This is a genomic window from Alkalicoccus luteus (assembly GCF_052061695.1).
Taxonomy (GTDB): Bacteria; Bacillota; Bacilli; order Bacillales; family Salisediminibacteriaceae; genus Alkalicoccus; species Alkalicoccus luteus.
The window spans coordinates 1-57,300 of sequence record NZ_JBPZEY010000010.1; the positions used below are offsets into that span (position 1 = coordinate 1).

At 53.3% G+C, this 57,300-nt stretch carries 54 protein-coding genes and 5 tRNA genes (1 of these 59 only partly in view); 43 read left to right on the forward strand and 16 right to left on the reverse strand.

From position 1 onward, the window contains the following. Positions 1–160: 160 nt before the first annotated feature. The 11 genes from ACSZLD_RS13105 to dnaA form a co-directional block, all read right to left on the reverse strand. Positions 161–445 carry a hypothetical protein gene (locus tag ACSZLD_RS13105; RefSeq protein WP_444685437.1) on the reverse strand — a complete coding sequence of 95 codons (285 nt, stop codon included), beginning with the start codon at positions 443–445 and terminating at the stop codon, positions 161–163. Between the two features lie 48 nt (positions 446–493). Beyond that, the gene (locus ACSZLD_RS13110; RefSeq protein ID WP_444685438.1) at positions 494–1,777 is read right to left on the reverse strand and encodes a cytochrome P450; all 1,284 of its coding nucleotides are present in this window, start codon (positions 1,775–1,777) and stop codon (positions 494–496) included. Further along, complete coding sequence (locus tag ACSZLD_RS13115) at positions 1,737–2,087, reverse strand: YflT domain-containing protein (protein ID WP_444685439.1); 351 nt, start codon at positions 2,085–2,087, stop codon at positions 1,737–1,739. Before ACSZLD_RS13115 ends, ACSZLD_RS13110 begins: the two co-directional genes overlap by 41 nt. A gap of 532 nt (positions 2,088–2,619) precedes the next feature. Then, positions 2,620–3,738, reverse strand: a complete 1,119-nt coding sequence (locus tag ACSZLD_RS13120) for an HD-GYP domain-containing protein (RefSeq protein ID WP_377908868.1) — start codon at positions 3,736–3,738, stop codon at positions 2,620–2,622. Positions 3,739–3,991: 253 nt separating this feature from the next. Then, a complete protein-coding gene (gyrA, locus tag ACSZLD_RS13125; RefSeq protein WP_377908869.1) occupies positions 3,992–6,535 on the reverse strand; it encodes a DNA gyrase subunit A in 2,544 nt (847 codons plus the stop codon). A gap of 144 nt (positions 6,536–6,679) precedes the next feature. Then, positions 6,680–8,596, reverse strand: a complete 1,917-nt coding sequence (gyrB, locus tag ACSZLD_RS13130; protein WP_377908870.1) for a DNA topoisomerase (ATP-hydrolyzing) subunit B — start codon at positions 8,594–8,596, stop codon at positions 6,680–6,682. Positions 8,597–8,626: 30 nt separating this feature from the next. Continuing rightward, the gene (remB, locus tag ACSZLD_RS13135) at positions 8,627–8,905 is read right to left on the reverse strand and encodes an extracellular matrix regulator RemB (protein WP_377908871.1); all 279 of its coding nucleotides are present in this window, start codon (positions 8,903–8,905) and stop codon (positions 8,627–8,629) included. Positions 8,906–8,916: 11 nt separating this feature from the next. After that, positions 8,917–10,038 (reverse strand): DNA replication/repair protein RecF, encoded by a 1,122-nt coding sequence (gene recF, locus ACSZLD_RS13140; protein ID WP_444685440.1) that lies wholly within the window; start codon positions 10,036–10,038, stop codon positions 8,917–8,919. Between the two features lie 11 nt (positions 10,039–10,049). Continuing rightward, the gene (yaaA, locus tag ACSZLD_RS13145; protein ID WP_377908873.1) at positions 10,050–10,268 is read right to left on the reverse strand and encodes a S4 domain-containing protein YaaA; all 219 of its coding nucleotides are present in this window, start codon (positions 10,266–10,268) and stop codon (positions 10,050–10,052) included. 273 nt (positions 10,269–10,541) lie between these two features. Continuing rightward, positions 10,542–11,684 carry a DNA polymerase III subunit beta gene (gene dnaN, locus ACSZLD_RS13150; RefSeq protein WP_377908874.1) on the reverse strand — a complete coding sequence of 381 codons (1,143 nt, stop codon included), beginning with the start codon at positions 11,682–11,684 and terminating at the stop codon, positions 10,542–10,544. A gap of 169 nt (positions 11,685–11,853) precedes the next feature. Then, on the reverse strand, positions 11,854–13,209 hold the full coding sequence (gene dnaA, locus ACSZLD_RS13155) for a chromosomal replication initiator protein DnaA (protein WP_377908875.1): 1,356 nt from the start codon (positions 13,207–13,209) through the stop codon (positions 11,854–11,856). A gap of 767 nt (positions 13,210–13,976) precedes the next feature. Here dnaA and rpmH point away from each other — a divergent pair. From rpmH to ACSZLD_RS13215, 12 genes are all read left to right on the forward strand, one after another. After that, positions 13,977–14,114: a 50S ribosomal protein L34 gene (gene rpmH, locus ACSZLD_RS13160; protein WP_168008743.1), complete on the forward strand. Its 138-nt coding sequence runs from the start codon at positions 13,977–13,979 to the stop codon at positions 14,112–14,114. Between the two features lie 220 nt (positions 14,115–14,334). Further along, positions 14,335–14,697: a ribonuclease P protein component gene (gene rnpA, locus ACSZLD_RS13165; protein ID WP_377908876.1), complete on the forward strand. Its 363-nt coding sequence runs from the start codon at positions 14,335–14,337 to the stop codon at positions 14,695–14,697. 7 nt (positions 14,698–14,704) lie between these two features. Next, positions 14,705–14,962 (forward strand): membrane protein insertion efficiency factor YidD, encoded by a 258-nt coding sequence (gene yidD, locus ACSZLD_RS13170; protein ID WP_377908877.1) that lies wholly within the window; start codon positions 14,705–14,707, stop codon positions 14,960–14,962. A 15-nt stretch (positions 14,963–14,977) separates the two neighbouring features. Beyond that, positions 14,978–15,787, forward strand: coding sequence for a YidC family membrane integrase SpoIIIJ (spoIIIJ, locus tag ACSZLD_RS13175; protein ID WP_444685441.1), 810 nt, complete (start codon positions 14,978–14,980; stop codon positions 15,785–15,787). Further along, on the forward strand, positions 15,787–16,407 hold the full coding sequence (gene jag / locus ACSZLD_RS13180; RefSeq protein WP_377908879.1) for an RNA-binding cell elongation regulator Jag/EloR: 621 nt from the start codon (positions 15,787–15,789) through the stop codon (positions 16,405–16,407). The genes spoIIIJ and jag overlap by 1 nt, the downstream gene beginning before the upstream one ends. Positions 16,408–16,590: 183 nt before the next feature. After that, complete coding sequence (gene mnmE / locus ACSZLD_RS13185; protein WP_444685442.1) at positions 16,591–17,967, forward strand: tRNA uridine-5-carboxymethylaminomethyl(34) synthesis GTPase MnmE; 1,377 nt, start codon at positions 16,591–16,593, stop codon at positions 17,965–17,967. Between the two features lie 16 nt (positions 17,968–17,983). After that, the gene (gene mnmG, locus ACSZLD_RS13190) at positions 17,984–19,876 is read left to right on the forward strand and encodes a tRNA uridine-5-carboxymethylaminomethyl(34) synthesis enzyme MnmG (protein WP_444685443.1); all 1,893 of its coding nucleotides are present in this window, start codon (positions 17,984–17,986) and stop codon (positions 19,874–19,876) included. A 16-nt stretch (positions 19,877–19,892) separates the two neighbouring features. Further along, positions 19,893–20,609, forward strand: a complete 717-nt coding sequence (rsmG, locus tag ACSZLD_RS13195) for a 16S rRNA (guanine(527)-N(7))-methyltransferase RsmG (RefSeq protein ID WP_444685444.1) — start codon at positions 19,893–19,895, stop codon at positions 20,607–20,609. 119 nt (positions 20,610–20,728) lie between these two features. Further along, the gene (gene noc, locus ACSZLD_RS13200; protein ID WP_444685445.1) at positions 20,729–21,586 is read left to right on the forward strand and encodes a nucleoid occlusion protein; all 858 of its coding nucleotides are present in this window, start codon (positions 20,729–20,731) and stop codon (positions 21,584–21,586) included. Between the two features lie 219 nt (positions 21,587–21,805). Further along, the gene (locus ACSZLD_RS13205) at positions 21,806–22,567 is read left to right on the forward strand and encodes a ParA family protein (protein WP_377908884.1); all 762 of its coding nucleotides are present in this window, start codon (positions 21,806–21,808) and stop codon (positions 22,565–22,567) included. Continuing rightward, positions 22,560–23,411 (forward strand): ParB/RepB/Spo0J family partition protein, encoded by an 852-nt coding sequence (locus tag ACSZLD_RS13210; protein WP_377908885.1) that lies wholly within the window; start codon positions 22,560–22,562, stop codon positions 23,409–23,411. The genes ACSZLD_RS13205 and ACSZLD_RS13210 overlap by 8 nt, the downstream gene beginning before the upstream one ends. Positions 23,412–23,484: 73 nt before the next feature. Beyond that, complete coding sequence (locus tag ACSZLD_RS13215; RefSeq protein WP_377908886.1) at positions 23,485–24,189, forward strand: DUF554 domain-containing protein; 705 nt, start codon at positions 23,485–23,487, stop codon at positions 24,187–24,189. Here the strand turns inward: ACSZLD_RS13215 and ACSZLD_RS13220 are convergent. Continuing rightward, positions 24,133–24,363 carry a hypothetical protein gene (locus tag ACSZLD_RS13220; protein ID WP_377908887.1) on the reverse strand — a complete coding sequence of 77 codons (231 nt, stop codon included), beginning with the start codon at positions 24,361–24,363 and terminating at the stop codon, positions 24,133–24,135. The two genes, ACSZLD_RS13215 and ACSZLD_RS13220, sit on opposite strands and share 57 nt — an antisense overlap. Before the next feature lie 129 nt (positions 24,364–24,492). On the opposite strand from ACSZLD_RS13220, the gene ACSZLD_RS13225 reads away from it, so the two are divergent. The 24 genes from ACSZLD_RS13225 to ACSZLD_RS13340 all read left to right on the forward strand — a co-directional run bounded on the left by ACSZLD_RS13225 (position 24,493) and on the right by ACSZLD_RS13340 (position 44,375). Continuing rightward, a complete protein-coding gene (locus ACSZLD_RS13225) occupies positions 24,493–24,693 on the forward strand; it encodes a DUF951 domain-containing protein (protein ID WP_377908888.1) in 201 nt (66 codons plus the stop codon). A gap of 191 nt (positions 24,694–24,884) precedes the next feature. Further along, positions 24,885–25,985 (forward strand): redox-regulated ATPase YchF, encoded by a 1,101-nt coding sequence (ychF, locus tag ACSZLD_RS13230; RefSeq protein ID WP_377908889.1) that lies wholly within the window; start codon positions 24,885–24,887, stop codon positions 25,983–25,985. Positions 25,986–26,264: 279 nt separating this feature from the next. Beyond that, positions 26,265–26,552, forward strand: coding sequence for a 30S ribosomal protein S6 (gene rpsF, locus ACSZLD_RS13235; RefSeq protein WP_377908890.1), 288 nt, complete (start codon positions 26,265–26,267; stop codon positions 26,550–26,552). A 42-nt stretch (positions 26,553–26,594) separates the two neighbouring features. Beyond that, complete coding sequence (gene ssb / locus ACSZLD_RS13240) at positions 26,595–27,119, forward strand: single-stranded DNA-binding protein (RefSeq protein WP_168008764.1); 525 nt, start codon at positions 26,595–26,597, stop codon at positions 27,117–27,119. Positions 27,120–27,162: 43 nt separating this feature from the next. Then, on the forward strand, positions 27,163–27,390 hold the full coding sequence (rpsR, locus tag ACSZLD_RS13245) for a 30S ribosomal protein S18 (RefSeq protein ID WP_377908891.1): 228 nt from the start codon (positions 27,163–27,165) through the stop codon (positions 27,388–27,390). A 159-nt stretch (positions 27,391–27,549) separates the two neighbouring features. Then, entirely contained in the window at positions 27,550–28,491 is a 942-nt protein-coding gene (locus ACSZLD_RS13250; RefSeq protein WP_444685446.1) for a YybS family protein, read from the forward strand. 12 nt (positions 28,492–28,503) lie between these two features. Further along, positions 28,504–30,474, forward strand: coding sequence for a DHH family phosphoesterase (locus ACSZLD_RS13255; protein ID WP_444685447.1), 1,971 nt, complete (start codon positions 28,504–28,506; stop codon positions 30,472–30,474). Beyond that, on the forward strand, positions 30,471–30,914 hold the full coding sequence (gene rplI / locus ACSZLD_RS13260) for a 50S ribosomal protein L9 (RefSeq protein WP_377908894.1): 444 nt from the start codon (positions 30,471–30,473) through the stop codon (positions 30,912–30,914). The genes ACSZLD_RS13255 and rplI overlap by 4 nt, the downstream gene beginning before the upstream one ends. A gap of 27 nt (positions 30,915–30,941) precedes the next feature. Beyond that, the gene (gene dnaB, locus ACSZLD_RS13265) at positions 30,942–32,306 is read left to right on the forward strand and encodes a replicative DNA helicase (protein WP_168008773.1); all 1,365 of its coding nucleotides are present in this window, start codon (positions 30,942–30,944) and stop codon (positions 32,304–32,306) included. A 215-nt stretch (positions 32,307–32,521) separates the two neighbouring features. Continuing rightward, positions 32,522–32,989, forward strand: coding sequence for a hypothetical protein (locus ACSZLD_RS13270; RefSeq protein ID WP_444685448.1), 468 nt, complete (start codon positions 32,522–32,524; stop codon positions 32,987–32,989). A gap of 210 nt (positions 32,990–33,199) precedes the next feature. Next, positions 33,200–34,486, forward strand: coding sequence for an adenylosuccinate synthase (locus tag ACSZLD_RS13275; protein ID WP_377908896.1), 1,287 nt, complete (start codon positions 33,200–33,202; stop codon positions 34,484–34,486). 229 nt (positions 34,487–34,715) lie between these two features. Next, entirely contained in the window at positions 34,716–36,008 is a 1,293-nt protein-coding gene (locus tag ACSZLD_RS13280) for an Nramp family divalent metal transporter (RefSeq protein ID WP_444685449.1), read from the forward strand. 201 nt (positions 36,009–36,209) lie between these two features. Beyond that, positions 36,210–36,284 (forward strand) — tRNA-Glu (locus ACSZLD_RS13285). 314 nt (positions 36,285–36,598) lie between these two features. Continuing rightward, a tRNA-Met gene (locus ACSZLD_RS13290) sits at positions 36,599–36,675 on the forward strand. 30 nt (positions 36,676–36,705) lie between these two features. After that, positions 36,706–36,781, forward strand: a tRNA-Asp gene (locus tag ACSZLD_RS13295). Positions 36,782–36,799: 18 nt separating this feature from the next. Then, positions 36,800–36,875 (forward strand) — tRNA-Phe (locus ACSZLD_RS13300). 8 nt (positions 36,876–36,883) lie between these two features. Beyond that, positions 36,884–36,959: transfer RNA gene (locus ACSZLD_RS13305), tRNA-Thr, on the forward strand. A gap of 185 nt (positions 36,960–37,144) precedes the next feature. Beyond that, positions 37,145–37,852 (forward strand): response regulator YycF, encoded by a 708-nt coding sequence (yycF, locus tag ACSZLD_RS13310; protein WP_444685450.1) that lies wholly within the window; start codon positions 37,145–37,147, stop codon positions 37,850–37,852. Positions 37,853–37,861: 9 nt separating this feature from the next. Next, positions 37,862–39,688: a cell wall metabolism sensor histidine kinase WalK gene (gene walK / locus ACSZLD_RS13315; protein ID WP_444685524.1), complete on the forward strand. Its 1,827-nt coding sequence runs from the start codon at positions 37,862–37,864 to the stop codon at positions 39,686–39,688. Continuing rightward, positions 39,688–41,064: a YycH family regulatory protein gene (locus ACSZLD_RS13320; RefSeq protein ID WP_444685451.1), complete on the forward strand. Its 1,377-nt coding sequence runs from the start codon at positions 39,688–39,690 to the stop codon at positions 41,062–41,064. Before walK ends, ACSZLD_RS13320 begins: the two co-directional genes overlap by 1 nt. Then, positions 41,045–41,839, forward strand: a complete 795-nt coding sequence (locus ACSZLD_RS13325) for a two-component system regulatory protein YycI (protein ID WP_444685452.1) — start codon at positions 41,045–41,047, stop codon at positions 41,837–41,839. The genes ACSZLD_RS13320 and ACSZLD_RS13325 overlap by 20 nt, the downstream gene beginning before the upstream one ends. A 23-nt stretch (positions 41,840–41,862) precedes the next feature. Further along, complete coding sequence (locus ACSZLD_RS13330; protein WP_444685453.1) at positions 41,863–42,660, forward strand: MBL fold metallo-hydrolase; 798 nt, start codon at positions 41,863–41,865, stop codon at positions 42,658–42,660. A 236-nt stretch (positions 42,661–42,896) separates the two neighbouring features. Beyond that, entirely contained in the window at positions 42,897–44,120 is a 1,224-nt protein-coding gene (locus ACSZLD_RS13335) for a S1C family serine protease (protein WP_377908902.1), read from the forward strand. Between the two features lie 105 nt (positions 44,121–44,225). After that, a complete protein-coding gene (locus ACSZLD_RS13340) occupies positions 44,226–44,375 on the forward strand; it encodes a CxxH/CxxC protein (RefSeq protein WP_444685454.1) in 150 nt (49 codons plus the stop codon). Between the two features lie 223 nt (positions 44,376–44,598). On the opposite strand, the gene ACSZLD_RS13345 is transcribed toward ACSZLD_RS13340, so the two are convergent. Then, complete coding sequence (locus ACSZLD_RS13345) at positions 44,599–46,125, reverse strand: cryptochrome/deoxyribodipyrimidine photo-lyase family protein (protein WP_444685455.1); 1,527 nt, start codon at positions 46,123–46,125, stop codon at positions 44,599–44,601. A gap of 141 nt (positions 46,126–46,266) precedes the next feature. Between ACSZLD_RS13345 and ACSZLD_RS13350 the strand changes: the two genes are divergently transcribed. The 6 genes from ACSZLD_RS13350 (at position 46,267) to ACSZLD_RS13375 (ending at position 52,342) form a co-directional block, all read left to right on the forward strand. Further along, positions 46,267–47,067 (forward strand): alpha/beta fold hydrolase, encoded by an 801-nt coding sequence (locus tag ACSZLD_RS13350; RefSeq protein ID WP_444685456.1) that lies wholly within the window; start codon positions 46,267–46,269, stop codon positions 47,065–47,067. A 133-nt stretch (positions 47,068–47,200) separates the two neighbouring features. Then, positions 47,201–48,322 carry a sensor histidine kinase gene (locus tag ACSZLD_RS13355; protein WP_444685457.1) on the forward strand — a complete coding sequence of 374 codons (1,122 nt, stop codon included), beginning with the start codon at positions 47,201–47,203 and terminating at the stop codon, positions 48,320–48,322. Further along, positions 48,319–48,951: a response regulator transcription factor gene (locus ACSZLD_RS13360; RefSeq protein WP_377908907.1), complete on the forward strand. Its 633-nt coding sequence runs from the start codon at positions 48,319–48,321 to the stop codon at positions 48,949–48,951. The genes ACSZLD_RS13355 and ACSZLD_RS13360 overlap by 4 nt, the downstream gene beginning before the upstream one ends. Before the next feature lie 125 nt (positions 48,952–49,076). After that, on the forward strand, positions 49,077–50,009 hold the full coding sequence (locus ACSZLD_RS13365; RefSeq protein ID WP_444685458.1) for an ABC transporter ATP-binding protein: 933 nt from the start codon (positions 49,077–49,079) through the stop codon (positions 50,007–50,009). Positions 50,010–50,022: 13 nt separating this feature from the next. After that, entirely contained in the window at positions 50,023–51,264 is a 1,242-nt protein-coding gene (locus ACSZLD_RS13370) for an ABC transporter permease (RefSeq protein ID WP_444685459.1), read from the forward strand. 1 nt (position 51,265) lies between these two features. Next, complete coding sequence (locus ACSZLD_RS13375) at positions 51,266–52,342, forward strand: ABC transporter permease (protein ID WP_444685460.1); 1,077 nt, start codon at positions 51,266–51,268, stop codon at positions 52,340–52,342. Positions 52,343–52,399: 57 nt separating this feature from the next. Here ACSZLD_RS13375 and alr read toward each other — a convergent pair whose 3' ends face one another. The 3 genes from alr to ACSZLD_RS13390 all read right to left on the reverse strand — a co-directional run bounded on the left by alr (position 52,400) and on the right by ACSZLD_RS13390 (position 56,077). Further along, positions 52,400–53,536: an alanine racemase gene (gene alr, locus ACSZLD_RS13380; RefSeq protein ID WP_444685461.1), complete on the reverse strand. Its 1,137-nt coding sequence runs from the start codon at positions 53,534–53,536 to the stop codon at positions 52,400–52,402. Between the two features lie 89 nt (positions 53,537–53,625). Continuing rightward, positions 53,626–54,759, reverse strand: coding sequence for an alanine dehydrogenase (gene ald / locus ACSZLD_RS13385; protein ID WP_444685462.1), 1,134 nt, complete (start codon positions 54,757–54,759; stop codon positions 53,626–53,628). A gap of 103 nt (positions 54,760–54,862) precedes the next feature. Next, positions 54,863–56,077: a PucR family transcriptional regulator gene (locus ACSZLD_RS13390; protein WP_444685463.1), complete on the reverse strand. Its 1,215-nt coding sequence runs from the start codon at positions 56,075–56,077 to the stop codon at positions 54,863–54,865. 197 nt (positions 56,078–56,274) lie between these two features. Between ACSZLD_RS13390 and ACSZLD_RS13395 the strand changes: the two genes are divergently transcribed. Beyond that, positions 56,275–57,300, forward strand: the 5' portion of a protein-coding gene (locus tag ACSZLD_RS13395; RefSeq protein ID WP_444685525.1) for an alanine/glycine:cation symporter family protein. 381 nt of this gene lie beyond the right edge of the window; only the first 1,026 of its 1,407 coding nucleotides appear in the window; it begins with the start codon at positions 56,275–56,277; its stop codon lies off the right edge, out of view.

Genomic DNA, 57,300 nt, shown 5'->3' on the forward strand with positions numbered 1-57,300 from the left:
CCTCCCGGTTTCCCGGTCGGTCAGAACGGAATCTGGCTAAAGATTCCTGTATTTCAAAAATTGACAGAGAATGATTCATTCTCTTTCCTTCTTCTTGTCTTTTGTTTAGTTTTCAAAGGACAGCAAATGCCGCTCTGTCTTAAGAGCGACTTATTACATTTTATAACAGCACTTCAAATAAGTCAATACTTTTTTTGAACTGTTTGCGCCGCTGTGATGCTGTGTTCCTCAGCAGCGAGATTAAATATATCACGGAAGTTTTACTTCCTGCAAGTCTTTTTTCGTATTCAGAATTCTTATTTAACTCGACCTGCTTTTCTTTCAGCAAAATCCGTTTAAAAAGAGGGTGTTCAAGGCATTTTTCAATGAACATCTGCGCATGAAAAGCGTCAGAATCTGCTTCGTTTCTTCTATATAAGAATGAGACGCCGTTTCCATTTGTCACGGCAAAGCCCCATACCGATGATCTGGTACGAGGCTCAGAAGGCAGCTGTTAAACCGGCTGCACGTTCTTTAGAACAATCCCGCTCTCCGGGATCGTGGGAATTGTCGTCAGGCTGAACGAAAGGTTTTGCTCGGGAAGGTCGTAGCTGAGATGTTCCTGAAGCTGCAGAACGCTTTCCTTTAAAAGCTCGACCGTCATCCACTCACCTGCACAGCGGTGACCGAAATCAAACTCGCCTCCGCCTTGAGGAATAAACTGAAAAGGGGTGCCCTGCCATCCTTCGAAGCGGGATGGCTGAAACCGTCCGGGATTTTCCCATTCATCCGGATGATGGTTCGTACCATATAAATCTAACAGTGCAAGCGTCCCTTCTTTAAACGTGTGCTCTCCCATCGTAAAATCCTGCTTTACCCGGGCAGCTGTGAATGGAAAGAACGGATAGTACCGGCGAACTTCCTGCACAAAGCGTTCACGAGCTTCCTCTGACTGGAGCTTGGCAGCTTCTTCCGGGTATTCATGCAGAGCTAAAGCCGCAAACGCCACATATACGGAAATGGCCGTAATCGGGCGAATCAAATTCAGCAGTTCGACAGCAGCTGTTTCTGCATCCAGCAGCTCTCCATGATGATCACGGTGCAGACTGAATGCTTCCAGCGGTGTGCCCGCTGCGTCGCTCCGTTCTCCGTTCCGCACCTCCTCTACATATGAGGCCATCCACTTCTCTGCATCAGATCTAGCCTTCCAGCCTTTTAAATGTCGGATTCCGATATGCGCTGGAGTTTCAAACATCTCGCTGATCTGATCAGCACGGTCTTCCGGATTTTCCTCAAGCGGCACACCTGTCCATTCACAGGCTGCTTTAAACAATACGGTTTTTACTTTTTCATACAGCTGGATCTCGTCCTGCTGTTCCCAGGCGCGAGCATCCTTCTGCCAGTGTTTTGCAAACAGCCGGCGGATCGTCTGAAGGTCATCCGGCTTCATCACCCGCATGAACATCGCTTTCCGATGATGATGGGCTTCCCCATCCAGGCTTTGTACGCCGCCTTCTCCAAAAAGCGTTTTCTGCACAGGCTTTGGCGCTGCTCCCTCACGCTTAAATTTATCCGTATCGTAAAAAAGCTCGGCCATCTCGCTTCCTGTCAGGCAGATGGCTGTTTCTCCGAGTAGCTTCGTCTCAAAGATATTGGCATCCATTGTATAACGGCGGTTCAGGATAAACTGATAGCCTTCCTTGAGCAGCTTCAACGAATGATCCATGCCTTCTTCTGATGGAATACTGCGCTTGTTGTTAATAAATATCAAATCCCTCAGGTGCATGTTGGACGACAACTATTACTTTTCCTTCGTCCAGCTTTTCTTCCAGTTCTTCTGCGTGATATTCTTCAAATCCGAGTTCCTCCAGCTTTGCACGCAGTTCATCCCCTTTTTTACGGAACAGGTTGCGCGCAGCAGTGCCAAGCGTCTCTTCATCCAATCCGATGGTGTTTGCTTCCGCCTCGTCCGCAATTCGATCCGTTCGATCCTCATCGTGGGTAATGATGTAAATGTCGTCCTCGTTGATGTTTTTGCTTTTCAGTGACTGAATGGCTTCGACGACCTCCTGGTCATTGTGAAACTCTTTAAAAATCGGCTGCATCATGCTCATCCTCTCTATAACGTATAAGTTCTGCTGTTTTGGCAGCGTTAGTAGAGGTGTACCACGTGCAGGAACTGGAAAAACATTTTTAGCATAATTAGGTAAAAGTACGCTGTTCGCTGCCTGTCAAAACCTTCAACAACGTTTACACGCTGAGGACATCGACGCATACAAAAGAGAACCGGCAGCGGTGATGCCGCGCCGGTTCTGAGCGTATTGATAAAGTCACGTTAGGTGAATAGTTTTGCATCTGCCTGTATCTGCGGGCACTTGTTTTCCGGAGAAAATGGGCTCAGCTAACCGCTTCGTTTTGGTTCTCCAAAAATCGAGTCATTCGATTTTCGCCTGCTGCTGCCGATTGGAGCTTACCTATGCCCGCGTTTCGTGTGCGAATCGCGATGCCGGCGCTTCACAACGTTCTCCGGGAGCGCGAAGCGCAGTCGATTCTCTTGCAGCTCGAACGCTGAACGGCCGATCACACGAGCGGAACTTCATCGCCGTTTAATGTGGATTAGTAAGCTGAGCAGGCAGCTGGTTAAGAGGAGGCTGCTGCTTCTGAGGAGGCCGATGCTTCTACAATATACAGATTGGCATGACTTGCAAGGTCCAGCTCTTGGCCAGACTCAAGCCGCACGACAGGGCGCAGCGGATTTTCCGGGCGAACGTAGAGAACTTCTGCCGAGCTTTCATTGTTAAGCTGAACCGACTGCCCGACAGTGAGTACCGCCAGCTGTCCAGTAAAGCAGGCGGTCATCGCCGGGTCGAGTCCGGGAAATTCCCCGGCAGCCAGCTGCTCCAAAACGTGATAGGGAGACATTTTGGCCCGGTAAAGCCGTTCTGCCGTCATTGCATGAAACGTATCCGCAATGGCGTTGATGCGCGCGAAGGCATGAATTTTGGTTTTGGAAACGCCAAGCGGATAGCCGCTTCCATCCAGACGCTCATGATGCTGCAGGACACCGAGCATCGCTTTTTTATTGAAGCCGGGCACCTTCTCCAGCATACGGTAGCTGAGCACCGGATGCTTTTTCAGTTCATCGAATTCATCTTTGTTAAGGCTCCCTTTCTTCTGAAAAGGATCATAGGAAAGGCGGGACATGCCGCAGTCTGCGAGCATGCCGGCCAGACCGACTTGAATCACGTCCGCTTTCTCATAGCCGAGCCAGCGGCCGAGCATCGCACTGTAAACCCCGACAGCCACAGCATGATAATAAATGTAATTCGTTTTATCACTGAAGTGATACAGCTCCAGCAGTTCACGGTTTGTCGGCTCCTTTTCATAAAGCGGCAAAAAGAGCTGCCGCATTGTATACGGCTCGATCGGAAGGCGGCCCTGCCATTTTTGAAATTCCTTTTTAAACAGCTGCACCGTCCGCAAGTAGCGGTTCGTAAAGGAATCATTGTCATCCAGCAGACTCACCTTTGCCGGACCTCTCTTCTTTTGCTTTTCCTGCAGCTGACGCTCCGGCTGAAAGGCTGTGCCGTCAACAAGCTTCGCTTCCGTATGCACACTTTCTACAAGAAACGTCTTTAAGATGTGGAGATGCTCCTCCTGCAAAACCGTTTTTTTTGGCACCAGCGGCTTCGCAGTCAGCTTCATGACGTCTTGCTGCAAAATGCATCCTGGTACCAGATCCTCTACATACACGTGCATGAAACCCGCTCCTTTTTATCTCTGCTGTCTCTTATCATGACTCTAAAGCAGGACTATAGTCAAGCTATAGAGGATATAACAAGGTCTAACGACTCATTATAAAAGCCTTTACTGCTTCTATCGGACAGCTGGCTATACTTGTGAACACCTCCCGCCATGCAATAACCAAAAGGATGAAGCGCCTTAGCATCGATGTACCCAAAACGGCAAAGAAGGCGGCTCCGGTAATCATCCCGGGAGCCGCCCTCTCACGTTATTCGTCGTTCTCGCTTTCGCTTTCTTCTTCGGAAGCTTCTGCTTCCGGTGCTTCTTCGAGCTCATCTGATGTGTGCTCGCCTTCTTCAATTTCCTGCGTTTCTTCATCCTCGCTGATGTTAACTCGTGCGACGGTCGATACATATTCCCCGTCGGCTACCCGGATCAGACGCACACCCTGCGTATTACGTCCGGTCTGTGAAATTTCCGCTACATGCATACGGATCACAACCCCGTTCGTCGTGATAACCATGAGATCATGATCTTCTGCCACAACCTTCAGAGAGACAACGCTGCCGTTCTTATCGGTGATGTTGCACGTTTTAATCCCTTTACCGCCCCGGGACTGTTCGCGGTACTCCTCAATTGGTGTCCGTTTTCCGAAGCCTGATTCGGTCACAATGAGTACATCCTGGTCCGGATATAAAATATCCATTCCGACCACTTCATCGTCTTTGCCGAGCTGAATGCCTTTTACCCCGGCTGCCGTACGGCCCATGGACCGTACGTCCTTTTCGTGGAAACGGATCGACATCCCCTGGCGCGTCCCGGTAATCAGCTCCTGGTCACCGTTTGTCAGCCTGACGCCATGCAGCTCATCTCCTTCACGCAGCTTGATGGCAAACAAGCCGCCGCGGCGGATGTTTTTAAACGCCTTCAGCTCCGTTCGTTTCGCCACGCCGTATTTCGTCATGAAGAACAGCGAACGCTCCTCTTCTTCAAAGGACGAGATCGGGATAACGGTACTGATATATTCATCCGGATCAATCTGGAGCAGGTTGATGATCGGAATTCCTTTAGAGGTCCGCTTCTGCTCCGGCACCTCATAGCCTTTAATCCGATACACCTTTCCTTTGTTCGTAAAGAACAGGAGGTGATCGTGCGAATTCGTGATAAACAGGTGGCGTACGAAATCTTCGTCATACGTTCCCATTCCTTGGACGCCCCGTCCGCCGCGCTTCTGGCTGCGGTAGGTCGAGACAGGAAGCCGCTTGATGTAGCCTTGATGGGAAAGTGTGATCACGACGTTTTGACGCGGAATCAGATCCTCATCCTCAAACGTATCTTCACCGATCGTAATGATCGTACGGCGGTCGTCACCGAAACGGTCCCGAATTTCGGACAGCTCCTCGCGGATAATTTCCAGCACCTTTTCTTCGTCGGCGAGAATCGCGCGCAGCTCCTCAATTTTCGCCATGAGGTCTTTATACTCGCCTTCGATTTTATCGCGCTCGAGGCCGGTGAGACGCTGCAAACGCATGTCAAGAATCGCCTGTGCCTGTTCATGAGACAGCTCAAACCGCTCCATCAGCCCGTTTCTGGCGATGTCTGTCGTTTGAGACGCACGAATCAACTCAATGACTTCATCAAGGTGGTCCAGCGCAATCCGCAGTCCCTCCAGGATATGTGCACGGGCCTCGGCTTTTTTCAGCTCGTAAGCTGTTCGGCGTTTAATGACAACCTTCTGATGCTCCAGGTAGTGAGACAGCACTTCTTTCAGCGGGAGCACCTGCGGACGTCCGTCAACGAGTGCGAGCATGTTGATCCCGAAGCTTGTCTGCAGTGCCGTCTGCTTATAGAGGTTGTTCAGCAGCACGTTGGCATTGGCATCGCGGCGCAGTTCAATCACGATACGCATACCTGTCCGGTCCGACTCATCACGCAGATCAGTAATACCGTCAATTTTCTTATCGCGGACGAGCTCTGCGATCTTCTCAATCAGCCGGGCTTTATTCACCTGGTACGGCAGTTCGGTTACGATAATCCGCTGCTTGCCGTTTTTCTCTTGAATATCCGCTTTGGCGCGAATTAAAATCGAGCCTTTGCCTGTCTCATAGGCGCGACGGATGCCGGAAATACCGACGATTTCTGCTCCAGTCGGGAAATCCGGCCCGGGAATATGCTCCATCAGATCAACTGACGTCAGCTCCGGGTTCTCACTGAGAGCGAGCACACCGTCAATGACTTCATTTAAGCTGTGCGGCGGAATGTTCGTCGCCATTCCGACGGCAATACCTGACGTGCCGTTGACGAGCAGGTTTGGAAAACGGGCCGGCAGCACTTTCGGTTCGTGCTCGGAGCCGTCATAGTTTTCCTGGTAATCAATTGTATCCTTATTGATATCACGCACAAGTTCCATGGAAATCTTTGACATTCTTGCTTCTGTATAACGCATCGCTGCTGCCGCGTCTCCATCGACGGAACCAAAGTTTCCGTGTCCGTCTACGAGCATGTTGCGGTAGCTGAAATCCTGCGCCATCCGTACCATTGTTTCGTATACGGCAGAGTCCCCGTGCGGGTGATACTTACCGATTACTTCCCCGACGATTCGGGCTGATTTTTTATACGCTTTATCGGCTGTAATGCCGAGTTCATTCATTGCATAAAGAATACGCCGGTGCACCGGCTTCAGTCCGTCACGCACGTCCGGCAGCGCACGGCTGACGATAACGCTCATCGCATAGTCCATAAATGATGTGCGCATTTCCTGACTGATATTAATGTCGTGTACCCGATCATTTCTGTTTTCCTGGTCCGCCATTCATGACCCTCCATCCTCCGGGCCGTGAAAGCCCGTATTCAGCAGCTGTGCCGCCTGTTCGACTATGTAGGCAGGACAGCATGCTGCCCCGCCGTATTGGTAAAACGCTGCCCGTGCTTCTGATGAGCACGGTGCCAGCCGTTGTTAAATATCGAGATTTTTCACGTAGTGGGCGTTGGCCTGAATAAAGTCGCGGCGCGGCTCTACCCGGTCTCCCATCAGCGTTTCAAATACTTCATCTGCAAGCATCGCGTCATTCAGGTTCACCTGCAGCACGGTTCTCATATCCGGGTTCATTGTCGTTTCCCAAAGCTGAGTCGGGTTCATTTCCCCAAGACCCTTATAGCGCTGCAGCGCCGGCTTTGGAGTCGGATCGAGCTCGCTCAGCACCCGCTCCATTTCCTTCTCGTTGTATGCATAATGAATCGCCTTACCCTGCTTAATCTGATAAAGAGGCGGCTGGGCAATGTAAATGTAGCCTTCCTCAATCAGCGGCCGCATGTAGCGGTAGAGGAATGTGAGCAGCAGCGTGCGGATGTGCGCGCCGTCGACGTCGGCATCCGTCATAATGATAATTTTATGGTAGCGTGCCTTGGAAATATCAAAATCCTCGCCGATCCCGGTGCCGAGTGCTGTAATGATGGCCCGAATTTCATTGTTGGACAAAATTTTATCCAGGCGTGCTTTTTCGACGTTAATGATCTTACCGCGAAGCGGCAGGATCGCCTGAAAATGACGGTCGCGTCCCTGTTTGGCAGAACCGCCCGCGGAATCACCCTCAACGATGTAAATTTCACTGATCGACGCATCGCGTGATGAGCAGTCTGCAAGCTTGCCCGGAAGCGCGCTCACTTCAAGCGCCGATTTACGCCGTGTCAGCTCCCGTGCTTTCTTCGCCGCATCTCGCGCGCGTGACGCCATCAAGCCTTTATCGACAATCTGCCGGGCAACCGTTGGATGCTCGGCCAGAAACTTGGCCATGTGCTCCGAGAAAAGCGAATCGGTGATCGTTCTGGCTTCGCTGTTGCCGAGCTTCGTTTTCGTCTGGCCTTCGAACTGCGGATCCGGAATTTTAACCGAGATGATCGCCGTCAGCCCTTCCCGGACATCGTCGCCGATCAGATTCGGGTCGTTTTCCTTAAACAGGTTGTTCCGGCGGGCGTAATCGTTAATAACACGCGTCAGTCCGGTTTTAAAGCCGGACTCGTGCGTTCCGCCCTCATGCGTGTTGATGTTATTCGCAAACGAATAAATGTTGCTGGAGAAGCTGTTGTTGTACTGCATTGCCACCTCGACATGAATGCCTTCCTTGTCGCCTTCAAGGAAGATCGGCGGCTCGTGCAGCGCCTCCTTGGTACGGTTTAAGTGTTCGACGAACGACTGAATACCGCCCTCGTAAAAATATTCTGCTTCGCGCCCATTCTCACGCTCGTCCTTTACGAAGATGCGCAGTCCGCGGTTCAGGAATGCAAGCTCACGCAGCCGGTTTGCGAGAATATCGAACTCAAATTCGGTCGTCTCGGAGAAAATCTCCTCGTCCGGCCAGAACGTGATCACGGTTCCCTGTTTATCTGTCTCACCGATGACCTGCAGCTCCGTATGCGGAATACCGCGGCGGAAATCGATGAAGTGAATTTTACCGTCAAGATGAACGTTTACCTCAAGCTTTGTGGACAGGGCGTTAACAACCGAAGCCCCGACCCCGTGCAGACCGCCGGAAACCTTGTAGCCGCCGCCGCCAAATTTACCGCCGGCGTGCAGAACCGTCATGATTACTTCTACAGCAGGACGGCCCATTTTTTCGTGAATACCGACCGGAATCCCCCGGCCGTTATCCTCAACGGTGATCGAGTTGTCTTCTCCGATCGTGACGTGGATCGTATCACAGTGACCGCCCATCGCCTCATCGATGCTGTTATCTACAATTTCCCAGACAAGATGGTGCAGTCCGCGGCTTGTCGTGGAACCGATGTACATTCCGGGACGCTTACGGACAGCTTCCAACCCTTCCAGAACCTGAATTTGACTCTCATCATAGGACTGATTATTATCCACACTCATTGTTCCTCACCTGCATTTCTTCCCGCACGCTTATGGGCGGGTGGATTCTTCTTCTTCCGTGTTGGCAATCGTTTTATTTTCGGCCCGGCGTTTCAGCGTATGCGACGAGATCGGAGACAGATAGATGCAGTCATCGGTGACGACGATTGACTTCGCCGGATCACCGGTAACCTCCACTGTCTGCTTGGCGTCGCGGCTCCGCTTCATAAAGGCTCTGTTTTCCGCCGAAGCTTCCTCGCTCTGGTGATCGAGAATCGTGATGATCCGTTCTGCCTTCAATACGATATCTCCGCCTAGATGAATAAACATGGGGCGCCTCCTTATTCGTTCCGGACAATCGTTCCTTCCTGGACGTAAAACGTGGCCGCTTCGCGAAGCAGCTGATGATCGATGCCGTCGACACTGGTCGTTGTCACGAACGTCTGCACTTTCCCTTTGATGGAATTGAGCAGATGCGTCTGCCGGTGGTCGTCCAGCTCAGACAGCACATCGTCCAGCAGAAGAATCGGATATTCGCCGGTTTTTTCGTGGATCAGCTCAATCTCAGCAAGCTTGAGCGACAGGGCCGTCGTCCGCTGCTGCCCCTGCGAGCCGTATGTCTGAATGCTGCGTCCGTTCACAAAAAACGCCAGATCATCACGATGTGGTCCGATCTGGGTCGTCCCGCGCCTGAGCTCCTGGTCGCGGACACGGCTGAATTCAGCGCGCAGCACGTCGGCAGTTTCTGCTGCATTCATGCCCGCTTCTGCCGGCACGGTCGGCTCATAGGAGAGCGTCAGCACTTCTTTCCCGCGGCTGATGTCGCGGTGAATCGGGGCTGCCCAGGCTTCGAGCGTGTCCAGAAAGGAAAAGCGCCGGACGAGCAGCTCCGCTCCGGATTGAATCAGCTGCTCGGTCATGACGTCGAGCATTGCTTCATCCGGTGTCTTGCGTTTGTCACGGATATCTTTCAGCCATTGGTTGCGCTGCTTCAATGCTTTGTAGTACTGAGAAAGATGGTACAGATAAACAGAGTTAATCTGACCCATTTCCATATCGAGAAACCGCCGGCGCACCTGCGGGCTTCCCTTTACAAGAGTCAGATCTTCGGGGGCGAACATGACGATCGTGCACGTTCCGATATAGTCGCTGAGGCGCTTTTTTTCGAGCCCGTTCACTTTTACCTTTTTGCCCTGCTTCGAAAAGACGAGCTCCATGTCAAACTTGCCGTGGCGGTTCGTAAAGCTTCCGCCCACCCGTGCAAACGGCTGATCCCAGCGGATCAATTCCCGGTCGCGCGGTGTACGGTGGGAGCGGGCCATGGCCAGTACATAGATCGATTCCATCAGGTTCGTCTTTCCCTGGGCATTTTCCCCAAGAATCACGTTTACCTGATCCTTAAAGGGCAGCGTGACGTCCTCATAGTTGCGATAGTCCTTCAGCTTCAGTTCATGTATATGCAAGAGTGCCTCCGCTACTCACCGATGATCGTCAGCTCCCCGATCCCTTCGATGACAACGTGGTCACCAGGATAGAGCTTCCTTCCCCGGCGGTCTTCGGCTTCCTCATTCACCAATACCGGAACTTCTGCCAAAAACGGCTTCGCCTCGCCGCCGCTTGAAATGACAGCTGCTTCTTTCAGCGCCTGCCCGAGCGTAATAAATTCGCCACGCACGGTAATTTCCTCGTTCATGCCCCGTCAACTCGCTTTCTGTACAAATACGTACACAAAATCTCTCACTATACATTGTACTAAAGATTGACGCATGACGCCAATATTAATTCTCAGTTTTACGAACAAATGTTCCGGCATCAGCAGTTGGTTCTTTTTTTCTCTATTTCCGGCTTGTTGAGCCGTGTTTGTCTCGTTTCATCGCCCCCCCTGCTTTATTGCTTTAAAGCCGGCAGCAGCTTAAAAAAACGCTGTTCCGAAAACGTCCGGAACAGCGGGTCGGCAAGTTTAAAATTAGTATGTCCGCACAGGCGAGAACAGGTGAAGCATGTAGTCACGGTCAGCCGGGCGCATGATAAACGGGCTCATTGCTCCCGTAAACTGGATCGTGACATCATCGGATTCAATCACGCGGAGGGCATCGATGATGTTTTTTCCGTTAAAGGAAATACGGAGCTCTTCCCCGCCGAAGCTGTCGCACGCTACTTCCTCGGTTACTTTACCGACTTCCGGTGTGACCGAGGTGATCTCAAGCGTTGACTCCCCGATGGACTTCAGGTTCACGACGTTATTTTTACCGTCTCTGGAAAGAAGCAGCGCACGCTCAATGGCCGCCAGCAGCTTTTTCGCTTGTACCTGAACCTCTGTTTTGGAGCTCGTTGGAATCATATTTTTCGTTGCCGGATAGTTGCCGTCCAGCAGCCGTGAGAAGAAGAGAATGTTCTTCGTTTTGAACAGGCACTGGTTGTCAGTCACAGTGACACTGATTGTATCTTCGGTGTCGTCAAGAATTTTACTGAGCTCCGACAGGCTTTTACCAGGAATAACGACGTTGGAGAATTCCATGTCTGCCGGGCTGTCTTCAAGTGCCGCTTCACGCATGGCCAGGCGGTGGCTGTCCGTCGCGGTGCACATGAGCTTGCCCTCTTCCAGTCCCCAGTGGATCCCGGTCAAAATAGGACGGGTTTCCGCAGTCGAAACGGCAAAAGCCGTCTGTTTAATCAATGCTTTCAGCAGATCTGTCTTCAGCTGAAACGCATTGCCCTGCTCCACTTCAGGAAGACGTGGAAATTCATCCGGATCGAGTCCATTCAAATTAAACTCGGAGCTTCCGGAGCTGATTTTTGTTACGTTCTGGTCGTTCACGCTCACTTCAACCGTCGTCTCCGGCAGCTTTTTGATGATATCAGCGAAATACTTTGCCTGGAGGACGATCGATCCTGGCCGTTCAATATCAACGATCTGATTGTCACCGTCTTCTGCAGGAATGTAAGCTTCAATGGAAATATCGGAATCACTGCCTGTCAGGGTCACCCCTTCGTCAAATGCAACGATCTTTAACCCAGATAAAATCGGCATAGATGCTCTGGAGGAGATGGCTTTTGAAACGTGCTGGATATTTTGAACGAAAACGTCCCTCTGAATAGTAAATTTCATAACGTGGAACCTCCCTGATAAATATAATATTAATTAATGAACTTGCCGTAGTAATAGTACTAGGCGCTGTGGATTTGTGGATAACCACGCAAAGAGCCTGTAAGGTGAACTTATTCACATGTGGATAACCTGTGCATAAGTGCGTGCGGGATGTCCACATTTTACACAATCAGCCGGAGCGCAGCTGCGTTGTAATATCCTCTACCTGCTTTTGCAGCTCCGGGTCCTCCTGAAGCAGCTTGGAGATTTTTTCGTGTGCATGAATCACGGTCGTATGATCCCGCTTCCCAAAAGCAGCTCCGATTTTAGGAAGGGAGTGGTCCGTCAGCTCACGCGAAAGATACATCGCAATCTGGCGAGGGTAAGCGACGGTTTTTGTCCGCTTTTTCGCCTTCATATCCTCTACACGCACGCCGTAAGCCGCCGCCACGGAAGACTGAACGTCCTCAATCGTGATCTCACGGGATTTTGTATTCGGAATAATGTCCTTTAAAGCGACTGCAGCAAGATCGGCATTCATGTCCTGATTAATGAGCGACGAATACGCCACAACCCGGATCAAGGCGCCTTCCAGTTCACGAATATTCGTGTCGATCTGATTGGCAATATAGAGCATGACCTCGTTTGGAATATCGAGGTTTTCCGCTTTCGCTTTCTTGCGGAGAATCGCAATTCTCGTCTCCAGATCCGGCGGCGTAATATCCGTGATCAGTCCCCATTCAAACCTGGAGCGGAGCCGGTCCTCAAGCGTTGGAATTTCTTTTGGCGGACGGTCGCTGGAGATCACGATCTGCTTGCGTTCTTCATGGAGGGAATTAAACGTATGGAAAAATTCCTCCTGCGTCTGCTCCTTCCCGGCGAGAAACTGAATGTCGTCGATCAGCAGCACGTCCACGTTCCGGTACTTGTTGCGGAAATGTACCGCTTTGTTATCCCGGATGGAATTAATAAATTCATTCGTAAATTTTTCAGATGATAAATAAACGACTTTGGCATTCGGATTGTGATCAATCACATAGTGGCCGATTGCGTGCATTAAGTGCGTCTTGCCAAGTCCAACGCCACCGTATATAAACAGCGGATTGTAGGCTTTCGCCGGAGCTTCAGCTACGGCCAGAGAAGCTGCGTGGGCAAACCGGTTCCCGCTCCCGATGACAAACGTATCAAACGTATACTTCGGGTTCAGCATGTGCTTTGGCGGATCGTCGCCGTTGTCCGCCGGCGGCGCGGGCGGTTTTTTGGCCAGATCCGGTTCGGGCTCGGCTATCTCTTCTTTCGGAAGCACAAAGCGGGCTTCCAGCTCGGCTCCCGTCAGTTCCTGCAGTGTTTCCGTGATGATGGTAAAGTACCGGTTTTCGAGCCAGTCCCGTGCAAATTCGTTCGGCGCAATAATCGTAATCATATTGGAGCTCTGGTCGATCGCATCAGCTGCCGTGTCTTTGAACCACGTATCAAAGCTCGGTTTGCTGACCTTCTCCTCGATTTTGGCAAGCGCCTGCTTCCAGAGATCGTCTAAGTTTTCCACGCATGTCCCTCCTTCTATCCAGCCTGTTTTAGAACAGCCTATCCTTTCTATGTACAACCTCTGAACAACGTGCCTGAATAAAGATACACACAGCGGAATGTGCAGAACATGTATTATAGAAGAAAACAGGGTTATTAACGCTGTACACATAATTGTGGATAAGCTTGTTAAGAGTATCTGTATAACTATCCACACGGTTATACACAACTGTGGATAGATTATGTAGCGCGTGAGGTTTTCCACGCGAAAAAACATCACTATCGTATCAAAAAAAAGCACGTATGGCAATCATCTTATGAAGTTATCCACACTATTCCACCCCTTGTGGCTAAAAATTATCCACAACACAAGATACTGTGAAAAACCCTTGGAGAGGACTGTGGAAAGAAAAAAACGGCGGTGAAAAGTTTATCCACAGGCAGTTTCGTACAGGTTTTGGAAAGGAGAGCCGGCTGCCTGTCGTCGACAGAAATCGGATAACAGACTTGCGTAAAAGAGGAAGCAATCTACTTAAGGGGCATACTAGTCACCTTTTCTTAATAGGTAGAAACGGTGTAAATACGATCTGCCGGCAGCATGGCGGTCCACGCTTAGAAAACGGAGCTGCGGTGCTCGTTCCGGCAAAATGAGCGCTTGACAGAAGGGGGTGAAGAAATTATAATTTACAAGACTGCCTGAAGGAGCATTACTTTAGGCGAGATCGCGCTGGACAATAATGAATTCGAAAACTTATTGTTTCATGAACGCTGAAACAGGAGGTGTGACTCATGGGTAAGCCGACATTCAATCCAAATAACCGTAAGCGTAAGATGAACCACGGTTTCCGTACGCGTATGGCTACGAAGAACGGTCGTAAGGTTCTTTCTAACCGACGCCGTAAAGGACGCAAGGTTCTCTCTGCGTAAAGAAAAGGCCACTGCTCATACAGTGGTCTTTTTTTACAGGAAGCATATCGTGACGTGATCCGGTCCGCCGGATGCCGGCCGCAGCTGTCCCGGGTCGACCTGGTGGCAGCTTCTTGTTTGCCTGAACGTCACAAAACAGTCACTGCCAATGATTGAACGGGGCAGAAAGATTAGGTAAAATGAATAGCGTCACAGGCGCTGTATAGAGAGGTGCCCGTGCATGAAAAAGGAAAACCGTTTACAAAAAAATGAGGATTTCCAGACTGTTTTCCGAAGCGGCCATTCCGCTGCCAACCGTCAGTTTGTCGTGTATCGGCTTCATCGTGATGCGCAGGAGCATATCCGCATCGGGCTGTCTGTCAGCAAAAAGCTTGGCAATGCAGTCCGCCGCAACCGGATCAAGCGGCTGATGAAAGAAGCGCTTCGTCCAATGATTGCGGATTTAAAGCAGAACTGCGATGTCGTGATCATCGCCAGAAAGCCGGCTGCGGATATGGAGTTCGATGAGATGAAGAAGTCGCTCCGTCACGTGATGAAGGTTGCCAAGCTTGTCGACCGTTCTGTTTCCAGTCAGCGGAGGTGAACAGGAGATGGCGGAGTTTCTCGCTTTTTTTGTAAGGATGTATCAAAAGTACATTTCGCGTTTCACGCCGGCTTCTTGCCGGTTTTATCCGACCTGCTCCCAGTACAGCCTCGATGCGCTCCGCACGCACGGAGCGCTGAAGGGTTTATATTTGACGGTAAGGAGACTGTTGAAGTGCCATCCGTTTCATCCGGGAGGGATCGACTACGTTCCGGAAAAGAAAGAGCGGAACCGGCAGGAATCGGAGCATTTTCGTCGAAAATAGATAGGAGGACCAAGAGTGGTTAAGAAATTAGGTATTGCATCCATGTTTATCGGTGTGATGCTGCTCATGTCCGGGTGTTTTAACATCAATGAGCCGATCACATCAACAAATGATGGTATTTGGGACCCGTTTTTTGTTTACCCGCTGTCCTGGCTGATGACCACGATTGCGGAAGCGCTGAATAACAGCTACGGTCTTGCGATTATTATCGTAACGATTATTCTGCGTATTCTTATCCTGCCGCTGATGATCAAGCAGACGAAGAGTACGAAGGCGATGCAGGCGCTGCAGCCTCAAATGAAGGAACTCCGCGAGAAATACAGCGCGAAGGACCAGCAGACGCAGCAGAAGCTGCAGCAGGAAATGATGCAGCTGTTCCAGAAGCACGGCGTCAACCCGCTTGCCGGGTGTCTGCCAATTCTTGTTCAGATGCCGATTCTGATCGCGTTTTACCACGCGATTATCCGTACGCCGCAGATTAATCCGGACGTTGATCCAAGCTATACCGGCACGCCGCAGGACTTCCTGTGGTTTGAGCTGAGTGCTGCGGACCCATATTTCATCCTGCCGCTTGTGGCAGGAGCAACAACGTTCATCCAGCAGAAGATGATGATGGTGCAGGATAACCCGCAGATGAAAGCACTGCTGTATATCATGCCGATCATGATCATGGCCTTCGCGGCGTTCTTCCCATCCGCACTAGCGCTTTACTGGGTGATCGGGAACCTCTTTATGATTGTACAGACTTACTTTATCACTGGTCCTAACGTAGGTAAGAAAAAAGAAACCGCCAAACAGGCGAAAGCGGGGGGAGCGAAGAGCTAGTGAACAAAGTGACGGTGTCAGGGCGTACAGTAGAGGAAGCAGTTGCAGCAGGGCTTGAAAAGCTTGAAGCAAAAGAACATGAAGTGAACGTCCGTGTCATCGAGGAAGCGCAGAAAGGCTTCCTCGGCCTTCTCGGCAGTAGACCTGCCGTTGTGGAACTGGAGCGCCGGCCCGATCCTGTAAAGGAAGGGCTCGTGTTTCTAAGGGACGTCATCGATAAAATGGGCGTCAGCGCCAGCGTGGAACAAGAGCACCGGGGAGACGATCTGTATTTTTCCATTACCGGATCCGACATCGGCGTGCTCATTGGAAAACGCGGGCAGACGCTCGACTCGCTTCAATATTTAGTCAACCTCGCCGCCAACAAACATGCGGACGAATACGTACGGATTTATCTGGATGCAGAAGGATACCGTGCGAGACGGAAGGAAGCACTGGAAACACTGGCAGACCGGCTGGCGCAAAAAGCCGTCCGCATCCGCCAGGAAGTCAGATTGGAACCGATGAGTGCGATGGAGCGGAAGATTATTCATACCGCCCTTCAAAACCGTGGCGACGTGACGACCTATTCCGATGGCAGAGAGCCGAACCGCCGCATCGTGATTGCTCCAACGTCATGATACTTCACATGAACACCAGCTTGATCGTGAAATAACCGCAGAATCCCGTTCCGGATCCGACGCCCGGAACGGGATTTTTTTGCGTGTGTACAGGCTTTTGTGCTTTTAACAGACCGTCTTTTGTGATAGTCTATTTAGTTGGAATCGAATGATCGGAAATCGACCAGCGGGAGGGAAGGACGAATGGAAATGGATACAATTGCAGCAATTTCAACGCCGATGGGCGAAGGGGCAATCGGCATTGTCCGGATCAGCGGGCCGAAAGCGGTGGAGACTGCCGACAAGCTTTACGTCGGCTCGTCCTCCCTCGCCGATGCGGAGTCGCATACAATTAACTACGGGCACATTCAGGACCCGGAAACGGGCGACACAATAGAAGAATCGATGGTGTCCGTTCTCAGGGCGCCGAAAACGTATACGAAAGAAGATATCATTGAAATAAATTGCCATGGAGGTCTGACGAGTGTCAACCGTGTGCTGCAGCTGACGCTCGTACACGGTGCACGTCTGGCCGAGCCAGGGGAATTTACGAAGCGGGCCTTTTTAAACGGACGGATCGATCTGTCCCAAGCTGAGGCCGTCATGGACCTGATTCGTGCCAAAACAGACCGAGCGATGAATGTGGCGATGAACCAGGTAGAAGGACGCCTGTCCGAGAAGGTAAAAAAACTGAGGCAGGAACTTTTAGAAACAGTCGCTCACGTCGAAGTGAACATTGACTATCCGGAATACGACGCAGAGGAAATGACGCTGCAGATGATTCAGGAAAAAGGCGAGGCTGTCCGGCAGGAGGTACAGCATCTGCTCACGACCGCCCACCAGGGCAAAATCCTCCGCGAAGGGCTGTCGACAGTGATCATCGGCCGGCCAAACGTCGGAAAATCTTCGCTTTTGAACAGCCTCGTTCATGAAAACAAAGCAATCGTCACCGATATACCGGGGACGACCCGCGATGTAGTTGAGGAGTACGTGAACGTCCGCGGTGTCCCGCTTCGTCTGCTTGATACAGCAGGAATCCGCGAAACAGAAGATATCGTCGAGCGGCTTGGCGTAGAGCGTTCCCGCAAGGTAATCAAGGATGCCGAACTGGCCCTGCTTGTGTTAAATTATAATGAAGCCATAACAGACGCAGACCGCGAGCTCTTTCAGCTGTTGAAAGGGCAGGACGCGATTATTATCATTAATAAAACCGATTTGGAACAGAAGCTGTCACTGGAGGAAGCAGAGAAGCTGGCGGACGGCCGACCGGTCATTACGACCTCGCTCTTGCAGGATGAGGGCATCGATGAGCTGGAAGAGGCGATCCGGGACCTGTTTTTCGCAGGTGATATGGAAGGCGGCGATCTGTCGTACGTGTCCAACTCCCGGCACATTGCGCTTTTGGAGCAGGCAAAGCGCGCAGTGGAAGAAGCGCTGACCGCAGCAGAATCAGGCATGCCGGTAGACATGGTGCAGATCGACATCACACGGGCCTGGGAAGTACTCGGGGAAGTGATTGGCGAAAGCGTGCAGGAAAGCTTGATTGATCAGTTGTTTTCGCAGTTTTGCTTAGGGAAATAAAGGGAGGAATACCATCATGAGTTACAACGGAGGAGATTTTGACGTTATTGTCATCGGGGCCGGACACTCCGGGGTCGAAGCTGGACTGGCTTCAGCCCGCGCCGGCGCCAGAACACTGATGCTGACACTGAACCTGGATGCGGTCGCCTATATGCCGTGCAACCCGTCTGTCGGAGGACCGGCAAAAGGAATCGTCGTGCGTGAAATCGACGCACTCGGCGGCGAAATGGCCCGCAATATCGATAAGACCCACATTCAAATGCGCATGCTGAATACAGCAAAAGGACCTGCCGTACGTGCACTGCGCGCGCAGGCGGACAAGTTTTTGTACCAGCAGGAAATGAAGCGGACGATCGAAGAGACGGAGAACCTGCTTTTGCGTCAGGGAATGGTGGAAAGCTTGATCGTAGAAGACGATACGGTAAAAGGTGTTGTCACGCAGACCGGAGCAGAATATCACGCACCGGCGGTCATCGTGACAACCGGAACGTACCTGCGCGGAAAAGTGATTCTCGGGGAGCTTTCCTACGAAAGCGGTCCGAACAATATGCAGCCGTCGATCAACCTGTCCCATGATCTGCAGAAGCTCGGTTTCAAAATGGAGCGGTTTAAAACAGGAACGCCGCCGCGCGTCAACAGCAACACGATCGACTACAGCAAAACGGAAATTCAGCCGGGAGATGACGTTCCGCGTGCTTTTTCCTATGAAACGACGAAATATATCACCGATCAGCTGCCGTGCTGGCTCACGTATACGAATGAGGATACGCACACGTATATCAATGACAACCTGAGCCGCTCGCCGATGTACTCCGGCATGATCGAGGGTACCGGACCGCGCTACTGCCCGTCCATTGAAGACAAGGTCGTACGCTTCAGCGATAAGCCGCGCCACCAGATCTTCTTGGAGCCGGAGGGACGCAGCACGCAGGAAGTGTACGTGCAGGGGCTGTCGACGAGCCTGCCGGAAGACGTGCAGCACCGCATTCTCCGCACGATTCCAGGGCTTGAGCACGTGCAGATGATGCGCCCGGGCTATGCGATTGAATACGATGCGATCGTTCCGACCCAGCTGTGGCCGACGCTGGAAACGAAAAAAATCAGCGGGCTGTTTACCGCCGGCCAGATTAACGGTACGAGCGGCTATGAAGAGGCAGCCGGCCAGGGACTCATGGCCGGAATCAATGCAGCTATGAAGGTGCTTGGCAAAGAACCGCTTATTCTCGACCGCTCTGAAGCGTACATCGGTGTTATGATCGACGATCTTGTCACAAAGGGCACGGAAGAACCGTACCGACTCCTCACGTCTCGTGCGGAATACCGTCTGCTGCTCCGTCACGATAACGCGGATCTGCGTTTGACGGAAAAGGGCAGAGAAGTCGGTATGATTTCCGATGAGCGCTATGCCGCTTTTGAAGCAAAAAAAGCAGCTATTTCCCGGGAAATAAAGCGTCTTGAAAAGACGACAGTTAAAGCAACGCCGGAAACGGCAGAGGTGATGGAAAAAGCGGGATCATCGGTATTTGAAGAGGCGATGAACGCAGCCGTGCTGCTGAAGCGTCCGGAAATCACCTACCCGGTGATTGAAGCGATGACGCCGTCTTCGGAAGAACTGGATGCAGACGTGAAAGAACAGGTAGAAATCCAGGTGAAGTATCAAGGTTATATTGCCAAGCAGCTGGAGCAGGTAGAAAAGCTGCAGAAGATGGAAAACAAAAAGCTGCCGGAAGACCTCGACTACCATGCGATCAGCGGACTGGCGCTGGAGGCGAGAGAAAAGCTGTCTGAAGTACGGCCGCTCTCCGTCGCCCAGGCGTCCCGCGTATCCGGTGTCAATCCGGCTGATGTGTCCGTGCTGCTCGTCTACCTCGAGCAGGGCCGGCTGCAGAAAGTAGCTTCAGAATCTTAAGGAAGGCGGAAATGCGATGAACGAACAGACGATGGACCAGGCGCTCCGGCAGCATGGTATCCAGCTCAATGACGACCAGAAAACCCAGCTTAACCGCTACTACGAAGTACTTGTGGACTGGAACGAGCGCATGAATCTGACCGCGATTACCGAACGGGATGCGGTATATTTAAAGCATTTCTACGATTCGCTCACCGCAGCCTTCCACTTTGATTTTAACCGCCCGCTCCGCGTCGTTGACGTGGGAGCGGGAGCCGGTTTTCCGAGTCTGCCGCTGAAAATTGTGTTTCCGAAGCTCGATGTGACGATCGTCGATTCGTTAAATAAGCGGATCACGTTTTTAAATGCGCTTGCAGAAGAACTCCGGTTGACCGGAGTTGCCTTTTACCACGACCGGGCCGAGCAGTTTGCCCAGCGTCCTGAGCACCGCGAGCAGTATGATGTGGCGATCTCCAGGGCGGTGGCGCGCATGCCGGTGCTGACGGAGCTCTGTCTGCCGCTTGTGAAAAACGGCGGTACCTTCATCGCGATGAAGGCAAGCGGAGCGGCAGAAGAAATGAAGGACGGACAAAAGGCCGTCTCGCTGCTCGGCGGGAAAACGAGCAGAGAAGAAACGTTCGCACTTCCGGAAGACGGCGGCGACCGCACGATTATCCATGTGAAAAAAATAAAGCGCACGCCAAAGAAGTATCCGCGTAAAGCAGGAACGCCGAACAAACAGCCGATCCTGTGAAGACCATGTATTCTCCACATCAATTCATGGTATAATCGCTAAGGAGACGAGCACGTGTTACGGAACGACCGTCTGAGCCTCATCGCGCCGGGCGGGAGATTTTTAAGGGTGGTGTCACCGTGAAGCAGCCATTTTCAAAACTATTTGGTTTGTCGGATAAAAAGGATGCTTCCTCAGAAGATATTCTGCTCGAGGGGGAGGAGGCGGTGAAGCAGGTTCCGGTTTCCAGATTGAAGCCGAACCCGTTTCAGCCTCGTACGGTCTTCAATGAAGACCGGATTGATGAGCTTGCTCAGACGATCCATACACATGGCATGATTCAGCCGATCGTCGTCCGTGAACGGGACGGCGCATTTGAAATCATCGCCGGTGAACGGCGCTGGAGAGCGTCGCAGAAGGCCGGACTTGAAACGGTTCCGGTCGTCGTAAAAGACTTTGACGATACGAAAACCGCATCAGTAGCATTGATAGAGAACCTGCAGCGGGAGGGACTCACGTCGATTGAAGAGGCCAATGCCTATCAACGGCTGCTGGAGCTGCACGGTTTGACGCAGGAAAGCCTGGCGCAGCGGCTCGGCAAGGGACAGTCGACCGTAGCCAACAAGCTCCGTTTACTGCAGCTGCCGAGCGTCGTGAAGGATGCCCTGTTAAAGCGGGAGATCAGCGAGCGTCACGCACGGGCGCTGATCAGCGTAAAAGAGGAGGAACTGCAGCGGCAGATCCTGACGCAGATCATCGAAAACGAATGGAATGTAAAGCAGACGGAAGAGGCAATCGAGGCGCTGCTTGCAGAGCCGGAAGAAAAGCCGAAAAAGAAAAAGCCGGTCCGCAAAGCCGTCTCAAAAGATATGCGGCTTGCGATGAACACGATCCGCAAATCAGTCGACATGGTGCAGCAGACCGGCATGTCCATCGATACGGATGAGGAAGAGCATGAGGAGTACTTCCAGTTCACGATCCGCATCCCGAAAAAATAAGTTTTTTCCGCTTCCGGCGTCGAGCCGGAGGCTTTTTTTATAGGAGTGCCGCGGCCGGGTGCACGGAAGCTGGACGAGGGCAGACGGCGTCTGCAGCTCCGTGTTTTACGCTGTCGCTTCTGCGACCTTTGCAGGAGTTCCGGGAGAGACATTTTTTTTCAGACATTTCGTGATAGAATAAAAAGAAAAGCAGTGCAGATGAGGCAGGTGTATCGAAAAGTGGGGAAAGTGATTGCGATAGCTAATCAGAAAGGCGGGGTCGGCAAAACAACGACTGCCGTCAATCTCAGCGCGAGTCTTGTCCAGGAGGGCCGGAATGTGCTGATTATCGATGTAGATCCGCAAGGAAATACGACCAGCGGCATCGGTGTCAACAAAGGGGATATCGACCGCTGTATTTATAACGTACTGGTGGAAGACGCTGACGCGGATGAGATTATCGTGCCGACAGCGACGGAAAACCTCGACATTTTACCGTCAACTATCCAGCTCGCCGGCGCGGAAATTGAACTCGTATCGACGATTTCCCGTGAAGTCCGCCTGAAAAATGCCATTGAACATATTCGGGACCGATACGACTACATTATCATTGACTGTCCGCCGTCACTCGGACTGCTGACGCTCAACTCGCTGACGGCAGCCGACTCTGTTGTTATTCCGGTGCAGTGTGAGTACTATGCGCTGGAGGGGCTGAGCCAGCTGTTGAACACGGTACGGCTCGTGCAGAAGCATTTAAACCATGACCTGAAAATCGAGGGCGTCCTGCTGACGATGCTCGATGCCCGCACGAATCTCGGCATTCAGGTGATTGAAGAAGTGAAAAAGTATTTCCGCGATAAAGTATTTGAAACGATCATTCCGCGCAACGTCCGCCTCGGTGAGGCACCGAGCCACGGGCAGTCGATCGTGACCTATGACCCGCGCTCGCGCGGCGCAGAAGTGTACAGTGAACTGGCGAAGGAGGTGATCAGCCATGGCTAGAGGGTTAGGAAAAGGAATCAACGCCTTCTTTCCGGACGCATCGGATGAGCAGGAAACAACGGTGGAAGAAATTAAGCTGAAGGAGATTCGGGCCAATCCGTATCAGCCAAGGCACACCTTCCCGGAAGAATCTCTCCGTGAGCTTGCTGATTCGATTCAGCAGCACGGCGTCATTCAGCCAATTACGCTCCGAAAGAGCATTAAAGGCTACGAAATCGTCGTCGGTGAACGACGCTTCCGTGCTTCTAAGCTTGCAGAAAAAGAGACGATTCCCGCCGTCGTGAAGGACATGAGCGACAGCGACATGATGGAACTCGCCCTGATCGAAAACCTGCAGCGCGAGGACCTCAGTCCGATCGAAGAAGCGAAGTCGTATCAAAAACTGATGGAGCACCTGCAGCTGACGCAGGGAGCGCTCGCCGAACGGCTCGGTAAAAGCCGTCCGCACATCGCAAACTACATCCGGCTGCTGCAGCTGCCGCAGATCGTCCAGGACTATCTGGCAGAGGAAAAACTATCTGCCGGCCATGCCCGCGCGCTGCTTGGCTTGAAGCAGGAAAAACACATCAGCCCGCTGCTGCAGAAAATCGTACGCGAGCAGATGAGCGTACGCCGGCTGGAAGAGACGGTGAAGGAGCTGAACGAGAACGTTTCACGTGAAACGAAGCCGAAGCGGCGCATTTCGAGCTTTGCCCGCGCCCGCGAATCTCAGCTGAAATCGTTTTTCGGCACAAACGTGACGATACGGGAAGGCAAGCATAAAAATAAAATTGAAATCGACTATAAAAACGAAGAAGAACTGGAGCGGATCGTTCACCTGCTGAACCAGGAGTCCGACAGCTGAATTCGCAAAGAAGCCGCCTTCTGCCGGCAGAAGGCGGCTTTGCTGCGTCCGCTCTCTATAGGAGATCCTGCATATGATACTGTTTGGAACGATCGTAAACGGCCTTGCCATCATCATCGGCGCACTCATCGGCACGAAGCTGCCGCGCCTGTCCAAAGGAATGTCGGAAACGGTGATGAAAGCTATTGCGCTGGCAGTGCTTTTGCTCGGAATTACGATGGCGATGGAAGGAACCGAGTTTCTGCTCGTCATTTTCAGTCTCGCGCTCGGAGCCGTTCTCGGTGAACGGATGAATTTGGAAGGGAAATTAAACAGCTTTGGCTACTGGCTGGAAACGAAGGTGAAGAAGGAAGGGGAAGGATCCGTAGCAGAAGGGTTTATTGCAGCGACGCTTCTGTTCGTCGTCGGAGCAATGGCGATCATTGGCGCGCTCGACAGTGGCTTTCGCCAGGATCATTCGGTGCTCTTGACAAAAGCCGTACTGGATGGCTTTACGTCTATTATTTTTGCGTCTACGCTCGGCATCGGGGTGCTTTTCTCCGCGATCCCCGTCATGCTGTATCAGGGAACGATAGCTCTTGCAGCCGTTTGGATCGTCCGATTTATTCCGGAGGAGCTGCTGGACGTCATCATCAGTGAAATGACCGCGGTCGGCGGCCTCATGATCATCGGCATCGGTCTGAACCTGCTCGGCGTGCCGAAAACGAGAATCGCGAACCTGCTACCGGCTATTCCGCTCGTCGTGCTCTTCGTTCTCCTGCAAACCTGGTTCTTCTGATGATTTCGGAATCTGATACTCAATGACCTGGATCCGCTTTTGAAACAGCGTATAGACGGGCATGCTCATAAAGCCGATGCCGAGTCCGATAAACAGGCCGACATCCGGCCGGTCAAACAGCAGCCCGATCCCCATGCCGATAAACAGTCCTCCGGGAATAAATAAGCCTTGCATCCTCTCCGCCTCCTTCAGCTGGTACAGCAACTTTTTCTTTATTTTACCACACGGCAGGAAAAGCTGGAAAAACCGGCGCGTATCTTTTATTCTTAATAGAAGAGACTGAGGACAGGGAGGATGAGGCGTATGGCAGAAGCCTTTCAGCTCAACGATATTGTGGAGATGAAAAAGCAGCACCCCTGCGGCGAAAACCGCTGGAAAATAATCCGCATGGGCATGGACATCCGCATTAAGTGCATGGGATGCAGTCACAGCATCATGATGCCGCGCCGTGACTTTGAGAAAAAAATGAAGCGGGTGCTCACCGAAAGCAGAGCATCAGACTAACCGCGGAGCTGCCGCGGTTTTTTTGTGTGTTGAACGCTGCGTACAGGCGCGGCACCACTTTTGTGCGGCGGTTGCGTTCCGGCGTCCGACTCTCTATAATGAGAAAGGATGCAGAGGGACAGGTGTTTCGCCTGTGCCGATGCCTGTTGATGACGGATGATGCAAGCATATAATAAAGGAGTAATGACAACATGGCTTTAACGACTGGAATCGTCGGTCTTCCGAACGTCGGAAAATCGACGCTGTTTAATGCAATTACGCAGGCAGGTGCCGAATCTGCCAACTACCCGTTCTGTACGATCGACCCGAACGTCGGGATCGTGGAAGTACCGGATTCGCGCCTCGACACGCTGACAGAAATGGTGGAGCCGCATAAGACGGTTCCAACTGCGTTTGAATTTACCGATATTGCAGGGATTGTGGAAGGCGCAAGCAAAGGGGAAGGCCTCGGCAACAAGTTCCTCTCCCACATCCGCGAAGTAGATGCTATTTCTCACGTCGTCCGCTGCTTTGACGATGAGAACATCACGCACGTATCCGGAAGCGTTGATCCGATCCGTGACATTCAAATCATTAACCTGGAGCTGATTCTCGCGGACCTGGAGACGGTGGAAAAGCGCATCAGCAAGGTGGAGAAGATGGCCAAGTCCAAGGACAAAGATGCGATGGCCGAGTTCGAGGTGCTGAAGAAGCTGCGCGACACATTTGAGGAAGAGAAGCCGGCGAGAAGCCTGGAGCTCTCCAAGGAAGAAGCGAAAATCGTCAAAGGCTTCCAGCTGCTAACGGCAAAGCCGGTGCTGTATGCAGCGAACGTCAGCGAAGAGGAGATCCTCGACGCCGACAGCAACCCGCATGTACAGAAGGTGAGAGAATTTGCGGCAGAGGAAAATTCAGAAGTGATCGTCATCTGTGCGAAGATCGAATCGGAAATTGCAGAGCTTGAAGGCGAAGAGAAGCAGGAGTTCCTCGATGATCTCGGCATCGCCGAATCGGGACTCGACCAGCTGATCCGCGCTGCTTATGCCCTGCTCGGTCTTGATACGTATTTCACTGCAGGCAAGCAGGAAGTGCGCGCCTGGACGATTCGCCGCGGCACAAAGGCGCCACAGGCGGCCGGCGTCATTCATACCGACTTTGAACGCGGCTTTATCCGGGCCGAAGTCGTTTCCTACGATGACTTGACGACTGCCGGGAGTATGTCTAAGGCGAAAGAACAAGGCAACGTGCGTCTCGAAGGAAAAGAGTACATCGTCAAAGACGGTGATGTGGTGCACTTCCGCTTTAACGTATAAGGAATGGCTGGGAGCGGTTCTCTTTTGGAGAGCCGCTCTTTTGCGTCTGAAAGGTCCGATCGAGAAGGCTTGTCAGCATCGACATTCCGGGCTTTCAAGCACCTTTAAAAGCGTAATGGCCGCACGGAAACAGCGCCCTGCACTCGTCACGTCAAGTGTGTAAATCTTCTATTGATCCGCCTCACTCTGTCTGCTATAATAAACACTTGCGAGCAAAACGACTCGCTCCTTGCTCTTCTTCACAGAGAAGGGCCATAGTCCAAAAGGAGGTGACATCACATGCGCAATTATGAAATTATGTACATTGTACGTCCGGATATCGAGGAAGCTCAGACAAAGGAAACTGTTGAGCGTTTCAATAAAATCCTGACAGACAACGGCGCAGAGGTTACGGAGACAGAGGAAAAGGGCAGAAAGCGACTTGCCTACGAGATCCAGGACTTTTCTGAAGGCTACTACGTTATTCTTCAGGTAAAGGCTGAAAAGACGGCTCTCGACGAGTTTAACCGACTCAGCTCTATCAACGACAACATCCTGCGTTCGATCATTGTCCGCGAGGATGACTAATTATACGTTTGACCGAAACCACCATGCAGGGAGGAATGCCGGATGATTAACCGCGTTGTCCTAGTCGGCCGCCTTACGAAAGATCCCGAGCTTCGCTACACAGCGAACGGAGTTGCAGTCGCGACGTTCACACTTGCTGTGAACCGACCGTTCTCCAATCAGCAGGGAAACCGTGAAGCGGACTTCATCAACACAGTAGTTTGGAGAAAACAGGCTGAAAACGTGGCCAACTACCTGAAAAAAGGCAGTCTGGCAGGTGTGGAAGGACGCATTCAGACGCGCAGCTTTGATAACAATGAAGGCCGTCGTGTTTTCATGACAGAAGTTGTCGCAGACAGCGTCCAGTTCTTAGAACCACGTGGATCCCAGGGAGGCGGCCAAGGCGGCCAGCAGTCCTACGGTGCTCCACAGGATCAGCAGGGCTACGGAAGTCCGGCTGGTGCCGGTCAGGGATCTTCGACATCGTCCTCCTCAGGCGGCGGTTTCGGTCAAGGTCCATCCAATGATGATCCGTTTGCCGGTGAAGGCAAGCCGATCGATATTGATGATGACGATCTGCCGTTCTAATACGGCTCCCTATAATCACTAAACCTAAAGGAGGTTTTGCATCATGGCACGTCGTGGTCGACCAAGACGCCGTAAAGTTTGTTACTTTACCGTTAACAAGATCAAGAAAATTGACTACAAGGACACAGAGCTTCTGAAGAAGTTTATCTCTGAGCGCGGGAAGATTCTTCCTCGCCGAGTGACAGGAACTTCTGCCAAGTATCAGCGTCAGCTTACTGCTGCAGTGAAGCGTTCACGCACAATGGCACTGCTTCCATTCGTCACAGAGTAAAGACTGGTAAGACCCTCGTTATGACTGTTCATAGCGGGGGTTTTCTTTCATTTCTGCCGTGTGGTCGGCTTGTGCTCTTTCTTTTTGAGTACAGGTCCTTTTACATGGTAAACTAACGGATGTGCAACTATTACTTGCTTGGACTAAAGAAGGTGCCCGATGATGGATCAACATATAATAAAAGACGGGGCAGTCGCAGCACTTGCCTTTACCGCTCTCGTTTTTGCTTCACTGCTTATTCCGTTTCTGCTGCTTGTCCTGATCTTTTTCCTGCCGATTCCACTCGTCTTGTTTACATATAAATACGGCTGGAAAGCAGGATCCGTGTCGGCGCTCGCTGCTTTTACCATTCTACTGCTGCTGATCGGTCCGCTTGCGCCGCCGGTTCTGCTGCTCTTTATGATCTCCGGGATTGTGATCGGCGAGCTGTACCGCCGCGGTGAACCCGCTTTCGGCGTTTACGCCGGAGCCGCTCTCAGCATCATTGGCGGGATTGTGCTCACGTATGCCGGCGTTATGGCGCTGACGGATGCCGATCCTGTCGGCCAATTTCAGACGGTGATGGAGGAATCGCTTGATTCGACTGGCGGCGTGCTCGGTCTGGATCCTGCCGAAGAAGAGGAAGCAGTCGACCTGATGATGGCGTTCATAGATGGACTGAGCGTGATCGTACCGGCAATTATGGTCATCACAGGAGGCATCGTCGCCCTCATCACCCAGCTGACATCGGCCTGGATGCTCCGCAAACGGAGTGCAGACATACCGGGATTTCCTCCGCTCCGGGAATGGAGCCTGCCGAAGTCGTTTATCTGGTATTACCTGATCGTTCTTATCCTCTCTTTTATCAATAGAAGTGAAGGCGGGGAAGGCACGCTTAATCTGCTCTCGGAAAACCTGATGGCCGTGATGGGGCTGCTGATGGTGGTGCAGGGAATCGCCTTTCTGTTTTTCTTTTTTCATCTCAAGCGGCTCAGCATTGTGCTGCCGGTCTTGATTACGCTGACGATGGTAGTTTTCCCGTTTATGCTTCCTATTATACGAATCTTAGGTATAATTGATTTAGGTTTTGACTTGAGAACGCGATTACAATCGCAGAGGTAGGAGTTGTGTAGAATGCCCAAATTCCTCATGAAGCGGTGGCATGGCTATCACGTCATTCTGCTGGCTGTCATCGCGGCTCTGACTTCCGCTGCCCTTATGTATTTTGAATGGCGCCTCGGCACGGCTGGATTTGTGCTGCTTGCTATCATGGGGGTTGTCGTGATCAGAGCGAGGATTCAGTTCGAACGCGATTTGGCTGAATATATATCCACACTGACCTACCGCGTCAACAAGGCGGGGGAGAAGGCAGTGACGAAAATGCCTGTTGGTATGCTTCTGTACAACGAAGAGCGAATGATTCAGTGGACGAACCCGTATATGCAGCACGTCACCGAAGAAGAGCTGACCGGCGCTTCTCTGGATGAACTTTCCGGAGAACTTCTGGAGCTTGTCAATGAAGAGAAGCGGTCCTTCTTTATTAAAGTGGGCAGCGAAAACTACCGGATCAGCCATGAACCGGATGAGCGCCTGCTTTACTTTACGAATGCGACCGAAGAGCAGGAAGTGAAAGAAAAATTTAAGCGCGAGAAGACGGTTTTCGCGTTTATTTACCTCGACAACTACGATGAAGTCACCCAGGGAATGGATGACCAGCTGCGAAGCCGGCTTCTTTCCCATGTAACCGAAGCGCTGACACAGTGGTCGCGCGAGCACGACATTTTAATCCGCCGTACGTCATCGGACCGGTTTATTGCCGTCTTTAATGAAGGCACGCTTGCCGATTTGGAAGCCGACCGGTTTACGCTGCTCGATGAAATACGGGAAAATACGCAGGAAGAAAAAGTAGCGCTCACGCTGAGCATCGGGATCGGCAGCGGGGATCCATCGCTGCGCGAGCTTGGCGCACTTGCCCAGTCGAGTCTCGATCTGGCACTCGGCCGTGGCGGCGACCAGGTTGCGATCAAAGAACGGAACGGGAAAGTCCGCTTTTACGGCGGAAAAAGCAACGCGACCGAAAAACGGACACGAGTCCGGGCCCGAGTTATTTCTCATGCCGTCCGTGACTTCATCCGCGAAAGCGACAAGGTCTTTATTATGGGGCATAAAAATCCGGATATGGATTCAATCGGGGCGGCGATCGGCATGCTGAAAATTGCCGAAGCCAATGATAAGGACGGCTATATCGTACTTGACCCGGATGATATCAATCAGAGCGTCAAAAAGCTGTTGAAGGAAGTCGAAGAAGACCGCTCCCTCTGGGCCAGATTCATTTCACCGGATGAGGCGCGGGAAGAAGTTACAAACGGAACGCTGCTCATCGTCGTGGATACGCACAAGCCAAAGCTCGTTCAAGAAGCACGGCTGCTTGATAAAGTGGAGCGCACCATCGTTGTGGACCATCACCGCCGCGGGGAGGATTTCATCGACGACGCGGTGCTCGTGTATATGGAGCCGTATGCTTCTTCAACGGCAGAGCTCGTGACCGAGCTGCTGGAATACCAGCCTCGTCAGCCGCAGGTCAATACGCTTGAGGCGACAGCGCTTCTTGCCGGAATCATCGTCGATACGAAAAGCTTTGCGATCCGCACCGGCTCGCGTACGTTTGACGCGGCGGCTTATCTCCGCAGCCGCGGAGCAGACACGACGCTCGTCCAAAAGCTGCTGAAGGAAGATCTCGATCACTACGTGAAGCGGTCCAAGCTGATTGAGCAGGCGCACATTTATTCAGGCGGCGTGGCGATTGCGCTCGGCTATTCGGACGAAACGTACGGACAGGTGCTCATCGCTCAGGCAGCGGATACGCTGCTGACGATGAACAACGTCATCGCTTCCTTCGTTATTTCTAAAATGGACGATGGTCGGATCAGCATCAGCGCACGATCGCTCGGCGAGGTGAACGTCCAGGTGATTATGGAAAAAATGAACGGCGGCGGACACTTGACGAACGCAGCCACGCAGCTGGAAAATATGACAGAGGAAGAAGCAGAAACGCTTCTTAAAGAAAAAATAGATGAGTATTTTAAAGGAGGACAATCAGCATGAAAGTCATCTTCCTGAAAGACGTAAAAGGAAAAGGAAAAAAAGGCGACATTAAGGACGTACCAGACGGGTATGCCCGCAATTATCTGCTGAAGAACAACCTCGCGCTCGAAGCGAATCAGGGCAACATGAAGTCGCTTGAGAAGAAAAAAGAGAGCGAAGAGCGTCAGGCAGAGCAGGAATTGGAAAATGCGAAAAAGCTGAAGGACGAGCTGGAGGAAAAAACAGTCGAGCTTTCCGCTAAAGCCGGTGAAGGCGGCCGTCTCTTCGGTGCTGTGACGAACAAACAAATTGCCGATCAGCTCAAAAAAGACGGCTATAAGATCGACAAGCGCAAAATCGACATGAACGAGCCGATCCGCGCGCTTGGCTATACGAACGTCAATTTGAAGCTTCATCCGAAAGTAACGGCGGTCATTAAAGTACACGTTGCAGAAGCCTAGGGCGAAGCCTGGAAACGGGGGATTATGATGAACGAACTGTTCACGGACCGGACACCGCCGCAGAATATAGAAGCTGAACAGGCTGTGCTTGGTGCGATTTTTCTTGATCCCCAGGCGCTGGTCACCGCCTCCGAGCGGCTCATGCCGGAGGACTTCTACCGCGTGCAGCACAGCCGCATTTACGAAGTAATGCTCGAGCTCTCTGATAAAGGGGAGCCGGTGGATCTTGTGACGCTCATCGATGACCTCAACCAGCGCGGCTGGCTTGAGGAGGTCGGGGGCGTGTCGTACCTTGGCGAGCTCGCCAATACCGTACCGACGGCGGCGAACGTGCACTATTACACGCAGATTGTAGAGGAAAAGTCACTGCTGCGCCGGCTGATCCGGGTAGCGACCAATATCGCTTCTGAAAGCTATTCAGCAGAAGATGAAGTCGATGCGATCTTAAACGAGGCAGAAAAATCGATCCTCGACGTCTCCAGACGCCAGTCGTCCGGTGAATTCGTCGACATTAAAGACGTATTGATCGAAGCGTTTGATAAGATTGAGCTTCTTCAGCACACAGCCGGGGAAGTGACCGGTGTGCCGACAGGGTTTGTGGAACTGGACCGGATCACAGCCGGATTCCAGAAAAACGACCTCGTCATCGTCGCCGCACGTCCATCGGTTGGTAAAACCGCGTTCGCGCTGAATATATCGCAGAACGTGGCGACAAAAACGGATGAGAACGTCGCGATTTTCAGTCTCGAGATGGGCGCCGATCAGCTCGTCATGCGTATGCTCTGCGCAGAAGGCAATATCGACGCCCAGCGTCTGCGTACCGGACGCCTTGAGGATGAGGACTGGCAGCGTCTGACGATGGCGATGGGCTCGCTCTCGAAAGCAGGCATCTACATCGATGATACTCCGGGAATTAAAGTGAAAGAGATCCGCTCCAAATGCCGAAAGCTTAAGCAGGAATCCGGGCTCGGCATGATCATGATTGACTATCTGCAGCTGATTCAGGGCGACGCCCGCTCCAGCGAAGGCCGCCAGCAGGAAGTATCTGAGATTTCCCGGGAGTTGAAGGGTCTGGCTCGTGAGCTGGAAGTGCCCGTCATCGCCCTTTCCCAGCTGTCCCGAGGCGTGGAATCCCGTCAGGATAAACGGCCGATGATGTCTGATATCCGGGAATCCGGAAGCATCGAGCAGGATGCCGACATTGTCGCCTTCCTGTACCGCGATGACTACTACGATCAGGAATCGGAAAAGAAGGATATCATTGAGATCATCATCGCCAAACAGCGTAACGGTCCGGTCGGAACCGTCGAGCTCGCGTTCGTAAAAGAATTCAACAAATTCGTCAACCTCGAACGCCGCCACGACGAAAGCGACATGCCGCCAGGTGCATGACCGGTTTCATGTATCAACAGCGAGCAAAGAGCCTCCGTGTAAAACGGCGGCTTTTTTGTTTTCGGAACCGCATCCGGTTTCCGCCGGGGTTTAAATGCTGAACAGCACGATGTTACTGTATTGCAGCATCAAAGAAGACATTCTAAATGGAATTATATGTTAATATAGAAAGTGAGTTTTTCATAGATAGTTGATTCGGTAAGGAGATGACGAAAATGCTAGCAATAGCCGTCCTTTTCGTAGTCGGCATTCCACTATCTGTATTTCTGCATGAAACTGGGCACGGTCTTGGGGCAATCAGTGCTTCTCATTCCAAGGCACAAATCTATCTTGGTAATTGGAATGACAACCGCAAACGGTCGTTTCAATTAGGAAAACTTCAATTTTATTTAAGCTGGTCTTACGCGGGCTTTTGTAAATGGGAATATATAAATAAGCGTCAACATTTGACTGCATTGCTGGGAGGTCCTCTCTTATCTCTTTTAGCTGCTGGCTTCTTTTCCATACTTGCTCAACTGATTCCATCAGGAGAACTACATACTATTTTAAACGGGCTCCTTTATATGAATGCATCGATCTTTCTGCTGACAGCAATTCCAATTACTTATCCACGCTGGATCAGCTGTTATGGAGGCTGCGCGTCAGACGGTCTTCAACTGCTGCGCTTGTTGGTGAAAGGGTAGGCTCGTTATTTGAAAAACTGTTCACCACAATAGATGTTTACATGAAGCGACAGCTGCCGTTCACAAAAATCTCGATTGACGAACAATGATGTTTTATCTATCAGGAACGTTCGGTAATTGTATTGACGGAAGCGGAGCAAACTGATAAACTGACGATGGCTCTAATGGAAGAACGAATAAATGTTAACGAAAGTTGGAGGTGCTCCATCCATGCCATCGGTAGTAGTTGTAGGAACGCAGTGGGGAGACGAAGGAAAAGGAAAAATTACGGACTATCTTTCCGAACGCGCGGAAATGATCGCGCGCTATCAGGGAGGTAACAACGCCGGACATACGATTGTATTTGACGATACGAAGTATAAGCTTCATTTGATTCCATCAGGTATTTTTTACAAAGATAAGATCTGTGTGATCGGAAACGGAATGGTCATCGATCCAAAGGCGCTCGTGGAAGAGCTTGCCTACCTGCACGAGCGCGGAGTTTCGACTGACAACCTGCGCATCAGCAGCCGGGCACACGTCATTCTGCCGTATCACCTGAAGCTCGACATTGCAGAAGAAGAGAGCAAAGGCGACAATAAAATCGGTACGACCCGCAAAGGAATCGGCCCGGCTTACATGGATAAAGCAGCACGTACCGGTATCCGCATCGTGGATCTGCTCGACCGGGAAACGTTTGAGGAAAAGCTTGAGATAAATCTGCGTGAAAAGAACCGCGTACTCGAGCGCATTTATGAAACAGAAGGATGCAAAAAAGAAGATATTCTAAACGAATACTACGAGTACGGGCAGCAGATCGCGAAGTATGTGACAGATACGTCTGTTATTTTAAACGACGGTCTTGATGACGGGCGCCGCGTGCTGTTTGAAGGTGCTCAGGGCGTGATGCTCGATATCGATCAGGGAACGTATCCGTTCGTCACCTCGTCAAACCCGATTGCAGGCGGTGTGACAATCGGCTCCGGCGTTGGCCCATCGAAGATCGACCATGTTGTCGGGGTATCGAAAGCGTACACGACACGCGTCGGCGACGGCCCATTTCCGACAGAACTGAAGGACAGCGTCGGCGACAAGATTCGTGAAGTCGGCAATGAGTATGGGACAACGACCGGACGTCCGCGCCGTGTCGGCTGGTTTGACAGTGTCGTTGTGCGCCATGCTCGACGAGTGAGCGGCATCACTGATCTTTCCCTTAACTCCATCGACGTGCTGACAGGCATTGAAACGCTGAAGATCTGTACCGCATATAAGTACCGCGGTGAGATCATTGAGCATTTCCCGGCAAGCCTGAAGGTGCTCGCTGAGTGTGAGCCTGTATACGAAGAGATGCCAGGCTGGGAAGAAGATATCACCGGTGTCCGTTCTCTGCATGAACTGCCGAGAAACGCCATCTACTACGTAGAGCGCATTTCACAGCTTACAGGAATTCCGCTCTCTATTTTCTCCGTCGGCCCGGACCGCAAGCAGACGAACCTCGTCCGCGGCGTATTCGGCTGATCCGCCTAAATTCGAAAACGATGCAAGAAGCCTGTCAGGTGTCCTGACGGGCTTTTTTTCTTATCTCTGCAGAAGATACAAAACGGAAAGTGAAAAGCACGTAAATCAATCATAAAGTAGTAAATTGGAAGATTTTTCAGAAAATTTGTTTGTCAGCGAATCTGCCGAACTTCCTGCATCCTCTTATTGTCCATGGTTTACTATACGTAATCCTATTACAGAGAGGTGTATGATCATCGAAGCGCAAAAGCGAATGACAGATGTCCTTGTGGAGCAGCAGACAGCCAACGAAGCACCATTGACAATGAAGGAACGACTGGCATCGCTCGGGCCGAGTGCCATTGTAGCAGCCTGTATTATCGGGCCAGGTACAGTAACAACCGTTTCGGTGGCCGGTGCCTCTTACGGCTTTCAAGTGATGTGGGTGCTCGTTCTCGCCTGTATCGCTGCCTACTACTTTCAGCGTCCAATCGTAAAGTTTACGCTCCAGACCGGGATGTCCGCCATGGATGGCATCCGCGTCTACTTGGGAAAGAAAGTATCCATTCCTGTGTACGTTGCGCTTCTGCTCGGTGCGGTTGCGTTTCAGGCAGGTAACTTTATCGGAGCCGCCCTGGCACTGAACTTCTTTCTGCCGGCCGTATCGATTGTCGGCTGGGTGTCCATTCTGGCCTTTATGGCGCTGATTATTGCCTGGGTCGGCGTGTACCGGCTGATTGAAAACATTAACCGCATCATCATCGGTACGATGGTCGGCGCATTTGTTCTCACCGTATTCGTTGCCGGACCGAGCATCACTGATGTGGCAACGACCGGCTTCTCCTTTAACGTGCCGGAAGCGAACTACTGGCTCATTCTCGCACTGATTGCAACGACACTGCCGCCGAATACTGCGCTTGGTCTGTCAGCGTTTATTAAGAGGAAATATGAAAATAATACGACTCTTTCCACTGAAAAAAAGATGCAGCTGTCGTATTTTGATTTGCGGACGAATCTGACAATCGCAGCTGTGATCGCCGTTTCCATTTTGATCTGCGCAGGCAGCACGATTTACCTGACCGGGGCGGAAATCACCGGCGCCGGCGATATGGCGTATCAGCTGACGCCGCTTCTCGGACAGTACGCAGGCGTTCTCTTCGCACTCGGTTTGTTTGCGGCCGGCTTTTCCTCGGGTCTCTTTAACATCACGGTGCAGCCGCACTTGTTTGGCCAGGCTACCGGAACGACAGAAAGCGTGAAAGCACTTCCGAACCGGATTATGATTACCATCGCTGCCGTGCTGCCGATCGTTGTCGTCTTCTTCTTTGGCGGCGCGCCAGTTGAAATGATCATGACTGCCCAGGCGTTAAACGGCCTGCTGCTGCCAATCGTCGTTGGAGCTATCTGGTGGCTCTGTACGAGACGAAAAGAGCTTGGAGATAAGGCAAACAGCCTCCGCGAAAATATCGCTTACGGAGCCGTCATGCTGCTTGTATGCGGTCTTGCCATTCGCGTCTACCTTGATCTGTTCGGCATCATTTAACCGAGCGTGAGCAGCTCATGCCTAGTTACCAGCACCCCCGCCCGACAGATGATGTATCTGACGGGCGGGGGTATTTGCCGGATTCTTAGCTGAAGGAGCAGATGCAAGATCTCCGTGGCAAAACTTTTTAGTGAAAACATATTGCGGCGGTATAAAAAAGATGGTATTATAAAATACGTCGCAAAGGCGGCATGCAAACGTGGCCCGTTGGTCAAGTGGTTAAGACACCGCCCTTTCACGGCGGTAACACGGGTTCGAATCCCGTACGGGTCACCATTTATTTTTTCGCAGAAGCTGTGGGATGCCCGCACTTTTTTTCATGCGACGCCGTTCACCAAATCGGATCCTTTCCAGAAGCCACTAGATAAAGAAAGATTCGCTGCATTCCAATCCTTTTTCTGCAGAGAAGCAAGAAGGTTGAGGAAGCAAGGGAGAAGGCAAGGGAGCTTACTCTGGTAAGTGACCGCAGACGGAGGCCGAAGGTGACGAAAAGATTCGCCGCTTATCTGCAGAAAAAAACCGTTGACTTCTGAATAGGAGCAGCGTATAATAAATTTTGTTGCGGTTCACAACAACCGCACTCTTAATGCCGCGGGGTGGAGCAGTCTGGTAGCTCGTTGGGCTCATAACCCAAAGGTCGATGGTTCAAATCCATCCCCCGCAACCAATTTACATATGATAGCTGGTCTGAAAGAATGGTCCCGTGGTGTAGCGGTTAACATGCCTGCCTGTCACGCAGGAGATCGCGGGTTCGATTCCCGTCGGGACCGCCATTTTTTTTTGCATAAATTGGCTCGGTAGCTCAGTCGGTAGAGCAACGGACTGAAAATCCGTGTGTCGGCGGTTCGATTCCGTCCCGAGCCACCACTTTTTATGCTGGCCTAGCTCAATTGGTAGAGCAACTGACTTGTAATCAGTAGGTTGGGGGTTCAAGTCCTCTGGCCAGCACCACCATCCACAATCCCTATCCGCGCAACGGCGCAGGATAGTTTTTTTGTATATGCTGGTATCGGCCGCGCTTTTCAGTGCGGTTTTTTAGTATTTCCCGGGAAATACCAGACGCCGGCGGGAAATATATTCTTGCGGGTATCTGTGATAGAATGAAGAAGGAATGCAGACAAACAGGAGGGTTCTGTATGGACAAGCAAAAGATTCTTGTTGTAGATGACGAAAAACCAATCGCTGATATATTACAATTTGGACTGGAGAAGGAAGGCTTTGATGTCGTCTGTGCGTATGACGGCAATCAGGCGGTCGAGCTCGTAAAAGAGCACGTGCCCGCACTGATTCTGCTCGATATTATGCTTCCATATAAAGACGGCATGGAAGTGTGCCGTGAAGTTCGCAAAACGTACGATATGCCGATCATCATGCTGACGGCAAAAGACTCGGAGATCGACAAAGTGCTCGGACTGGAGCTTGGCGCGGATGATTATGTCACGAAGCCGTTCAGCACGCGTGAACTTGTCGCGCGGGTAAAGGCAAACCTGCGCCGCAAGCAGAAGACGGAGGAAGTCGATACCGATACGAAAAACATCGAGATCGGACCGCTGCTGATTCAGCCGGATGCTTATCTCGTGACGAAGCGCGGAGAGCCGATTGAACTGACTCACCGTGAGTTTGAGCTGATTTACTACCTCGGCCGTCATTTGGGCCAAGTGATGACGCGGGAGCATTTGCTGCAGGCTGTCTGGGGCTATGACTACTTTGGGGATGTCCGCACCGTGGACGTAACCGTGCGCCGCCTGCGTGAAAAGGTAGAGGATAATCCGAGCAGTCCGACGTGGATCATTACCCGGCGGGGAGTCGGCTATTACTTAAGGCAGGCAGATCAGGAGAGTTAATGCATGAACATGAAAAAAATTCGTTTTTATAAATCGATCCACGTCAAGATCGTGGTCATTTATATGCTTCTCATTCTCATCGCGATGCAGGTCATCGGCGTTTATTTCACGCAGCAGCTGGAAGGACAGCTGGAAAGCAACTTCCGCGATACGCTGAATGAACGGGCCGGACTGCTCGCCTATAACGTCGAGCAGGAGCTGACAGCGGAAGAAGAGGAAGAGGATCAATCACTGGAAGCACGGGTTTCCGCCTTGCTTCGAAGCGACGTATTTAACATGGAAACCGCGGATGTGGAAGTGATTGATCAGAACAGCATAGTGGTGGCTTCGACCAACCCTGCGCAAAGTGTAACGGGACAGCGGGCGCAGGAGCTCAGTGTCAAACAGGCGCTTCTCGGAATTGAGGATACCGAAGGAGAGATTATGCTCAATTCCCTGAACAATCACCGGACGCTCGTCATGGCGCTTCCGGTCACCTCCGACGCCGATGAAGTCGTCGGGGCAGTCTACATCCGTGCATCGATGGAGGCAATGTACGATCAAATCAACGATATCAGCCAGATTCTGTACGCCGGGACGTTTATCGCGCTCGGACTGACTGCTGCACTTGGTATCTTTTTATCCCGGACAATTACCCGTCCGATCGTTGATATGAAAGAGCAGGCGGTCGTCATGGGCCAGGGGGATTTCTCCCGCTACGTAAACGTATACGGGGATGATGAGATCGGTCAGCTTGCGGAAACGTTTAACGATTTGACTGATAAGCTGCAGGAAGCGCACGCGACAACGGAAGGGGAGCGGCGCAAGCTCGCCTCGGTACTTATGTACATGACCGACGGCGTCATCGCGACCGACCGGAACGGCAATGTGATTCTCGTGAACCGCCGGGCGGAGGAAATCTTCGGCAAGCGGCAGGAGGAGCTCGCAGGCAAGGATGTCACCAGCGTGCTCGGACTCGACAAGTTTATGACGCTGAACGACTTGTACCGGTTCCAGGACCCGCTGCTGCTGGACTTCGACGCGCAGGAGGAAGAAATGATCATCGAGGCCAACTTCTCGACGATTGAGAGAGACAACGGAGCAGAGAACGGCCTGATCGCTGTGCTGCACGACGTCACGGAACAGGAGCGCGTCGAAGAAGAACGTCGCGAATTCGTTGCCAACGTTTCGCACGAGCTGCGCACGCCGCTCACGTCGATGAAGAGCTACCTGGAGGCGCTGCAGGACGGCGCCATAAACGATCCGGACATTGCACCGCAGTTTCTGGAAGTGACGTCGAATGAAACGGACCGGATGATTCGCCTCGTCAACGACCTGCTCCAGCTTTCCAAGATGGACAGCAAGGACTACAGTGTGAGCGTTGCGGAAATTGACGCGCCTCAGCTCGTAAATCATGTCATTGACCGGTTTGAGATGACGACGAAAAATCAGGACATTCAGTTCAAGCGGCGGATTCCGGAGGAGGAAATCACCGTGCAGGGAGACCGGGATAAGCTGATGCAGCTGATGGACAACATCGTTTCCAACGCTGTGAAGTACTCACCGGAAGGCGGTACGATTAACGTATCGCTCAAGCAGGAGCAGGAGCGGCTTGTTGTCAGCGTGAAAGACGAAGGGGTCGGCATTCCAAGAGAAAACATTCCACACGTATTTGACCGGTTTTACCGTGTCGACAAGGCGCGGTCCCGCAACCTCGGAGGCACTGGTCTCGGTCTCGCCATTGCGAAGGAAATTGCGATGGCACACGGAGGAAATATCTGGGTCAGCAGTGAATGGGGCAAAGGCACCACCTTCTCCTTCAGTCTGCCGTACGCCCAGGAGGTGGTGACGCAGTAATGCCGTTTATCGAGAACGTCAAAACATTTGTCCTCTGGGCCATGATTTTAACGAGTGTTGTGCTGACTTATCTCGTGTCGACGTATCAGCCGGCATACAATGTCCTGGATCAGGGGGATAACTCCTATATTGAAATTGAAGACATTGGGGAAACGAAGTCGTTTACAGACCTGCTGTATCCGTCTCAGGTCATCAGCCACAGCGGAAGCGACCGCAGCTGGGTGCATCCGGCCGGGGACAACTATTTGGAGATCATGGAGACGCTGCAGGAATTTGAGCTGGAGGAAATGGAGCTGACCGGAAGCCATCATGCGCCGGGCGTGAACCGTTCCTTCAATGGAATGGAGCTCATTTTTGATGAGCCGCTTGAAGGCGACTGGCTGGAGTACCTTGTTGGAATTGACGAAGATATGATTTTAATCGATCGCGTCGACCGCATTATTGTAACGGAAACGAGCGGGGGAACCCCGTCGGATGTAGCGATTCGCTTTGTCGATATGGAAGCGGAAGAGGTGTACCAGTCGCCGACCTCAGTGACGGTCTCTGACCTCGAATCGTTCAGTCAGGGGATTGCCCTTGAAGAGACGGAAGTGGAGCCGCGCGTGTTAAACGAGCGCGACGATTCCAGTTTTCAGCCGGTACGCTACCTGCCGGTGGAGCCGGTGATGGAGCGCGTCTTTACGTATGAAACGACGCATATCGCACCGGACGGATTTATCCACACGCTCTTTACTGATCCGGACTATGTCCGCCAGTATTTCCAGGAGGGCGAAGACAGCTCCTATACAGACGGGACGCGGATGATGGACATGACGAACCGCGGCGCTGTGCTGGAGTATGTCCGGCCGGATCTCACTGCTGGCTCCCAAGTGCCAACGCAGTCGATCGTACGAGCCAGCCAGGAGTTCATTAACGGTCATTTCGGCTGGACCGACGACTTTTATGCAACCTCCTGGAGTGAAGGAGGCAGCAACGACCGGGCCTCGTTTACGATGCACGTGCAGGGCATGCCGGTATTTGATTCGAACGCCGGCAGTGCTTCCCACTACACGATCGACATCACCCGGTCCGGCAATGAAATTATCGAATACTCGCGGCCGATGTTTCAGCTGGAAGAGCGGCCGTTTGAGATCGACACAAACGTGGAGCTGCCGCCGTACAGTGAAGTAGAAACGTATATTGAAGAGGAAATGTCCACTTTCCCGGTGGAAACCGTGGAGGATGCGCGCGTCGCGTACAGCATGAGCCGCCAGAATTCGATCGCCGTATTTGAACCGGTTTGGTTCGTTTATGCCCGGGGCCAGTGGCATGAAGTGGATATGAACAGTGAAAGCGTCACAGAGGAGGTGCTGGAGGATGGACTGGAGCAGGACTAAAACGATTTTCATCGTCACGTTTATGCTGCTCAACATCTTTCTCGGCTATCAGCTGGCCGAAAAGCAGCGCCACGGGGACATCAACGAAATCGAGCAGATGACCCTCGACTCCCAGATTGAAGAGCAGCGCATTACGATTGAATTTGAGGAAACGGAAGAAGAACTGACGGGAGCGCCGATCACCGGCGTGCAGCGTTCGTTTGAAGATGACATCACGTTTTTGGAGCAGACGCTGGAGCGTCAGCAAATTGAGCTGATCGACAGCACGACGCTCTATTCGGAGCTTGATTCACCGTACAACTTTTCTCCGGCGAACCTGTCTGCGAGCACCGAGGCATTTATGCAGCAGTACGTCTTCCGCGGAGAGGAATATCAGCTCGCCGCCTACGACGAAGAAGAAGGTCTGATTGGACTGTATCAAACGTTTGAAGGCAGCATGATCGACCAGTACGAGCGCGACAGCTACCACGTGGTGCTTGAGCTGAACGACAGCGGACAAATCGTATCGTATACGCAGCGCTACTTGACGATTGTCGAGCAGGGAGCGGAAGAAGAACTGCTGACGCCGATGCAGGTCGTCGAGCGTCTCATCAACGATCCGCAGGTAGGCATTGGGACGGATTCGACGATTTCGAGTGCCACAATCGGCTACTACAACTTGATGGAAGTCGACGCCAACTTTCAAATTTACGCTCCGGTCTGGCGGGTCATTGTGGATGACGAGCCGTTTTTCGTCAACGCCCTCACCGGGGAAGTGCAGAACATTACGAGCTAGAGTATACAACAGGGGGATGCGCGATGAGCTTATCATTCAGCGTGCTGGCAAGCGGAAGCACCGGCAATGCCATCTATATTGAAACACCGGGGCAGAAGCTGCTCGTAGACGCAGGACTGTCCGGCAAGAAAATAGAAAAGCTGTTCGCCGATGCCGGACTTTCCATCAGCGAGCTGGACGGCATTCTCGTAAGCCACGAGCACAGCGACCACATTAAAGGAGTCGGCATTCTAGCGAGGCGCTACAACCTGCCCGTCTATGCCAACGAAAAAACGTGGGCAGCGATGGCGCCGATGATCGGGGCGGTTTCAACGGAGCAGCAGTTCCTGTTTGAAACCGGCAGCATTGAGACGTTTGCAGACGTGGACGTGGAGAGCTTTACCGTCAGTCATGACGCAGCGGATCCGATGTTCTTTTCTTTCATGCACGAGGGCCGGAAGCTGACAATCTTAACCGATACCGGCTATGTCAGCAGCCGGATGATGGCTGCTGCTGAAGAGTCAGACGTGCTTATCTTTGAGTCCAATCATGACGTCGGCATGCTGCAGATGGGCCGCTACCCGTGGAGCGTGAAGCGCCGTATCTTAAGCGACGAAGGCCACGTGTCCAACGAGGATGCGGGAATCGCCCTGGCTGACCTTGTCCGTAGGCGCCGGGCGGACGTTTATCTCGCGCACTTGTCGAAGGACAACAACATGAAGGATCTTGCACGCATGACGGTTCAGCAGACGATGGAGCTGGAGGGAGCGGCACCGGGAGAGGATTTTAAGCTGTTTGACACAGACCCGGAGATTCCGACGAAGCTCCGCCGCATCGACTGACCGGATTCGCATCACGAGACACCGCTGGAGTAAAGTCCAGCGGTTTTTTTGTGTAGAAAGAACGCCGCCGATCGGGCCGATTACGGAAAACCTGCCGATGGTTTTGGAAAATTATCGAAGAAGATGCGTATAAATAGACGAAAAGCCCCGTGCTCACTAAAATAATAAGTAGAGCGGCGCGTCCGCTCGTGCATGACCAGTCACCGCAGATGAATGAAATAGGGGAGGTTTTTGACATGGGTTACTATGATGGCGGCACGCGTGCAAGCAAAGAAAAACGCGGTGCCTCTTCAGGAATCGCCGGCTTTATCGGGGCAATAGTCGGCGCATTGATCGTCGTGTTTTCGATTCCCGTGCTCTCATCGACCGGCTTTTTGCCATATGATATCGGTCCTGCGGGGCCGGGCAGCGAAGAAGCAGGGGAATCGGCCGAAGAAAACACAGAAGAGCAGGTCGAATCAGTCAGCATTGAACATAATTCAGACGTGACTGAAGCAGTGGACCGGGTGCATGATGCTGTCGTCGGCATCGTCAACATGAATCAGAGCAGCGATATGTTCGGCGCTCCTGCAGGCGAAGGCACCGGCTCCGGCATCATTTATAAAATCGAAGAAGACCGGGCGTTCGTCGTGACGAATCAGCACGTGATCGAAGGAGCGTCCACTGGGCAGACGGAAGTAGACGTGACGCTTACAGATGGTTCACGAATACCTGCTGAATTTGTTGGAGAGGATGAACTGACAGATCTTGCTGTGCTGACGATTGACGCCGAGGAAGTGGAGACCATCGCAGATTTCGGTACGTCGGATACACTTCGCGCCGGCGAGCCGGCGATTGCGATCGGCAATCCGCTCGCCTTTGAAGGATCGGTTACGCTCGGCATTATCAGCTCCGTTGAACGAAGCATCCCCGTTGATATCAGTGGCGACGGACAGCCGGACTGGGAGGCGGAAGTGCTCCAGACGGATGCAGCGATTAACCCGGGTAACTCCGGCGGCGCCCTCGTCAACATACAGGGGGAAGTGATCGGCATCAACTCGATGAAGATCGCGCAAAATGCCGTGGAAGGCATCGGTTTTGCGATTCCGGCTGACCTTGCGCAGCCTGTGATAGCCGACCTGGAGCAATACGGAGAGGTGCAGCGCCCGCAGATGGGCATCGTCCTCCGCTCGCTGCAGGAGATCCCGTCCTTCCACTGGGAGAGTACGCTCGGCCTGCCTGAAGATGTGAAAGGCGGCGTCTATATTGAAGGCGTGCAGCCGGATTCACCGGCACAGGAAGCCGGCATGGAAGAAGGCGATGTGATCGTGGAGCTTGACGGAGAAGAGATCCGTGACGCAAACGAGCTCCGCCGCTACCTGTATACAGAAGTGGAGATCGGCGATACAATGGAAGTCACGTTCTACCGGAATGGGGAACTGCAGTCCACAGACATCACCCTCTCCGAGCAGGTATTTTAATGAAAGAGCCTGGGGATAACCTGTCTCCGGGCTCTTTTTTTGTTATCCCCGTGGATAAATCGGGTACAGACACAACTGTGGATAACTAATGAAAGGAGGGAGAGCATGATTTACAGCTGCAGCGATCACGTGGAGGAAGCATTGGATGAAACGTTGACAGACGGGGGTCCTCCGCCCGTTTTTACAAAAATGGAAGACAAAGAAGCACCGTGTTTTATTTGCGGAAAACCGGCATTGTTTCAAGTGGAAGCGTGAGTTGTGCACAATGTTATACACAGTTTTCCACAAGGACATTTTAGTAAAATAAGGAATTTCTAAAGATGCGAACAGTGATTTCTGGAAAATCGTAGTGGAAAGCGGTTTCAAACAGCAGATGGGAACACGGATGACGGCAGAGTTCTCTGTGTATATGTGGATAAAAAATGTGGATAACTTTATTATATGGGGATAACCTGTGGAGAACCATCCTGTCCACAGGTTACTTGTTTGTCGATCCATCGTCCATGTCAAACAGCGACAGCTGCTCATAGGCAGGCTTTTGCTTTTTAGCGGAGGCTTCTTTTCGTCTCGTATTCGAAGCATGCTTTTTCAGTCCCTGTTCGGCTTCCTTTACGCCTGCTTCGGAATCGCGGACCGACCAGAGCACCTCGCGTGCACGCCGATTGGCCTCCATGACGTCGACGACGGCGCCGCAGTACTGACTGTGAAAAAAGACCGGGCTCTTCCATGGCTCATGAATAAAATCGGCTGAAAACTCCTTCAGCTCGGGAACATGGCGGCGGATGAAGCGGCCGTCCGGATCCTGATCCCGCCCCTGCTTAATCGGGTTGTAAATGCGAATCGTGTTAAAGCCGGTCGTGCCGGCCTGCATCTGCATCTGGCTGTAGTGAATGCCCGGCTCGTAGTCGAGAAACTGGCGGGCGAGAAACTGCGCTGGCTTCTGCCAGTCGAGCAGCAGCGTGTTGCAAATAAATGAAACGAGCATCGCCCGCGAACGGAAATTGATCCAGCCCGTCTTATGAAGCGAGCGCATCGCAGCGTCGATAAACGGAATACCGGTCCGTCCTTCTGTCCAGCGCGAGTATGCGTCCTCGTCCCAGTCGGTACGGATCGCGTCAAACGCGCGGTTCATGTTGCGCTCCGACAGCTCCGGTTCATCCTCAAGCCGCTGAATAAAATGGCAGTGCCAGTGGAGTCTGGAGATAAACGCTTCGAGCTGCCGTCTATCCGCCGGATTCAGCAGCTGGGCGAGCCGCCGGAGGCTCTCCTGATAGGCACGGCGAAACGACAGGGCGCCCCAGGCGAGATAAGGGGACAGCCGGCTGCATGACGTCGAGGAGGAGATCGGATTGCTTAAATGACTGCGGTACTGATAAAAGCGGTTTTCCAGAAAATCAGCGAGCGTTTCCAGTCCGAGTGATTCTCCGCCCTGCTGCCCGTAGCGGATCGCTTCTCCGGGAAGAGCTAGCTGCTTCGGAAACGTCGTCTGCCGCGTCAGAACGGTTGGAAGGGAAGCCGGCGGTGCCGGAATGGCGCCTGGGGCAGGGAGCAGCGGCGCCTGCATTTTTTCCTGCCATTTTTCATCAAACTGCTTCCGGTCCCGGAGCCCGCGTGTGACGCCGAAGGACGGATATTCATAAACCGCAAATCCGCGCTCCTTCATCCAGCGTCTCACCTCCATGTCGCGCGCAAATGTATCAGGCGTTCCGTGTTCTTCATGGGCATACAGTGTAAGCGGCGTGCCATCTTCGGCAAGCTGCTCGAGCAGGGAGACCATCCCTGTACAGGCCGTATAAAGCTCGCCGCCGAGCCTGCGCACCTCTGTCTGCATCTCCGCAAGACACTCCTCAATGAAGCGTGCATGCCGCTCGGAGAGGTCGCCGTTTTGCCAGAGCTCCGGCTCGATAACATAGACGATCAGCACCGGACCGCCGGCGCGGCACGCTTCTGTGAGCGGACGATGATCATGCACCCGTAAATCCCGCTTCAGCCAAACTATCTGCATCGCTCTTCCCCCCTGTTCAGACACTTTACCCTTAACGTACTAAACTAATCTGTAAAAATACAGTATTTTGCGCAGAGCCGTTTACACGGGTGAAGAGAAGGAAACAGACACCATACACCTTGAATTGAAAGGAGTCTGTTCATGGCACATCAAATTGAAACAGCACCCGGCGTGCATCTGCACGTAGAGGACGAAGGAAGCGGAAAGCCGGTTATTTTTATTCACGGCTGGCCGCTGAACGCAGCGATGTTCCACCGTCAGAAGCAGGCGGTTATCGAAAACGGCCATCGGTATATCGGCATTGATCTGCGGGGCTTCGGCCGCTCCGATCAGCCGGAAGAGAACTACATTTACGATACGTTTGCTTCGGATATTTTAGCGGTCGTGAAGGAGCTCGAGCTGGAGCAGTATTCGCTTGTCGGCTTTTCAATGGGCGGTCCGGTCGCGATCCGCTATGCGGTGAAATACGCCGGTGAACAGCTGGAGCAGCTGTTTCTGCTCGGACCCGCAGCGCCTAGCTTTACGAAGCGGATGGGCTACAGCCTCGGCATGGAAAAGGAAGACGTGGATGACTTGATGGAGGCGATCGACGAGGACCGGGAGAAGGCGCTTCAGGACTTCGGCGGCAACTTCTTTTACCAGGATGTGTCTGAGGAAGCAAAGCAGGAGCTGTTTGATTTGAGCATGCGGGCCTCCAAGCAGGCGACGATTTCGGCAGCAGCGGCGCTCCGCGATGAGGACCTCCGCGACGAAGCAGGTCACATCCGTGTTCCCGTATCGATTTTTCACGGACGGCATGATGCGATTTGCGAGTTCGGCTTCGCAGAAGAACTGGAGCAGCGCATTCCGACGGTAACCGTCGTACCGTTTGAAGAAAGCGGGCACGGGCTGCACGTGGAAGAACCGGATAAACTGAATAAGGAACTGCTGCAGCGCCTGTAAGCAATCGGCTCCCGGATCACGCATCCGGGAGCTTTTTCATATATGACGGTGAGACATGCGGAAGCCTTTTCCAAAAGTCTCTGTCCGCACCACTGCCTCTTCGCTATAATAGAGAGCAGAAGGGGGTGTCTTGGTGCGGTTCTTTTTGCTGCATGCCGGTCTGCTCGCTGCGGTATCAGCGGTCATCGCTGCAGCCGTGCCGCTGCCGTTTGACCGGCCCGTTTTTTACATACTCGGAAGCGTGTTTTTCGGTTTCTATTTTTCGCTCCTGCTCTGGCCGGTGCGTACGATCCCAATTGTGTCCGCCCAGCTGACGTGGGCGCTGCTTGTGAGCTGGCTGCTTCCGGCGGGCGACCCGCTGCTGCTGCTCATGGCGGTGCCGCTCATAACGGCAGCAATGCTTGATGACTCATATCCGGTGCTGACAGCGGCAGCCGGTGCCGCTTCTGTTCTCATACCGGTCTTTTTTGCCGGTGTATTCGTCTGGGAGCTGTTGCTGCTGTTCCTGATTCTTTCGACGGCGCTCACCGCGCTTACGATGATGTACGTGCGTGACCGCTCCAAGGCGCACGCCGCGGAGCAGACGGCCGTGGAGCTGGAGCGGGAGAACCGCCGGCTTCGCCGCAGCGTGGAGCTGCAGGAACAGGAGGTCCGAGAAGAGGAACGGATCCGGATCGCCCGCGATATTCATGATTCGGTCGGCCATCAGCTGACGGCGCTCCTCATGCAGGCAGGCGTCTTAAAACGGTTGCTTGCAGGAGAGGAGCAGCTGCACGCGGAGCGAATTGAAGCGACCGCAGGTGAAGCGCTGGAACAGACGCGCGAAGCAGTGCGGCATATGCGCAGCGAAGAGCTGCCGGCCGGTGTGCATGCCGTGCTGCATCTTCTCCGAAAGCTGGAGCGGGAATCGCAGATGACAGTGCAGTGGAAGGCAGAAGACGGCTTTTTATCGGCTCCGTTTACGAATGATCAGCATATCGCCGTATACCGTTTCGTCCAGGAAGGCATGACGAACGCGATGAAGCACGGACGTACGAGAAGCGTCAGCCTGCACGTGCAGATCCGCGGCGGCCGTCAGGCGGTGCTCACGCTGCAAAACAGGACGACGCCGGAAACAGATCGCCCGGCAGGAAGCGGACTGAGAGGCTTAAGCGAGCGTTTTGATGCACTCGGCGGCCGGCTCGCCTGGGAGCACGGCGGAGACGTCTTTACGATGGAAGCCGTTTTTCCGCTTGAAAGGAGGGAGCGCCCGTGAAACAGGTGCTGTTAGCAGAGGATCAGCAGATGGTTCGCCAGGGACTGAAAATGATGATCGAGGAAACAGGCGAATTCCGCGTTATCGTGGAGGCAGCGACGGGACAGGAAGCGGTCGAAAAAGGTGCCGAAGCGGCGATCGACGTCGCCGTACTCGATATTCGCATGCCGGAAAAGAGCGGCCTGGAAGCATGCCGGGAGTTGATTCGCCACCAGCCGGAGCTGCCGGTGCTCATGCTTACGACGTTCGATGATGACGCCTATGCAATTGAGGCACTGGAGAGCGGGGCTAAGGCTTTTATGCTCAAGGACGCCGATGCGGCAAAGCTGATCACTGCCATGAAGAAGGCGATCGAGGGAGGCATCACGATTGATGAAGGCACGGCTGGGCGCATCATCCCTGATTTAATGAAGCGGGAGCAGCCAAAGCCAGCGGATGTGCCGCTGACAAAACGGGAAAAAGAAATTACCATGCTCGTTGGAGACGGACGTACGAATCAGGAAATTGCGTCAGAATTATTTTTATCGGTCGGCACGGTAAAAAATCATATCTCGGTGATTTTGGATAAGCTGGAGCTTCGCGACCGGACTCAGCTTGCCATATACGCCATCCGCCACCATCTCGTGTAGCTTTCTGCTATGCGGGATTTTTTTGTGACGGAGGTCATAGGTGCAGGTTAAAAAGAGGTGACCGAAGCTACGTCCTTTTTCTGTGAGGCGGCCGTAAACTAAAGATAATAAAGGAGGCGGGCGCCATGCTGGAAGTGATGGACGTAACGAAAACATTCAAGGAGCGGACCGCGGTCAGCCGTGTGAATATGTACATTGAGAAGGGGGAAATCGTCGGACTGCTTGGACCGAATGGAGCGGGAAAGTCGACGACGATCTCGATGATCTCAAGCCTTATCACGCCGACGGAGGGGGAGATATACGCGGGCGGATTTTCGGTGAAAAAAGACCGGACAAATATCCGCCGCATGATCGGCGTCGTTCCGCAGGAGATCGCCTTGTTTCAGGATTTGACGGCGCTTGAAAACCTGCGCTTTTTCGGACGGGCCTACAAGCTGAAGGGGAGCGAGCTGAAGGAGCGCGTCGCACACGTGCTGGACGTCGTCGGACTCACCGAACGGGCGGGGGAGTTCGTGAAAACGTATTCCGGCGGCATGAAGCGGCGGCTGAACATCGCCGTCGCGCTCTTACACGAGCCGGAGCTGTTAATTATGGATGAGCCGACGGTCGGCATCGATCCCCAGTCGCGCAGCTACATTCTGGAAACGGTGCGCGAGCTGAACCGAACGAAGAACATAACGATTATTTACACGAGCCACTACATGGAGGAAGTCGAGTATTTGTGCGACCGGATCTACATTATGGACCACGGGGAGATCATTGCCGCCGGCACGAAACACGAGCTGAAGGCGATGCTCATGGAAGAAGACAGCATCGTCGTCACCCTCAACCAGAGCGCCGATGAGCTTGCTGAAGCACTGGAGGCGCGCGACGATATTACCCGCGTGCACGTTTCCGGACATGAGGCGGTTATCGCCGCGAAAAAGGATGCTCCGGTGCTGGAAACGGTCATTCAGCTGACGCGAAAAAACGGGGTGGAGCTAAAGTCGGTAGAAGTACGCTCCCCGAGCCTCGAGGATGTGTTTCTGCATCTGACCGGCCGGACGCTCCGGCAGTAAGGAGGAAACGCATATGCTAGGAATGATGCTCGTAAAGGAAGTGAAACAGCTGCTGCGGGAGCGGAGCGAGCTGCTCACGCTGCTGCTGATGCCGGTCATTCTCATTACGATTTTAGGAAGCGCGCTGCAGGGCATGACGTCACCGGGTGCGGCAGGCGCCGGTCAGCTGGAAGCTGCCGTCGTCATCGAAGAACCGCTTGACGTGTCGCTTGCGCAGTTTCAGGACGTGCTGGAAAGAGAAGGCATGCCGCCTGAGATGCAGGAAACACTGCTGGAGGAAGCAGCGGCGGTATCTGTTCCCGAAATGTTTACGGAGATGCTTCAGTCACTGGAAGGAGACGGAGTGCTTGAGGTAAGCATCATAGACGACGCCGCGGATGTTCCGGAAGATGCTGCCGGCGTCTGGGAGTTTGACGAAGGCTACCGAGTCGATACGTGGCAGCAGATGTTTTTACAGGACGAGGTACCGGAGCCTGTGACCGCTCGTGTCGACAGCCAGCTTGGCATTATTGAAGGCATCACCGGGGCGTTTTTTGAGGAGCTGAACTGGCAGAAGGAAGCCGCCTATCTTGCCGAACAGGATGGGACGCCGGTGCCGGAAGCGGTGCAGACGGAGGTGGAGACCCGCCAGCTCGACAACCGCTCCGTCATCACGTCCTTTGATTACTACACGGCAGGCATGGCCGTCATGTTCGTGCTCTATACGGCTACGTTTCTCGCAAGCACCGCACATACGGAACGACGCACGTACGTGTTTCAACGACTGCTTACATCCAACGTGCCGCTCTGGCTGTACGTTGCCGGCAAGGGCGGCGCCGGCGTGCTGCTAGCGCTCGTGCAGCTTACGGTCATTTTCAGCTTCTCCTCGCTCGTGTTCGGCGTCTCGTTTCAGAGTCTCGGTTTAACCGCCGTGATTGCGCTCGGTCTGGCTTTGACGGTCGGTTCGCTCGCGATGCTGCTCACTGCCGTCAACTACCGGCTCCGCAATGAGCAGGCGACGGCGCTGTTTGCAAGCGCCGGGGTCACGATCCTCGCCTTTCTCGGCGGCAGCTTCTTTAACGTCAGCCAGCTGTCGGAGACGATGGCGTTCATCGGCCGCATGCTCCCGAACGGGGCGGCGATGCAGAGTCTGCTTGCGGTGATGGGTGGAGCCGGTGCGGAGCTGATTTACCCGATGTTCGTGTCGATTTTCGCGTTCTGTATCCTTTGTATTACTGCTGCGATGCTTGTTTTTCCGCGAAAGGAGGATGTCTGAGATGAAAGCAGTCCTGTATCACTACGCCTGTACGATGCGCCGACGTCCGCTCGCCTTTTTCGGCAGCATGCTGCTCGCTATTTTGTTCGCGGCGGTCCTTGGTGGAGGCGGCGGGCAGCTTACCGTACCAGTCACGAGTGAGGACTTAAGCGACGAGGCACTCGCGGAAACAGCCGAAGACTTTTCAGCGCACGCCGGCGATGACATCGTGCTGCTTCCGACTTCAGTGGAACGGATGGAAGAGCGGATCCGCCGCAGCAGTCCCCCGTACGGGCTGATCTTAAACGAAGAAGATGCGGCCATTCTGCAAGTGTATGAAGCACCGGTGACGGCGCTCTTAATGACTGAGCTTAGAAGCTATTACCGGGAACAGGGGATAGAAGAAGCGGTCGCAGAGGTGCTCGATCTGGAAGCGTGGCAAGATCGCGTCGATACGTACGGCTTCAGCTACGAGATCGACCGGAGCGAGGGCGGTTTTCCGTATGACCCGGCGCTGCATCCTCTGTTCGGTTTCATGCTCTTTTTCATGATCTACGCCGTTGCTTTCAGTATTTCCAGCATCGTGCTGCAACGAAAGGAAGGGACGTGGGACCGGGTGATTCTGTCTCCGGTCACGAAGCTGCAGCTCTACAGCGGCCATGTGCTGTTTGCGTTTTTATTCGGTTTGCTGCAGATGTATATCATTCTCTTTTTGTTCCGCTTCGTGTTTCAGGTCGATTTTCACGGCGGCTTCTGGCTGACGCTTATCGTCGTGATCCCGTACGTGCTCGCGATTGTATCGCTCGGTATCCTGCTGAGCGGCCTCGTCAAATCCTACAAAATGCTCGACGCGGTCATTCCATTAGTCGGCGTGACCATTGCGATGCTCGGGGGCGCCTTTTGGCCGATTGAGATTGTACCGTCTGCGCTGCTGCAGCAAATCGGCGCGTTCACGCCGCTTAAGCACGGCATGGACCTGCTCATCGGCAGCACGTACGGCGGCGCGTCGATGGAGAGCCTGCTATTGTCGGCTTCCATTCTTCTGCTCATGAGCGTCGTATTCGCCGGCGTCGGCTTCAACCTGATGGAGCGGCGGTAGCTGAAAAGAGAAAAGGCGGTTCGGCCGGGGACATCCCGGGCGAACCGCCTTTTTCATCTATTCGTATACTCGTGGCACGCGCGGGCTCACGCCGCAGACGATTTCGTAGTTAATCGTCCCCGTTAGTTCGGCGAGCTGGTCAATCGAAAATGTGACGTGATCATACACGCGCACGTTGAGTCCGGTCACGTCAATCATCGTCTGGTCCATGCAGACGCGGCCGACGAGCGGGGCCTCCTGGCCGTTCACGGTAACAGTTGCCTGATTGGAAGCAAGCCGCGGAAGGCCGTCGGCGTAGCCGATCGGAAGCGTTGCGATGTCACGCGGTTCGGTAAGCGTATGCGTGCGGCCGTAGCTGATCGTATGTCCGGCGTCGAGACGGCGGATAGACACGATCTGCGACGAAAGCGTCATTGCCTGCTCGAGTGGAAACACAAGCGGCATCTCCGGATCCGGGCGCAGCCCGTAAAGGCTGATGCCGACGCGCACCATATCGAGGTGCTTATCCGGATGCAGCATCGTCCCGGCGCTGTTGCAGCAGTGCTTGACAGGGATCGCTATCCCGGCCTCATCCAGGGCAGCAGCCATCGCTTGAAAGCGGGCAAACTGCTCGTCGGTGTATGGAGAAGACGGCGTATCGGCTTCGGCAAAGTGGGTGAACATGCCGTCAAGCGCCACGTGTTCCGCCTTAAACAGCGGCGCGGCGATCGCGAGCAGCTGCTCCTTCGTCGTGATACCGATGCGGCCCATCCCGGTTTCTATTTTTAAATGAATCCGGATTTGCTGACCGCTTGCGGCGATGTGGAGCGCTTCGTCTCGTGCGTCATCGGCAAAGACAGTGAGCGCGATGTCGTGGTCTGCTGCCGTCTGCATCGCTTCCGGTGCGGTATGCCCCATGACGAGAATCGGCACGGTGATGCCGGCCTTCCGGAGCGCAACCGCTTCATCTAAAATCGCAACGCCAAGCGACTCCGCCCCGCCGCGGAGAGCGGCTTCTGCCGCTTCCACAGCGCCGTGGCCGTAGCCGTTTGCTTTCACTACTGCCATCAGGCTGCTGCCGGGGGAAAGATGGCTGTGAAACGCACGGGCATTCTGCTCGATGGCGCTTAGGGAAATAGAGGCTGTTGTCTGTCTAAAGCTGTCTGTCTTCATCGTGGACATCCTTTCCTGATCACGTGTCCGCTGAGAAACCATGCGTTTTCAGCTCCTTTTTGTATGTAGTCGAATGAGTAAACGTAAAGAAGAGGGTGCCGGTGATGGCACCCTCTCCAATATATCACGTTTTACGCGAAAATTCCGTCTGCGCCGAGCGCTTTTTCTACGGTGACGTAGTCGTAGCCGAGGTCGCGGGCTACTGCTTCGTACGTGACGCGGCCGTTTGCCGTGTTCACACCCTTTGCGAGCGCGCTGTTATCCGCTACAGCCTGATAGACGCCTTTATTGGCAATCTGCAGCGCGTAGTTCATCGTGACGTTCGTGAGTCCGATCGTAGACGTACGCGGCACGGCACCCGGCATGTTTGCTACCGTGTAGTGGACGACGCCGTGCTTCGTAAACGTTGGATCGTCGTGCGTCGTAATGCGGTCGACCGTTTCAATGATGCCGCCCTGATCAATCGCAACGTCGACGACGACCGAGCCGTCGCTCATGGACGCGATCATCTCTTCCGTGACGAGCTTCGGCGCCTTCGCACCAGGGATAAGCACCGCTCCGATGACGAGATCTGATTCTTTCACCGCTTCTGCGATTGTCAGCGGGTTGGACATAATCGTCTGAATGTCGTTGCCGAACTGGTCGTCGAGCTGACGGAGACGGTCCGCGCTCAAGTCGATCATCGTCACGTCGGCACCGAGGCCGATTGCGATTTTGGCTGCATTCGTTCCGACGACACCGCCGCCGATGATCGTCACTTTGCCGCGCTTCACGCCAGGGATACCGGAAAGCAGAATGCCTTTCCCGGACTTCGGCTTTTCAAGCAGCTGCGCGCCGATCTGGGACGCCATGCGGCCGGCAACTTCGCTCATCGGAGTGAGGAGCGGCAGCGTGCCGTTTACTTCCACTGTTTCGTAAGCGATAGCTGTCACACCGCTTTTCGTCAGCGCTTCTGCAAGCGCCGGCTCTGCAGCGAGGTGCAGGTACGTGAACAGGATCAGTCCTTCGCGGAAATAACCGTACTCGGATGCGAGCGGCTCTTTTACCTTCATCACCATGTCCGATTTTGCCCACACGTCCGCAGCTTCTGCGATCATGTCTGCTCCGGCTGCCTGATAGTCTGCATCTTCAAAGCCGCTGCCGACACCGGCACCTGCCTGTACGAGCACCGTGTGCCCCTGCTTGGCAAGCGTCATCACGCCGGCTGGTGTAATCGCGACGCGGTTTTCACTGTTCTTAATTTCTGTTGGAATACCAATAATCATGGATTCGCCCTCCCAGACTCAGATTCTATCGCAAGTATAGGGGGTGGGGCGGGCACTCCGCATTGTGAGGATCAAAAAACATGTAAGCGTTTGTTTGTGAAAATTAACGAACGTCTGTGAGCAGTTTCACATCCATGTAAAGCCCGAGCTTTTGAATCGGGTTCTTTAAATCGACGCCGGAAATGTCCTGGATCCGCTTCAGCCGGTAGGTGAGCGTGTTGATATGGCAGTGCAGCCTTGCTGCTGCCTGCGTCATGCTGCCATCTTCCTCTAAATAGACAGACAGCGTCTCGAGCATGTGCGAATCGTGCTCCGCATCATACTGCTTCAGCCTGGAGAGCGCCGGGTTTTCCTTTAAGCCCGGAAGAAGCCCGGACTGCTCGAGAATGTCGACGTAGCGGAAGACCCCGAGCTCGTGATAAAACCAGGCGTCCGCGAGCTCATCCGGAAAGCGGGCCTTCATCGACGCGACGTTTACCGCTTCCTCGAGGCTTGCGGGAAGACGTGAGAAGTCTTCGGTGAAACTGCCAATACCGGTAAATAGCGCGACCTCTCCCTGGATCCGCTCCTGCAGGGAGGCCGCAAAGCTCGCCGCATCCCTGGCGTAGTCGTTTGTTTTCGGGCGGATGAGCACGTAAACGTGCTGCTCGTCTTGTGTGTGAACCACAATATCGACCTGTTGCGTCGTCTGCAGCGCGTACGTGAGACGCCGGTAGCTGTCGTTGTTCAGTCCGTCCGCATAAAGAGCGGCAACGGCAAGCGGTGTCTGCGTCCGAATCGAGGCCTGCTCTAGCAGGCGGCATACGTCGTCATGGCTGCCGGCCTCTCCGGTGAGCAGCTGCCAGAAAAGCTCCTCGTGACTCTGCTCGCGCCGCTGCTTCTGACGGTTCAGCTGCAACAGCTGGTTTTTGGCCTTGGAAGCAGCGAGCTGCAGCTCCTCCAGCGCTGTTTTATCAAGGCGGCGCTCCTGATCGATCACCCAGATGTAGCCGAGCACCTCGCCGCGGCGACGGATCGATACCGCAACGCGGCGGCCGAGGCCGATCGTATCAATCGGATCGATGATCACCGGCTCATCCTGCTGGTTCAGCCGCGGAATGATGCCTTCCTTCCAAAAGCGGTTAATGACCTTCTCCGGCACGCGCCGGCTGATAATCGTGCGGATCCGGGCCTCGTCGGTGCTGTCATGGTGCGAGCTGTAGGCAAGCAGATGATGGTTCGCATCCTCCAGCGTCACCGGCACCTCCAGATGCGCGCTGACCGCATCGACAAATTCTTCTAACGTATCAAACGCCCGGTGGAACGGGTGGTTGGTCATGGTGAGACACCTTCCTTATGCGCGATTTCCAAAAAGCGGTGAGTTCTGCTTCAGGAAAAAAGACTTTGTAGAGAGAAAACAACGGAAGCGTTTTCAAATTGTGTATATGTACGAATGCATTCCGTTTTCCCCATGATAGAATAACACACGTGTGAGAGCCGGGAAATATGCCGGCAGACAGGGGGACGACAGCGATGATGGACATTCTTGATGCAATTAACGCGGTGCTCTGGGGACCGCCGAGCCTGCTTCTCCTCTTCGGGACAGGCTTATTTTTAACGATTGTGCTGCGCGGACTGCAGTTCCGCAAGCTGATGTACGCGTTTAAAATCGGATTCGGGAAAGAAGACAAGGACGACAAAAAGGCTGAAGGGGACGTCAGTCATTTTAAAGCATTAATGACAGCGCTTGCGGCGACGATCGGAAACGGCAACATCGCCGGTGTCGCAACCGCCATCACGCTCGGGGGACCAGGCGCGATCTTCTGGATGTGGATCGTCGGTCTGCTCGGCATGGCGACCAAATACGCAGAGGCTCTGCTTGCGGTGAAATACCGCGTCAAAAACAGCCGCGGCGAATATTCCAGCGGACCGATGTATTACATAGAACGCGGGCTCGGTCCCCGCTTTAAGCTGCTCGCCGTCGCATTCGCCGTGTTCGGCGCGTTTGCCGCGCTCGGCATCGGCAACAGCGTCCAGTCCAATACGATTGCGGGGGTAACAAATGAAAGCTTTGGTATGCCAAACTGGGTGACCGGCGTGCTGCTCGTTCTGCTCGTGAGCGTCATCATCTTCGGCGGCATTCAGCGCATCGCGGGCGTCGCGAGCTTTTTCGTGCCGATCATGGCCTTTCTTTATATGGGAGGAGCGACGATCATCCTTATCCTGAATATGGACATGATCCTTCCGGCGTTTGAACTGATTTTCTACTACGCCTTTAATCCGGTCGCAGCGGCCGGCGGCTTCCTCGGGGTCGTGGTTTCAGAAGCGATTCGCCACGGTGTCGCGCGCGGCATCTTCTCCAACGAAGCCGGGCTCGGTACGGCGGCGCTCATCGCCGGAAATGCCCGCGCCGATCATCCGGTCAAGCAGGCGCTCGTCGCGATGACAGGAACGTTTATCGTGACGATCATCGTCTGTACGATGACCGGACTCACGCTGCTGATCACCGGCTTCTGGGATCCGTCCGGAGGAGAACTGTCCGGCGTGACTCATGACGCCGGC

What these genes read in the sequence shown, in the direction of transcription:
- ACSZLD_RS13115 (WP_444685439.1), bottom strand. Translation starts at nt 2,087, where the DNA reads ATGATGCAGCCGATTTTTAAAGAGTTTCACAATGACCAGGAGGTCGTC.
- ACSZLD_RS13120 (WP_377908868.1), bottom strand. Translation starts at nt 3,738, where the DNA reads ATGCACGTGTATGTAGAGGATCTGGTACCAGGATGCATTTTGCAGCAA.
- gyrA (WP_377908869.1), bottom strand. Translation starts at nt 6,535, where the DNA reads ATGGCGGACCAGGAAAACAGAAATGATCGGGTACACGACATTAATATC.
- gyrB (WP_377908870.1), bottom strand. Translation starts at nt 8,596, where the DNA reads ATGAGTGTGGATAATAATCAGTCCTATGATGAGAGTCAAATTCAGGTT.
- remB (WP_377908871.1), bottom strand. Translation starts at nt 8,905, where the DNA reads ATGTTTATTCATCTAGGCGGAGATATCGTATTGAAGGCAGAACGGATC.
- yaaA (WP_377908873.1), bottom strand. Translation starts at nt 10,268, where the DNA reads ATGAACGAGGAAATTACCGTGCGTGGCGAATTTATTACGCTCGGGCAG.
- dnaN (WP_377908874.1), bottom strand. Translation starts at nt 11,684, where the DNA reads ATGAAATTTACTATTCAGAGGGACGTTTTCGTTCAAAATATCCAGCAC.
- rpmH (WP_168008743.1), top strand. Translation starts at nt 13,977, where the DNA reads ATGGGTAAGCCGACATTCAATCCAAATAACCGTAAGCGTAAGATGAAC.
- rnpA (WP_377908876.1), top strand. Translation starts at nt 14,335, where the DNA reads ATGAAAAAGGAAAACCGTTTACAAAAAAATGAGGATTTCCAGACTGTT.
- yidD (WP_377908877.1), top strand. Translation starts at nt 14,705, where the DNA reads ATGGCGGAGTTTCTCGCTTTTTTTGTAAGGATGTATCAAAAGTACATT.
- mnmE (WP_444685442.1), top strand. Translation starts at nt 16,591, where the DNA reads ATGGAAATGGATACAATTGCAGCAATTTCAACGCCGATGGGCGAAGGG.
- mnmG (WP_444685443.1), top strand. Translation starts at nt 17,984, where the DNA reads ATGAGTTACAACGGAGGAGATTTTGACGTTATTGTCATCGGGGCCGGA.
- rsmG (WP_444685444.1), top strand. Translation starts at nt 19,893, where the DNA reads ATGAACGAACAGACGATGGACCAGGCGCTCCGGCAGCATGGTATCCAG.
- ACSZLD_RS13210 (WP_377908885.1), top strand. Translation starts at nt 22,560, where the DNA reads ATGGCTAGAGGGTTAGGAAAAGGAATCAACGCCTTCTTTCCGGACGCA.
- ACSZLD_RS13215 (WP_377908886.1), top strand. Translation starts at nt 23,485, where the DNA reads ATGATACTGTTTGGAACGATCGTAAACGGCCTTGCCATCATCATCGGC.
- ACSZLD_RS13220 (WP_377908887.1), bottom strand. Translation starts at nt 24,363, where the DNA reads ATGCAAGGCTTATTTATTCCCGGAGGACTGTTTATCGGCATGGGGATC.
- ACSZLD_RS13225 (WP_377908888.1), top strand. Translation starts at nt 24,493, where the DNA reads ATGGCAGAAGCCTTTCAGCTCAACGATATTGTGGAGATGAAAAAGCAG.
- ychF (WP_377908889.1), top strand. Translation starts at nt 24,885, where the DNA reads ATGGCTTTAACGACTGGAATCGTCGGTCTTCCGAACGTCGGAAAATCG.
- rpsF (WP_377908890.1), top strand. Translation starts at nt 26,265, where the DNA reads ATGCGCAATTATGAAATTATGTACATTGTACGTCCGGATATCGAGGAA.
- ssb (WP_168008764.1), top strand. Translation starts at nt 26,595, where the DNA reads ATGATTAACCGCGTTGTCCTAGTCGGCCGCCTTACGAAAGATCCCGAG.
- rpsR (WP_377908891.1), top strand. Translation starts at nt 27,163, where the DNA reads ATGGCACGTCGTGGTCGACCAAGACGCCGTAAAGTTTGTTACTTTACC.
- ACSZLD_RS13250 (WP_444685446.1), top strand. Translation starts at nt 27,550, where the DNA reads ATGATGGATCAACATATAATAAAAGACGGGGCAGTCGCAGCACTTGCC.
- ACSZLD_RS13255 (WP_444685447.1), top strand. Translation starts at nt 28,504, where the DNA reads ATGCCCAAATTCCTCATGAAGCGGTGGCATGGCTATCACGTCATTCTG.
- rplI (WP_377908894.1), top strand. Translation starts at nt 30,471, where the DNA reads ATGAAAGTCATCTTCCTGAAAGACGTAAAAGGAAAAGGAAAAAAAGGC.
- dnaB (WP_168008773.1), top strand. Translation starts at nt 30,942, where the DNA reads ATGAACGAACTGTTCACGGACCGGACACCGCCGCAGAATATAGAAGCT.
- ACSZLD_RS13270 (WP_444685448.1), top strand. Translation starts at nt 32,522, where the DNA reads ATGCTAGCAATAGCCGTCCTTTTCGTAGTCGGCATTCCACTATCTGTA.
- ACSZLD_RS13275 (WP_377908896.1), top strand. Translation starts at nt 33,200, where the DNA reads ATGCCATCGGTAGTAGTTGTAGGAACGCAGTGGGGAGACGAAGGAAAA.
- ACSZLD_RS13280 (WP_444685449.1), top strand. Translation starts at nt 34,716, where the DNA reads ATGATCATCGAAGCGCAAAAGCGAATGACAGATGTCCTTGTGGAGCAG.
- yycF (WP_444685450.1), top strand. Translation starts at nt 37,145, where the DNA reads ATGGACAAGCAAAAGATTCTTGTTGTAGATGACGAAAAACCAATCGCT.
- walK (WP_444685524.1), top strand. Translation starts at nt 37,862, where the DNA reads ATGAAAAAAATTCGTTTTTATAAATCGATCCACGTCAAGATCGTGGTC.
- ACSZLD_RS13320 (WP_444685451.1), top strand. Translation starts at nt 39,688, where the DNA reads ATGCCGTTTATCGAGAACGTCAAAACATTTGTCCTCTGGGCCATGATT.
- ACSZLD_RS13325 (WP_444685452.1), top strand. Translation starts at nt 41,045, where the DNA reads ATGGACTGGAGCAGGACTAAAACGATTTTCATCGTCACGTTTATGCTG.
- ACSZLD_RS13330 (WP_444685453.1), top strand. Translation starts at nt 41,863, where the DNA reads ATGAGCTTATCATTCAGCGTGCTGGCAAGCGGAAGCACCGGCAATGCC.
- ACSZLD_RS13335 (WP_377908902.1), top strand. Translation starts at nt 42,897, where the DNA reads ATGGGTTACTATGATGGCGGCACGCGTGCAAGCAAAGAAAAACGCGGT.
- ACSZLD_RS13340 (WP_444685454.1), top strand. Translation starts at nt 44,226, where the DNA reads ATGATTTACAGCTGCAGCGATCACGTGGAGGAAGCATTGGATGAAACG.
- ACSZLD_RS13345 (WP_444685455.1), bottom strand. Translation starts at nt 46,125, where the DNA reads ATGCAGATAGTTTGGCTGAAGCGGGATTTACGGGTGCATGATCATCGT.
- ACSZLD_RS13350 (WP_444685456.1), top strand. Translation starts at nt 46,267, where the DNA reads ATGGCACATCAAATTGAAACAGCACCCGGCGTGCATCTGCACGTAGAG.
- ACSZLD_RS13365 (WP_444685458.1), top strand. Translation starts at nt 49,077, where the DNA reads ATGCTGGAAGTGATGGACGTAACGAAAACATTCAAGGAGCGGACCGCG.
- ACSZLD_RS13370 (WP_444685459.1), top strand. Translation starts at nt 50,023, where the DNA reads ATGCTAGGAATGATGCTCGTAAAGGAAGTGAAACAGCTGCTGCGGGAG.
- ACSZLD_RS13375 (WP_444685460.1), top strand. Translation starts at nt 51,266, where the DNA reads ATGAAAGCAGTCCTGTATCACTACGCCTGTACGATGCGCCGACGTCCG.
- alr (WP_444685461.1), bottom strand. Translation starts at nt 53,536, where the DNA reads ATGGTTTCTCAGCGGACACGTGATCAGGAAAGGATGTCCACGATGAAG.
- ald (WP_444685462.1), bottom strand. Translation starts at nt 54,759, where the DNA reads ATGATTATTGGTATTCCAACAGAAATTAAGAACAGTGAAAACCGCGTC.
- ACSZLD_RS13390 (WP_444685463.1), bottom strand. Translation starts at nt 56,077, where the DNA reads ATGACCAACCACCCGTTCCACCGGGCGTTTGATACGTTAGAAGAATTT.